Below are 57,671 nucleotides of genomic sequence, written 5' to 3'. Positions count from 1 at the left end.
TAATGCGGGGACCTGGTCTAATGCACGTAATCGTTTTCTACATCAATACCATATACAATTGCAAACAGCATGGATGGATCCTTCTATCCTTCCTTATAGCTTCGCCCTATCTACTCCCAGTCTAAGGTATGGATACTCCGTGCTCGCACGGAGTATCCATACCGTTCCTATGCCTTTGATAGGAAGTAGCCAGGGAGTAGACGGGAAGAAAGTATAATTTATTAAGCCTACTCGTAGGAAGATATCTTCAATTTTACCAACTGACTTTAGCCCGGTTTATGGTCCTGTAAATATGTTGACTGGTTGAACAATTAATCCTTTGAAGAAACGTTGCGATGATTTTTGCTCGTAATTAATTGATATTCTTCAAAAAAATGTGCTGCCAGTGCTGCTTTTAACTTTGACATTTCAATTTATTTCTTACAACTTTGCACACAACCTTCAAAACATTAAATCCAATACAGAAGCATGGGACTTTTTAATTGGTTCACGCAAGAAATAGCAATAGACCTAGGAACAGCCAATACCCTGATTATTCATAATGATGAAGTGGTGGTAAACGAGCCTTCCATTGTAGCGCTGAACCGAAATAACCCGAAAGAAGTTTTGGCCGTTGGAAAACGTGCCTTAATGATGCATGAAAAAACCCACGAAAGCATTAAGACCATTCGCCCGCTCAAAGACGGTGTTATCGCCGATTTTAACGCAGCCGAACTGATGCTTCGTGAAATGATCAAATTGGTTTACCCCAAAAAGCCTTTATTTCCCCCCAGCTGGCGCATGATGATCTGCATCCCATCTTCTATTACAGAAGTGGAGAAGCGTGCTGTCAGAGACAGTGCCGAGCAGGCAGGAGCTAAAGAAGTTTACCTGATTCACGAGCCTATGGCTGCTGCCCTGGGTATCGGAATTGACGTGGAGGAACCTGTTGGTAACATGATCATTGATATAGGTGGGGGTACAACCGGTATTACCGTTATTGCCCTGGCTGGTATTGTTTGCGATCAATCCATTCGTATTGCCGGTGATGAATTTACCGCGGATATAATGGAGGCTTTGCGTAGGTACCATAGCTTATTGATCGGTGAAAGAACTGCTGAACAGATCAAAATTCAGATAGGCGCAGCCATGAAAGACCTGGATAATCCGCCGGATGATATCCCTGTAAACGGTCGTGACCTGGTAACAGGTATTCCCAAACAGATCATGGTAAGCTACCAGGAAATAGCCGAAGCACTTGATAAAAGCATCTTTAAAATAGAAGAAGCGGTACTGAAAGCCCTGGAACAAACTCCTCCTGAACTGGCCGCTGATATTTATCGCCGCGGCTTATACATTACTGGGGGTGGCGCGCTGCTGAAAGGCCTGGATAAACGCCTGAGCCAGAAGATCAAACTACCAGTGCATGTAGCCGATGATCCATTGAAAAGTGTTGTTCGCGGAACTGGGTTAGCTTTAAAGAACTATGATCGTTATCCCTTTGTCATGAGATAATTTATGAAGCTCTGAGACATAGTTTTTCATGGCCTTTGCCGTGAGTATGTCTTATAAAATCCTGAATTCTATAGCCAGTGCGCAATATTTTTCTATTTATCCGGAGGTATTTTACCTTTTTAGCCTTCCTGGTGCTGCAAATCTTTTCACTTTGGATGTTGTTTAATTATAACCGCTTTCATCGTACGGTAGGATTGGGGATGGCTAACCAGTTCACTGGTGTAGTAAATACCCAGGTGGATAGGCTAGATGATTATTTTCACCAGGGTGAGGAAAATAAAAGGGTGCACCGGATGAATGACTCCCTTCTCAATTTATTACATAATAATTTCACTATTCCCGATACAGGAAAAAGAGCCATTGCGGATACCATCCTGGTTGATTCCACTAAAAGGGTCCGCAGGTATTATTGGCTGGATGCAAAAGTGGTGTACAATACCATCAATTTCGATCGCAATTACCTGCAGTTGGACCGTGGATCAAAGTATGGGATCAAGGATAACATGGCCGTACTAAGTTCCGATGGCTCCGTGGTAGGTGTGGTGGTTAATGAGAGCCCTAATTTCAGCCAGGTAATGAGCTTGCTGCATGTGCAAAGTTCCGTAAGCGCTTCGCTGAAAAATACAGGCGAATCTGGCAGGATCAAATGGGATGGAAAAGACCCCAAAGCTGTTTACCTGGAGGGCATACCCAAAAATATTGCAGTGAAACTGGGTGATACTGTCGTCACCAGTAAATATTCTTACAATTTCCCTCCTGATAAATTAATAGGCACAATTAGCGGTATCGGAAATGATCCTGCCACCGGTTTTTACCTCTTAAAGGTTCGGCCAGCAGTCAACTTCAATAATGTGCAACAGGTTTTCGTGGTAGATAATTTACAGAGGGAAGAGCAGTTGCAACTGGAAAAGGAAACAGAAAAAAAGATAGAACAGCAAAAAAGAACTACTAAGTGAGTGATCTGGTAAAAAATATATTCAGGCTAATTGTATTCGTGCTGGTACAGGTTTATGTATTAAATAAAATACCTCACCTCCATCGGTTTATAGTCCCTTACCTGTATTTCCTTTTCATTATCTGGCTGCCTTTCAGTATTTCCAGGCCAGGATTGTTACTTACTGGTTTTGCAGCAGGCCTGTTGCTGGATTATTTTACCAATACACCCGGTCTCCACGCTGCTGCCTGCGTGCTGATTGCCTATATCAGGCCATTCATAATTACTTTATTGATACCAAAGGATACGGCAGAATTCAATTACCGCGAACCAACGCCCCGGGCCATGGGATGGGCACCGTATGGAGTGTATATATTGGTGATGGCCTTATGCCATAATACCTATTTGTTATTACTGGAATTCCTGCATTTTGGTAATTTTCTTGATTTTCTGTTGAAGATCCTGACCACTACTGCCATAAGTTTATTATTGATCTTTACTACAGAACTATTGTTTCCGCGCAGGGTAAAATTCAGAACCAATACCGCCTGATATCAACCCGGAAAGTTTCGTTATTATTCAATAACACTATCCATACAGACTGTGATTTATGGTTATTTCTCACTATATCATTCACAATTAAATAAAAATACAAGCTTCATAGGCTGAAGCTGCCAGCTATAAATGGTAATATAGCTGCCTTTTGTTTATTTCGCCAGCTTTCACTGTTAAGGGGTATTTTGCAGGACGTTATTTTAATTTTACAAAAAAATAAGACAAGTTCTTGTCTTCTTGTTTTTGCATATCCCCAAACCTTTACCAAATTTGCATAGCAGTCTTACGAAACTATTTTTTGACTTCGGTATAATCAATGCCTGTGTTTAACCAATCTAGGAGTTATATCATCCGCCTTATTTTCATTGTTGCCTTCCTGGTGATGCTAGGCCAGCTATTCAACCTTCAAATTGTTTCCAGTAAATATCAAAAGCTGGCAGCAGATAATGCTATTTTTAAAAAGACAGTTTACCCATCGAGGGGGATCGTATTTGACAGGAAGAAAAAGGCCATCGTTAACAATGTGCTGATGTATGATCTTATGGTGACGCCTTCAGAGGTGAAAAATGTGGATACTGCTTACCTCTGCCAGTTGCTGGAAATAGACACGGCTGAATTTAAGAACAGGATCATTGAAGCAATTGTCAAGAACGGACGTTACCGTCCTTCCTCATTTGAAGGATTGCTGACGCAGGAAAAATATGCGCGTTTGCAGGAAAACATGTGGCGTTTTGAAGATAAAGGTTTCTACCTGCAGGACAGGCTGGTGCGAACGTTTCCTTTCAATGCCGGGGCACACTTTATGGGCTACACTGGTGAAGTAGATTCTGGTATCATCGCCCGGTCTGAAGGATTTTACCTTCCAGGTGATTACGTGGGACGAACAGGTCTCGAAGCATATTATGAAAAAGTGCTGATGGGACAGAGAGGTTTACAATATTTGATCAAGGACCACCGGAACCGGCTGGTCGGATCTTATGATAATGGATCACTTGACCAAAAAGCGGTTTCGGGAAGGGGATTGAATACCTATGTGGACATCGAGGTGCAACAACTGGCAGAGAAATTACTTACCAATAAAATTGGGGCCATTATAGCTATTGAGCCAAAAACCGGAGGCATCATTGCCATGGCCTCAGGACCTACTTTCAACCCTAATGATCTTACAGGTGCCAATTTTAAAAAGACCTACGGAAAGTTCGTACTGGATGTTTCCCGTCCTTTATTAAACAGGGCAATCAAGGGACAATATCCGCCAGGGTCCACGTACAAACCCATTGGTGCACTTATAGGCCTTGATGAAGGAGTTATCAACCAAAACTCCGGTATAGGTTGCACAGGTGCCTATTACGGTTGTGCAAGGCCAGTGCGCTGCACGGAAAAATGGGCCGGTCATTCAGGAAACCTGCGACAGTCCATTGCCCATTCGTGTAATTCATTCTTCTCCATGACCTATCGCCTAACAGTGGATAATCCGAAGATCGGTAATGTGAAAAAAGGATATGCCAAGTGGAAGGAATATATGAACGCATTTGGTTATGGTAATCCCCTTGGCGTTGACCTTCCCAGCGAAGACAGGGGAAATATCCCGGATACTTCAAGATATAATAAGGTGTACAGGGGATCCTGGAATTCCTGTACCAATGTTACATTGGGAATAGGACAGGATATGATGCTGGCTACACCTGTACAGATTGCCAATGCCATGTGCATCATTGCCAACAAGGGTTATTTTTATACCCCTCATTTTGTAAAGAATATTGAAAGTGAAACAAAAGAGGATAGTATTTTAAACCGCTTCAGGGATAAACACCAGATACCTGTACATATATCCAACAGCGATTACGAGGATGTAATTGATGGTATGGAGGATGTAACTATTGTAGGTACTGCGGCAGGTATACCAAAGATCCCGGGTATAAATATTTGTGCTAAAACAGGAACGGCTGAAAATAAGATTGTCCTTGATGGAAGGGCCTTGCAGCTAAAAGATCACTCCCTGTTTGCCTGCTTTGCGCCTCGCGAAGATCCAAAGATCGCTATTGCTGTTATCGTTGAAAATGGAGGATTTGGATCTACCTGGGCTGGCCCAATGGCTTACCTGATGATTGAAAAATATTTAACTGATTCTCTTCGTGCAGACAGGGCGAAAGAGGTGGATAGAATAGCAGCAGCCAATCTTATGCCGGGGTATCTGCCACGGTTACAATATAAAGAGGATTCAGTGAGAGCCTATTTTTACTTTAACCTCACCCAGGATAGTAATTATATCAAAAAATATTTACGCAAAGGCTATACTCCTGCACCTATAAAAAAAGAGCAGGATACACCAAAGACCAAAATAGTGTATCGCAAACCTGAACTTTTTGAACCCGAAAAAGGCTTTATAATCAAAAAGAAAAATTCAACTGTATAATGAATCGCAATGATACGGGTATATCGAAAGGGATAGATGTGAGCCTTATATGGTTGTACCTATTGCTGGTAATAGTGGGGATCATGGCCATTTTTGCAGTGACCTATAAAGAAGGAGATGCCGTAATGGCCAGCTTCTTTTCTTTCAAGACGGATTACAGCAAGCAGATGTATTACTTTTTCATCGCTTTTGTACTGGGCATATTTATATTACTGACGGATAGTAAATTCTTCACTGCTACGGCCAACATATGGTATGCCCTGGGCATTGTGTTATTGCTGCTTGTATTTCCTTTTCACTCAAGAGTAAAGGGAACTGAATCCATCATTCGCTTTGGAGGTTTCCAGTTCCAGCCAGCTGAATTCTGTAAAGTATGTGTATGCCTGGCCCTTGCCAAATATCTTTCACTTCCCAATCTTGATTTTAGCAAGACAAGATCACAACTTATTGCTGCAGGGATTGTTTTATTGCCCTCCATGCTGACCATATTGCAAAGTGAAACCGGCTTGGCGCTGGTATATTTTTCTTTTTTTATTGTCATGTACCGCGAAGGTTTACCTGCCACTGTGCTTGTTGTTGGATTTTCTTTGGCTGCCCTTGTAGTAGCAACTCTTCTTGTAGATAAGAATATCCTGGCAGTAGCGCTGACCGTTGTAGCTGCATTGGTAGGCTATGTTATTTACAGGCAATCGAGAAGAAAAAGAGGCATACTCACCAAGGTGGTCTTTATATGGATCATCTGTGTAGGCATTCAACGATTTGGAGTCCCCTTTGTATTCCAACGGGTGATGCAGCCTTACCAGGTGGAACGTATATTCAGCACCATTGGCCGGGATATTCCGGAAGAATACAAAAAGCCAGGAAGTAAGCAGGAACTTCAAAAGCCAGGCAAGAAAGATGTTGACTATAATGTGAAACAATCAAAGATTGCGATAGGCTCCGGAGGTTTCACCGGTAAAGGTTTACTTAAAGGAACACAGACACGATATGATTTTGTACCGGAACAGCGTACGGATTTTATATTTTGCACCATTGGCGAAGGTTTTGGCTTTATAGGCACCACGGTGTTGTTAGGTATCTATATGTTACTGCTTTTTAGAATAGTAGCTGTAGCGGAAAGGCAAAGAAGTGTTTTTAGCCGTTGTTATGCATATGGTGTGGCGGCTGTGCTTTTTTTCCATGTGACGATAAATATTTGTATGACCATTGGGCTGGCCCCGGTAATTGGTATACCCCTTCCCTTTATCAGTTATGGTGGTACCGCTTTATTGACATTCACCATACTATTATTTATCCTTATCAGGCTCGATGCTGACAGGCAAATGGTGTTGAGGTAATGGTAGTTTTAATGTAATTATTCTGATGAAAGTTATTCCACTCTCCGAAGGTTCTTTTACTATTGATAAAACGAAACTCTTTGTTCCATTTGAAGAAGGTGAACATATCCTGAATGAACGTCCAATTGGGAGTTTGCTGGTGGAGATACAGCCATTTGTAGTCATCACTACAAAAGATATTTTGCTACTGGACACCGGCCTTGGGTTTAATGACAGCACACATGGCAAAATGCAGCTTCATGCCAATCTTGAAAAGGAAGGTATTAAACCAGGACAGGTAACCAAAGTGTTGATGTCGCATTTGCATAAAGACCATGCAGGAGGTATCAGCATGGAAAATGATCATTCAAGGCTTAGCCTTCCCAATGCTACTTATTATGTGAAAAGAAGAGAATGGGAGTTTGCTATGGAGAAAGGTTCCCCCTCATTTATTCCTGAAGAGATAGAAGTATTGGGTAAATCCGGGCAGGTGCAGTTCCTTGACAATGATGAAGGTTTAATAGATGATTATATCAGTTACCGTCATACTGGTGCACACTCACCATTTCACCAGGTATTTTGGATACGTGATGACAATCAAACCATATTCTTTGGAGGTGACGACGCACCTCAGTTACAACAAATGAAAGTGCGGTATAAAACCAAATATGATTACCACCCCGAGCAGGCCATGAATCTCAGGAGAGAATGGTGGGAGCAGGGTAACAAGGAAGGATGGACCTTCCTTTTTTATCATGATATTAAAGCCCCTGTATTTACACGTCCCTTAACTGACCCCAGGTTATAAAGCTTTTCCTTGTAAATTATTATTCAACAGCAAAGCCAAGCTTTCGTTCTATTGCTTTTGGAAGTTGGGGCAACCTTCTTCTTTCTATCAGGAAGGAGTTTAACTGTGCGATCTCCTTGAATATGTAATGTTTGTCTGCAGCTGCTTTAAGGTAGTCCTTGCCAGAACTTCCTCCTGTGCCGATTCGGGTACCAATCATACGGTGCACCATATTCATGTGGCGGTGACGCCAGGTGCTCAATTGTTCGTCTATTTCAAGCAAATTATTAAGTAACTGGAAAGGCAATTGTAATAACGGGTATCCGCGGTACAACATAATAAATAACGCCGCCCTGTTGGCTTTCCCGGACAATGTGTAATGTGATTCTCTTTGCGTAAAAAATACTTCATCAAAAGCTTCCAGGTTATTCTTCTCTGCTTCAGCCAGGCTATTCCTGTAGCTTTCTTTGTATTTTTCCCAGAAAGGATGCTCAGTACTTGTGCTAGCATATTCTTTCCATAATTCGGTATCATCAAAGAAGGGCATGCGCTCCAGCCAATCATTCACCAGTTGAAGGAAAGATTGATCCGTTTCAGCTTTCTTAATCAGTTCTACATGTTCGGCGCGCAATTGGGCAGTGTAATATTCCTTACCATGCCTGTATTCAAACTTCAGTCCCAGTTTGGCCTCCAGCAGTTTGAACTGCCAGCTTTGAAAGCCGGAAGCAGGGCGCAGCATATCCCTGAAATCAAGGAAGTCCATGGGCGTCATGGTTTCAAGAATATCTATCTGGTGAATCAGTACCCGGAGAATCACAACCATCCTGTTCAGGCGGTGCACCACTGTTTGCAGTTCTGGTGAGTTGTCATTTAATGATGGTTTGCGCATAATCTCCACTACTGAATCTGCTTCATGGTGCAATTGCTTGAACCATAGTTCATATGCCTGGTGAATGATAATAAAGAGCATTTCATCATGTGCAGCAACATTATGGCGTGCACTTTCAGGTTCCTGTGCATTCAGGATCTTATCCAGCTGAAGATAATCGTGGTAATGAACATCAGTCATATAGCAAGTTTGTGCGGGTTAATTATTACGGATAAAATAAACCAGTTGATGTGGAGCTTAACTTTCACTATTCGTCCTGGTAGCTTTCTGATGTGGTATCAAGAAATTCAAAGCCTATATCGCGCCTGTAGTATTTATCAGTAAATTCAATGGCCTCAACCAATTCTCTTGATTTATTGATCGCATCTTCTAATTGTTCTGCCAATGCTGTAGCACATAGAACCCTGCCACCATTGGTAACGATTGTTCCATCAACATCATTGGTGCCTGAATGAAATAAAATGGTATCGCTGATCACCGTATCCAGCCCTTCTATTTTCAGTCCTTTTTGATAATCTTCCGGGTAGCCACCACTAACGGCTACAATGGTTGTGGCAAATCTTTCATCCTGTTGAAGAATTACGTTCTGCAATTGACTGTGTGCCGCCGCCGTCAGCAATTCTACCAGGTCATTTTTGATCCTTGGTATGACCACCTCTGTTTCAGGATCGCCCATTCGGCAATTGTATTCTATAACAAAGGGATCGTCGCCAACTTTCATCAATCCAATAAAAACAAAACCTTTATAGTCCAAACCATCTTTGTACAGGCCGTTTATGGTGGGTTGAACTACTCTTTCGATCACCTTTTTCATAAAGGGTTCATCTGCAAACGGGACAGGGCTAATGGCGCCCATGCCTCCTGTGTTCAATCCGGTATCACCTTCCCCTATGCGCTTATAATCCTTTGCTTCCGGTAATAAAATATATTCTTTTCCATCTGTCAGTACAAAAACTGACAGTTCGATCCCTTTTAAAAATTCTTCAACCACTACGCGTTTTCCCGCTTCACCAAATTTTGAACGCTGGATCATTAATTCAAATTCAGACACAGCTTCCACATGGTTTTGACAGATGATCACTCCTTTGCCCGCAGCGAGGCCATCTGCCTTGAGCACAATCGGTAATGGATGTTGTTTGAGATAATCAATGCCTTCTTCGAAGTTTTCTGCAGTGAATTCTTTATAGGCAGCCGTTGGAATGCCATGACTTTCCATGAATGCCTTTGCATATGCCTTGCTTCCTTCCAGTTGGGCCGCCTCTTTTGAAGGCCCGATGATCAATAGGTTCAGCCCTGATTCTTCCACCAGGTAATCAACAATACCCTTTACCAATGGCTCTTCCGGACCTACGATGACCATATCAATATAGTGCTCGGTGCAACAAGCTTTAATGGCTTCAAAGTCGGTAGCCGAAAATGGTAAATTGATCCCGCATTGGGCAGTTCCTGCATTGCCTGGAGCAATGAACAATGTGGAGCATAAACTGCTTTGCTTCAGTTTCCAGGCCAGTGCATGTTCTCTTCCACCAGAGCCAAGTAGTAAGATATTCATGATGGGTGCGAATATCGGTACAATTGTTAAACGGGAAACCAATTATGTTTGCGTTATAGATTTTGTTTATTTTGAGCCTCGTATAATCAAACCCTCGTTTTTTTTATTAATAATTAATCTATGCCAGAGATCAAAGCGTCTGATGAAATTAGGGTCGAGCCATCGACTTCGACAAAGGGGCATCCCAAAGGACTATATGTGTTATTTGCCACTGAAATGTGGGAACGGTTTAACTACTACGGGATGCGGGCCATCCTTGTCCTGTTCATGACTAAAGCCTTGTTATTCAGCGATGCATTTGCTTCCAACCTGTATGGTAGCTATACAGGACTTGTTTACCTAACCCCACTGATCGGTGGATATATTGCTGATCGCTATTGGGGAAATAAGCGTTCCATTATCGTTGGGGGTCTATTGATGGCAATTGGTGAATTCCTTTTGTTCTTTTGTGGTTCCGTATATGCCAGTTCACCTTCCTTGTCAACGATTCTCTTCTTCTCAGGCCTTGGCTTTATGATCGCTGGTAATGGATTCTTTAAACCTAATATTTCTTCCCTCGTTGGCCAGTTGTATCCAAAAGGCGATAGAAGGATAGACGCAGCCTACACCATATTTTATATGGGTATCAATGTAGGTGGAGCGTTAGGTCCTTTTATTTGCGGGATATTCGGAGATACAGGTAACCCTGCTGATTTTAAATGGGCTTTCCTCATAGCAGGTATTGGTATGCTGATAAGCGTTTTAGTTCAAAAGCTATATCAGGATAAATATGTGCGTTCTCCCAATGGCGAACCTTTGGGTGATACGCCTGCTACTACCTCAAAGCAATGGTTAAATCCCCTGTTTATGATCATTGGCCTTATGGTTTTCGCAGGTGTGGCTATTGGTGTATTATATGTCGATTCCAATGTATTTAGCTTTCTATCTTACCTGTTGTTAGGCGCCGTACTGTTTATTGCTTTCATCCTTTTCTCTGACAAATCTTTGAAGAGGGAGGAAAAGCAGCGCATTGGCGTCATCTTTATCGTGGCCTTCTTCGTGATATTTTTCTGGTCGGCCTTTGAACAAGCTGGGGCATCACTTACTTTCTTTGCTGACAGGCAAACACAAAGAGACCTTGGATGGGCTGTTGTTCCAGCTAGTTTGTTCCAGTCCCTCAACTCCATCTTTGTGATCATATTTGCTCCAGTCTTCGCCTGGCTATGGTTGAAGATGGGAAAAAGAGAGCCTTCTGCCCCAACTAAGATGGCATTGGGTCTCTTCCTGCTGGCACTGGGATATTTATGGATAGCGTTTGGTGTAAAGGATGTGGCGCCCGGCGTTAAGGTTAGCATGATCTGGTTGACAGGGATGTATGCCTTACATACATGGGGAGAGTTAAGCTTGTCGCCTATTGGTCTTTCATTGGTGAACAAACTTGCTCCTTTGAAGTTTGCTTCCCTTTTGATGGCTGTATGGTTCCTGGCTAACGCAGCGGCTAATAAACTGGCTGGAGTGTTAAGTGCATTGTATCCTTCTGAAGGAAAAACAACTTCTTTCCTTGGTTACCAAATGAACAACATGTATGACTTCTTTATGCTATTTGTGTTCATGGCTGGTATTGCCTCCATCATTCTATTTATTCTTTCAAAGCAATTAAAGAAAATGATGCACGCCGAGATATGATTTTCGTAACTTTTTGTATAAAGGTGATACCGACAGGTATCACCTTTTTTATTTTATGCCTACATTTATCCATAAACCAAAACAATCGCTATGGCTGAATCGCAAAAGAAGTTTCGACCATTTGTTCCACCTGAAGCAAGAATGGCTGAATTCACCGTTAAGTCAATACTAACTGGTGCTGCATTTGGGATCATCTTCGGAGCTGCCACCGTTTACCTCGCATTAAAAGCCGGTCTCACCGTTTCAGCCTCCATACCGATTGCGGTTATTGCGATCACGCTGGGGCGGAAGTTTTTAAAGACAACCATCCTTGAGAACAACATCATTCAAACCACTGGTTCTGCTGGGGAAAGCATCGCTGCTGGTGTGGTGTTTACCTTACCCGGATTTTTATTCCTCAGTGAATCTTCCAGTGCCAACTATTTCAATTATTTCACCATCCTGATCCTGGCCATCTTTGGTGGCATGCTCGGTACCCTCATGATGATTCCATTAAGGAGGTCATTGATCGTTGAGGAACATGGTGTGCTTCCCTATCCGGAAGGTACTGCCTGCGCTTCTGTATTAAAAGCAGGAGAAAAGGGTGGCGATTTTGCCAAGACAGCATTCATGGGTTTAGGTTTTGCAGCCGCCTATGCGGCCCTTCAAAAAATATTTCATGTCATTGCAGAAGTGCCCAGGTTTGCCACCACCCAGGCACAGAAGTTCTTTCCCTCGGCCAGGTTAAGCGGGGAGATTACTCCTGAATACCTGGGTGTAGGATATATTATAGGTCCCCGCATCGCAGGGGTGTTGGTGGCCGGTGGTGTATTGAGCTGGTTTGCTTTTATACCCTTGTTATCATCCCTGGTTCCCGCCGATGTAGTAGCTGCACAATTACATAAACTCGGTTACCTCACTGATCTATCCAAGCCTGGTGGTACAGGGGGATGGGATCCGGTTACGCATAATTTCGCTGACTGGTCCGATGCTATTTACAGGGCCTATGTAAGACAGATAGGTGCAGGCGCTGTAGCTGCCGGAGGTTTTATCACATTGATAAAAACCATCCCTACTATCATTTCATCTTTTAAAGGAAGTATTGGCTCCCTGAAAAAAACAGGTGTAGAAGGCGCGGTGAAACAAGATGTACCCCGTACGGAAAGAGACCTTTCCATCAAGGTAGTAGGCATTGGAAGTATCATTTTAATTCTTTGTGTGGCTTTGATGCCATCCACATTGATACCCGGTCAGAATATCGGTAGCAAACTTTTATTAGGGATCCTGGTGATCATTTTTGGCGCCTTCTTCGTAACTGTTTCCTCCCGTATCGTTGGATTGATCGGATCATCCAATAATCCTATTTCAGGGATGACGATTGCAACTTTAATGGGTACCTGCCTGATATTTATTGCAGTAAAATGGACTGGCTATTTTTACGAACCCATGGCCCTGATAGTTGGAGGTATGATCTGCATAGCCGCCGCCAATGCGGGAGCAACCTCGCAGGATTTGAAAACAGGGTATATAGTGGGTGCCACTCCAAGAAACCAGCAGATCGCTCTTTTTATTGGAGCTATAGTATCATCAATAGCTATCGGGGCTACAGTGAAAATTCTTGATACGCCTACAGTTGAAATGGCTGCGCAGGGCATCAAACATGCTATTGGCACAGACCGTTACCCTGCACCACAGGGCACCTTAATGGCAACTTTAATCAAAGGGATATTATCGTTTAACCTTGACTGGCAGTTTGTGCTGGTAGGGGTGTTCATCGCTGTTACACTTGAATTATGTGGTATCAAATCGCTGTCCTTTGCAGTTGGTACATACCTGCCTTTGTCAACTACACTTCCTATATTCATTGGAGGTGCCATCAGGGGTATAGTAGAAATGAGGGAAAAGAGAAAAGGTATTACAGTTGCTCCTGAAGAAGAAGACCTTGGCAGAGGAAACCTATTTGCCACGGGATTGGTAGCAGGAGGAGCGCTTGCCGGGGTTATTGTGGCCTTCCTTTCGGCATTTGAAAGCTCCAATGCGGGTTTGCAAAAGGTAAATGCGGAACATGGTTTGACAGCTATGATAGGTGAGCAGGGTTATAAATGGCTTGGCGTAGCTTTCTTTGGCTTTATGGCATTTACATTATACAGGATTGCCATCGGCAAAAGGAAAACTGAGGTATAAATATTATTTCTCTAACTGATCATAAAAAGGCCTCACTTGATGGTGAGGCCTTTTTAATATGTTTATATGAATGAAAGATGGTCATATCGTTTGCTTAGAATTTTCTGATCATCTGCACCCAGCCATTTGCTTAATACAGTGGCATACACATTTTTGAAATCAACCTGGTACTTGAGATCTCCTTCATCAAGTTCATCCAGGTTGGGAATGGCATTGAGTATACCTGCCTGTTTCAATCCCCCACTCAACAGGAACATATTGTTTGCAGTACCATGATCAGTACCCCCACTTGCATTTTGTGAAACCCTTCTTCCAAATTCAGAGAATGTAAAGAACAAAACATCATTGAAGCGGTTAGCGGCTTTAAGGTCACTGATAAATGCTCCAACAGCATCATTCATTTCCTTAAATAATCTTTGTTGTTGCGCCTGTTGGTTGACATGTGTATCAAAGCTACTTAATGAAACATAATAAACACTGGTATTGATATCAGAGAATATCAGGGATGCGATGGTCTTGAGATTTTTGCCTAATTCAGTGTTTGGATAGTTGGCGGTTGTAGGGTGTAGTCTTGATTGCTTAAATATATAATCTGCAGAGGATATTGTTTCTGCCATCGTCTTGTATAAATACTCTACAGGTTTTTCATCATGATGATCAACATGTGTTTTAGCTACTTCCTTAAAGAACTTTTCATTGGCTGTTCCAAACAACCGTCTTGGATCCTTGCAGGCAAGGCCATTCATGTTGGCACCCTTAAGCGCCAGGCTCAGTACATCATCCACTTCCAAAGCCTGGGTGGGCCGGTCACAACCACTGCATTGCGCATCCAGATAACGGCCTATCCAGCCTGAATTAAAGTATTCATTGCTAGTGCTGCCTGTCTGCCAGATATCCATACTCCGGAAATGGGAGCGGTCGGGGTTTGGATATCCAACACTATTTAATATGCCCAATGAACCATCATGAAATGCGTCTGCAAAACAATTTAATGCAGGATGCAAGCCTATTTCATCTGTTATTGAAAGGGTGTTGCTTTTTTCAATGCCAAGTCGTGGACGGCTTTTGTAATAAATATCATTGCGTACAGGTATTACAGTGTTCAGTCCATCATTACCTCCACTTAACTGCAGAACAACCACCACTTTATTGCCCGGTGGCACAGTGCCGGGTTGCTCAAAGGCTTTTAGAAATTTAGGCAGGAAAAACGTAGCCGTAGCCAGGGAGCCTGTTTGTAAAAATTCTCTTCGTTTGATAATCATTTTGTTGATCTTTTTAGGTCACTGTTTTGGGTATGATCAGGCTAACACATCTGGTATTCCGGGATACTCATTAACTGAAGGGTGGCAGTCTTTAAGAAATTCTCCCTGCTGGCGGTGTCAGTATAATTTTTGATCAATTCAGCAGGAACCTGCATGCCTGATTGCAATACCACACCTGCTATATTTTGCATTAAAGATTCCCTGGGGATAGATTCAAAAATTTTAAAATAGGGTGTCCATTCTATTTCGGCATAGATAGGTTTGTTGCCCTTACCCATTCTCATTTGTTTGTTCTTTCCTGTTTCCTGGTCTTCCTTACCCATCATTTGATCGTCATCAATTTTGGGGTTTACATTTAGATCATCCCTTTCATTGATCAATTGAGGGATCCTTAGTCTCAACATTAAAGTTGAACTATCAATCCAGGTCTTTCCGCCTGGCCAGCCTGCCACATTGGGTGGATAAAATAATAATTGCCCTAGCAATCTTTGAAGGACCAGGAGTGATTCTTCATTTTCCAATTGCATTGGTAAAATGCGTTGAATACCTGCCAGCAGTTCAATGGGAGATTTAATTTTAACTCCAATGTTTTTATCATCATAGAACCAATCGCTGGTAAATATATCTTCCAACAGTTTGGATATATCATAATCATTTTGATAAAACCTATCCGAAAGCCAGTTTGTTTTTTCCTTGTCAACTATGTCGTTCACGAAGAACCGGTAGATCTTTTCCGTAATGAACCGGGCGGTTTGCTTTTGATCCAATAACATGTCCAGCACATCTTCCCCTTCAAAGTTTCCTGTCTTCCCGAATAATGATTTTGCACCATTGTCGTGCTGAAACTTTCGGAAGGCGAATTCCCCTTTGGCTGTTGCGCCCCAACCCGTAAATGCTCTTGCTGCTTCTTTTACATCCTGTTCTGTATAATGTCCCCTTCCCATTGTAAATAGTTCCATTACCTCCCTGGCAAAATTTTCATTTGGGTGGTCCTTTTTATTTTGCTGGGCATTTAAGAAGTTGAGTATAGCTCCCGACTTAGAAACTTCAAACAACAACGTGCGAAAATTGCCCAGTGCATTCTGGCGGATGATATCCAGTAATTGCTGTTGGAAAAAGATATTGATGTTGCGCGAAGCAAAATGGCCATGCCAGAAGAACGCCAACTTTTCCCTTAGTTGTGCTTCAGATTGAACCATTTCATTGAGCCAGTAAAGATTAAGGCTTTTCAGGTCGTCACGGTTTTGTTCTCTTACTTTCTTTCGGTCAACAGCTTCCAATTCCTTCTTTTTTTCCTGCCGGCCTATCTCACCTGCGCCCATGAACAAGCCTTTCAAATAATCATTGGCGACATCTATATATTCCGGTTTTTTGCTGGAGGCTTTTTGAAGTGCTTTGTAAAGCATCGATGGGGTAATTGACCTTAATTGATCTACCTGGCTGGCGGCGGGTCCGAAGCCTGCACGCCACATCAGGTGCTGATTCTTTAGCTGGGTGGAAGCCATAAACGGGTTTGGAATGTGACTTTTAAATTAGTGGTAAGTTTAATAAACGGAAATATAATACTAAGCCATGCATATTTTTTACATTTGGTAACCATGGGTTTCAGAAGTTATAAATATGCTTCTCCATTCCTGATCTATGCAGGTGCATTGGTTTCTTTCTTTTCGCATGGATGGATCATTTGGCTTCCTTTATTATATACCTGGGCTTTCATTCCCTTACTGGAATTATTCCTTAAACCAGATAATACTAATCTGTCGCAGGCAGAGGAAGAACTTGTAAGGAAAGATAAGGTATATGATATCTTATTGTATGTTATTGTGCCCCTCCAATACATTGCGTTGGCTTGTTTCCTGTTTTCAGTAAAAATTACTCCTCAACCGACAGTAGATATAGCGGGAAAAGTATTGGTGATGGGTCTTTTATGCGGAACTTTTGGCATCAATGTAGGGCATGAACTTGGGCACCGCGTGAATCCATTTGAACAATTCCTTGCACGCCTGTTATTACTTTCCTCTCTGTATATGCATTTTTTTATAGAGCATAATAAAGGGCATCATAAAAATGTTGCAACTCCCGGGGATCCAAGTTCTGCAAGGTTTGGTGAGATGGTTTATGCCTTCTTTTTCAGGACAATATTTTATAGTTATGCCAGTGCCTGGAAAATAGCAAACAGGGATACTCAAAAGAAAGGTTATTCAATATTTTCTTTACACAATGAAATGTTGTTGTACCAATTGATCCAATTGTTATTTATTGTTTTGATCCTGATCATATTTGGATGGTTCCCCACCTTATTATTTATTGTTGCTGCAATGAATGGAATACTATTATTGGAAACCGTGAATTATATAGAGCATTACGGCCTGGTAAGGAAGGCAATAGGTGAGGGCAAATATGAACGGGCCATGCCTGAACATAGCTGGAACAGTAACCATGTCATAGGGCGTGTAATGTTATTTGAGCTAAGCAGGCATAGCGACCACCATTATCTTGCTTCCCGCAAGTACCAGGTGCTACGCCATCATGAAGGTTCTCCACAAATGCCCACCGGGTACCCGGGAATGATGATACTGGCATTATTGCCACCCGCATGGTTTTTTATAATGAACAGGCGTGTAAGGGCTCTGCAGGGAAAATTAAATAGCGATATACTAAATGCACCAATGACTGCCTGATTCTATCAATGTAATTATTAGTCCAGGTTTCACGCCTACTACTTCCAATCTTCTTCTTACCTGCTATATAGATACTTCATGCTTTCCCCGTAACATATCCGTTGTATCCTCGTAGTATGCCCGTATGCCCACAGGGAAAGAACGGGGATACAACGGGGTTAGTACGGGGATACAACGGGTTTACATAGCTGCAGCCAGGAAGGAAGGTAGCAGTTGATATAACGTAAATCGACAGGAAGTTGCTTGATTATACACACAAAAAGAAGCCCCCTTTATTTGAAAAATAAAGAGGGCTTCTTATTATAAATCGATAGGTTTTATTTGCTCGCGTATTCCATTACGTATGCTGTTACTTGTTGTGCTTCTGTTTCATTCAACTTGGCCTTTGGTATCATTTTTTGTAATATACCATCCCATCTAGTTGTTGTGTAGGCAGTTACATCTTTAGTAGCATGACATTTGGAGCATTTGGTTGTATAAATGTTTTTGCCCTGCTCCACCAGTAAGGCATGAGCAGACACGCTGGTAGATTCAGGAGAAGCTTCAGTAGTTGAGGAACTGGTAGTAGTTGCCGGAACTGTACTGGAAGTAGATACTGTCTTCCTGCTACAGGCAAATACCAGTAAGGAAAAGGTGATAATTGTAATGGCTTTCTTCATGATTTTCGTTTATAGCTTAAAACTAAGGGCTGTTGATGAAAATACAAAAATGGTAACGTTAACAGATGTTAAATCATTTCACCTCCAAAATAGCCCTGGAGTGCCACTGGTAGTTTAATTCCGTTTTCATCCTGGTTATTCTCCAGCAGTGCAGCAAGGATCCTTGGTAATGCAAGAGAACTTCCATTTAAAGAATGCACCAGCTGGCTTTTACCATTGGCATCTTTATACCTTATTTTCATCCTGTTGGTCTGGTAACCTTCAAAATTTGATACAGAGCTTACCTCAAGCCATTTATCCTGGGCTGCACTATATACCTCAAAATCGTACGTAAGCGCCGAAGTAAAGCTCATATCGCCTCCACATAAACGTAATATGCGGTAGGGAAGCCCTAATGATTGTATGAGTTTTTCAACATGACTTACCATTTCTTCCAGAGTATCATAACTCATGTCGGGATGTACGAGTTGCACTACCTCCACTTTATCAAACTGGTGCAGGCGGTTCAGTCCACGAACATCCTTACCGTAGCTGCCGGCTTCTCTTCTGAAACAAGGGGTATATGCCGTCATTTTTACAGGCAATTCCGATTCTTTCAGTATCACATCCCTGTAAATATTTGTCACTGGTACTTCTGCTGTAGGTATCAGGTACAGGTTGTCCACTGTCACATGATACATTTGCCCTTCTTTGTCAGGAAGTTGGCCTGTGCCATAAGCCGAAGCCTCATTTACCATCAGTGGTGGCATATATTCAGTGTAACCTGCCTGTGTATTGTATTCCAGGAAATACTGGATCAGGGCTCTTTGCAGTTTGGCACCCTTTCCTTTGTAAAAGGGAAAACCACTGCCTGTAATCTTATTGCCTAATTCAAAATCTATCAGGTCATATTTTTTTGCAAGGTCCCAATGCGGTACTGCTCCTTTATAGAGCTCTGGTTTTGTTCCCCCGGTTCTTACGATCTCATTATCCTCCGGAGTTTTTCCTCTCGGCACCTTGTCGGAAGGAAGGTTTGGAAGGCGGATTAAAAGTTCATTGAGTTGTTTTTCCACGGCTTCCAGGTTTTCCTGGATTGGATTCAATTCATTTTTATAAGCCTCCACTTCTTTCTTTCGGGATGCTGCTTCTTCTTTTTGTCCCTTACTCATAAATTGACCTATGTCTTTGGAAGCAGCATTGATCTTTGCCTTTGTTTCATCAAAGCCAAAAGTTAATTTCCTGCGTTGATCATCCAGTGCAATGATCTCATCTACCAGGTTGATCTCTTTAAAATTCTTTATGGCTAAACGCTCTTTTACCAGTTCCGTATTGTTTCTTAATGTTGCCAGTTGCAGCATACCAGGTCTTATTTGCCGCAAAAATAAGTAACCGCGGCGGGGAATTGCCATTTGGTTGATCTTACAATTGAATTGACCTGATGATCCGGGTCTATTCGACAAGGCAAAAAAACAAATCAGGATATAATTTCCGAAACCTTAACTACCACGCACTTTACGATATTTGCAACTATGAATATAAACGATGACCTGCAGGCCAGGTGGTGGAAACTGGAGGAAAAGTTAATGGAGCGCTTCGAAAAAAAGCCTGACGTGGAAAGCATATTGTTTTTAATAGGAATACAGGAACTGGGTGATGTGAGGAAGAACTTTACCAAAGAACAAAAGCAGGACCTGATGCATATAGCTATATGTACCATACTTGGTCCCAGTGGATACTATGAACTTTCCAAGGTGGACGAGGAAGGCTGGCCTCATTTTAATCAATTAAGGCCAATGCCGGATATGCTGCCACACGAACAGGAAAATTTTTTGAAAGACCATATCCTTTTATATTTTCAAAATAATGGCGGCTTATGAAAAGAAGGACAGGGTTAATATTTGTTTTCATTTCTTTATTTGTCACCTATGTAGTTGGTCAGCCTGATGTAAAGCTTAAACGCAAGGACCGTAAAAGAGACGTTGAACTGTTTACAACTGCAGGGAATATTGTACTTCGATTGTATGATTCCACTCCATTGCATCGGGATAACTTCCTGAAGCTGGTAAAGGCACATTATTATGACAGTATGTTGTTTCACCGGGTGATCAAAAATTTCATGATTCAATCAGGTGATCCCGAAAGCAAAAGAGCCGTTGCCGGACAACCCCTGGGTAATGGTGGGCCCGGGTACTTGATTCCTGCTGAATTCCGGCCTTCCCTGTTTCATAAAAAGGGAGTGCTGGCTGCCGCAAGAACAGGTGATGATGTAAACCCTGAAAAGCAAAGCAGTGCCAGCCAGTTTTATATTGTGCAGGGCCGGCAGTTTACAGATAAGGAACTGGACTCGATAGAAATTGTAAGACTTAAAGGCCGTAAACTTCCCGAAGCACATAGGGAAGTGTATAAGACAACCGGCGGCACCCCTCAATTGGATCAGAACTATACCGTATTTGGGGAAGTGGTAAAGGGCCTGGATGTGGTAGATGCCATTGCAAACACTGCAACAAGCAAAGGCCCGGATAAAGACCGGCCATTACAGGATATCAGGATCATAAAGGCCACATTGGTGAAACGTAAAAAATGATTATAGCCTATAATTATTTTTAATTCTTTTGATCTTAGGTTTAATATTGCAGGATTAATCTTAAATCATAGGTATGAATTTCCCAGAAAGCTTACGCTATACAAAGGAACATGAATGGATCCGCCTGGAAGGTGATGTGGCAACTATTGGCATTACAGATTTTGCCCAGCATGAATTGGGCGATATTGTATATGTGGAAATAGAAACACTTGGACAGGAATTGAAAAATGGTGATGTATTCGGTACCGTGGAAGCGGTGAAAACCGTTTCTGACCTGTATTTACCTGTAGATGGCAGCATTACAGAAATCAACCCAAAGCTTAATTCTAACCCCGAGTTGGTAAATACTGATCCTTATGGTGAAGGTTGGATGGTGAAAATGAAAGTGAACAGCGCTGCTGATGTCAACAATTTGATGGATGCTGCTGCATACCAGGGAGTTGTTGGATAAGCAAATCCAATCATAAGCTTCTTTCGTATATTATCCAGATTTAATTATTGCATATCACCAACTATTGGGCATCAAAATGACATATGGGGAGCAGGAGCTTATTGCTTCTTTACGCCATAAGGATGAACAGGCCTTTAGTTATTTGTATGACCATTATTCCGGTGCTTTATATGGAATTATCTGCCAGGTTGTGGGTGACAGTGAACTGGGAAATGATGTATTGCAGGAAACCTTTGTCAATATCTGGCGCAGGATAGAATCTTATGATGAAAACAAGGGAAGACTCTTTACGTGGATGTTGAATATCGCCCGTAATGCGGCCATTGATAAAATGAGATCGAAAGGCATGCAGCAAGCGCAAAAACAGGTAGCTATACCTAACAACGATTCGCTGCCTCTGAGCGTGTCTCCCCGGGTAGATGATTTTGGATTAAAGAAAATAATTTTGAAACTGAAAGATGAGCAGAGACAGTTAATAGACCTGTCTTATTTCCAGGGCTTTACGCATGAACAAATTGCCAAGGCCCTGGATATGCCGTTAGGAACAGTGAAAACAAGAATCAGAACAGCATTAACACAATTGAGATCATTACTGTCTTAGAGTGAATATTAAGGAATACATATCAAGTGGCATTATAGAAAGCTATGTTCTTGGTCTTGGTACCGAGCAGGAGAGCCAGGAATTTGAAAAGCTTTGTGCACAGTATCCTGAAATAGCTGCTGCCAGGAATGAATTTGAATTGGCGCTGGAACAGGAGCTTAATACAAATACAGTAGCTGTTCCCTCCCATATCAAGCAAAGTATTGCCAGCAAGATATTTATACATGACGAGGATGTTCAGACGGGTAGGGAAGTCAGTATGGAAACCAGTCCCCGCACCATTTCCATATGGAAATGGGTGGCTGCAGCTTCTTTTATATTGTTGGCAGGTTCAGCATTCTGGGCAGTAAAAAGTTCTCAAAACGCCAGGCGGCTGGAAAGTGAACGTGTTGCATTGCAACAGCAGCTTAGCAGGACAGAAAAGGAACTAAATGCGATGAAAGAAGAAGCTTCCATCATGCAGAAGCCTGATGTGAAAATGGCTTCCATGCAAAACGTTTCCAATCCAATGGTCTATGCCACTATTTATTGGGATACCACAAGTAAAGATGTGTACCTGATGGTAAATAACCTTCCCAAGCCTGCTTCGGATAAACAATACCAGTTATGGGCCTTATTAGATAATAAGCCAATTGACCTGGGAATGGTAGAAGCCAGGCAGGATCGTTTACTATACCGTATGAAAAATGTACAGAATGCACAGGCCTTCGCAATAACACTGGAACCTAAAGGTGGCAGTTCCACACCCACAAGCGCTCCACTAGTTCTGAGCAAGTTATAATGCATTACGCTTGTTTTTAAGCCTTTTGAAATTCTTTAATATTTCCAGCCAGGCTTTTATTGATCTGGTATTTTCAAAGATCCTTGATTAGATTGCACGCAAAAAAATGTTCCAGGCAAATTGGCTGAAATCAAAGGTATTAGCGATAGGTTGGTTACTCCTGATGTGTATTCTATTTGTGATACCAGGCTCAGCCCTACCTGAACAAAACTGGTTTGCTGATATTCAATTGGATAAATGGGTGCATATTGGATTATTTAGTGTGTTGGTTTTCCTGTGGGCTTCAGCTTTTGACTTAGGCTTACCCTCCTATAGCTGGATAGTTATAGCCATAGCAATACTATATGGATTAGCAGTTGAGTTTGTACAGAAAACATGGATCCCTAACAGGTCATTTGATCTGTATGATGTTGTTGCTGATGCAATAGGAAGTATTGTTGGGTTAATAGTTTGGTTAAGGACGAATAGAAAAAAATAAACCCCTGTAGAAACAGGGGTCGCAACCAAAACTAACTGCTTATGAGAAAATTGACTGCTTTATGTGAGAAGAACTAAATTATTAAACGCAAATATGTTGCCAATTGTTTCCGGGTAATTGTTAAGGGTTTTTAAAACAATTAAAGAACGATTGGTAATAAGTAAAAGGAAAAAATGGTGCCAATTTGCCTGGTAAACCCAATTTGTAGTGATAAGTAGGGTAATTACATAAAATCCTTACTTTTCACTGACAAACTACTAAGGGTAAACCCCTTCCATGAAGCTTTTTAGTTGGAAAATCTGCGGGAAAATAAATCTACAAAGGAAGATCAACTTATACCTGTTTGACCATTTTTTCTGCATTTTCAGCAAACTGAAGTGCATCTATCAATTCCTGGATTCCTCCATCCAGTACTTCCTGTAAATTATACAATGTAAGACCAATACGGTGGTCAGTAACGCGACCCTGCGGGAAATTATATGTCCTGATCTTAGCAGAGCGATCTCCGGAACTTACAAGACTTTTACGGTGCCTGGCGATCTCTTCCTCCTGCTTACGGACCTGTTCTTCGTATAATTTGGTACGCATCATTTGTGTGGCCTTTTCCCTGTTACCCAGCTGTGTACGTTCTGTCTGGCACACGACCACAGTGCCGGTAGGGATATGCGTCAATAATACCTTGGTTTCAACCTTGTTAACATTCTGGCCTCCTGCACCACCACTCCGGGCTGTTTCCATTTTCAGGTCACTTTCCTTTAGCTCAAAATCTACTTCTTCAGCCTCGGGCATTACGGCTACAGTGGCAGCACTGGTATGTACCCTTCCGCTGGCTTCAGTGTCAGGTACACGCTGCACCCTGTGAACACCGCTTTCAAATTTCAGGGTGCCATAAACTTCTTCTCCCACCACTTCAATCTGTACTTCCTTATAGCCACCTACAGTGCCTTCGTTTTCTGATAATAGTGCGGTTTTCCAACCCCGGCGCTCGCAATACCTTAGGTACATCCTTACCAGGTCGCCGGCAAATAAACTGGCTTCATCTCCACCAGTGCCGGCCCTGATTTCCAGAATACAATTTTTATCATCCTGGGGATCTTTAGGTATGAGCATCTGGCGGATGCTGTTTTCCATGCTTTCTTTTTGCTCTTCTGAAGAGGGCAGTTCCATCTTAGCCAATTCTCTCATTTCTTCGTCCGAACCATTCAGGGCTTCCCTGTAAAACTCTATATCATCCAACACCTTCCTGTAATTGTTATAAGCTGTTACTATTTTTTCAAGACTACGGTATTCTTTGGATAGCTGTCCAAACTTTTTATTGTCTCCAATAATCTCAGGATTGGTAAGGGCAACGCCTAAATCATCAAATCTTGCTTTTATAGCTTCCAGTTTATCAAGCATGGTAAAAATTGGGGGGCAAAATTACGTCGCAGGGTTTGAATAAGAACGTTAAGAACAGTGTATTTTAGAACCCTGATGAACTACAGGAAGATAAAGGCCGATAAACTCTTTGATGGATCCCAATACCTGGAAGGGAAAGTCCTGGTGATGGATGATAGCGGAATCGTTGAAGAAATTGTACCCCTGGAGCAGGCGGGCGAAGACATAGAAACAAGGAAAGGGATACTCTCGCCAGGCCTGGTAAATTGCCACTGTCACCTTGAATTAAGCCATATGCGTGGATTGATACCGGAAAAGACAGGGTTAGTGGATTTTGTTTTTAAGGTTGTAACAGAGCGTTTTCATACAGAAGAGGAAATTGTTAGGTCTATCAACAATGCTGAAGATGAAATGCTCAGGAATGGGATTGTTGCTGTTGGAGATATTTGTAATAACACGCATACGTTGGTGCAAAAGAAAAAGGGCCGCATGAGGTACTATAATTTTATTGAAGCCAGTGGATGGGCACCATCCGTGTCCGGAATGCGTTTTGAAAGAGCCAGGTCTATTTACGAACAATTTGAATCTTCAGGAACAAATAATAAAAACGCTATCGTTCCTCATGCACCTTATTCGGTTTCTGATGCACTTTGGCAAAATATCCAGCCCTGGTTCGAAAACAAAGTAGCCAGTATTCACAACCAGGAAACGGCCTTTGAAGATGAATTTTTCATTTCGGGAGGAGGCGATTTTACCCGGATGTACCGGTTAATGAATATTGATAATTCTCATCATTCACCTACCCGGGCAACAAGCCTTCAAAGCTATTATCATTGGTTAAAAGGCGCCAGGAACCGGCTATTAGTGCATAATACATTTACTGGTGAAGATGATATACAATTTGTTATAAAATCCCACCAGGAAAGAGAGGATAGTAGTGAAAACAGATATGAGAATTCATCAACTTATTTCTGCCTTTGTATAAATGCCAACCAATACATAGAAGATGCATTGCCTCCTATAGCATTGCTTCGAAACTACCATTGCAATATTGTATTGGGCACAGATAGCCTGGCCAGCAATTGGGCACTGGATATAATGAGTGAGATCAGGACAATACGGAAACATTTTCCGGACATTCCATTAGAGGAATTATTGAAATGGGCAACCAGTAATGGCGCTAAAGCATTAACGATGGAAAAAGAGTTGGGCAGCTTTGAAAAAGGCAAGCAGCCGGGAGTGATATTGATCAATGAAAATGACCTTTCCATCCAAAGATTGATATGAATCCAGGCATATACAAATTACCTGGCAAGTTCCCTTAAAACAGGAAGGGTTTTTAAACTGCCAAAATCCTGGATATTAATGGCATAAAATAATTCGACCCACTGCAGCAGTTTCCTGCGGAATTCATGATTTAATTGCAGTTCTGCCAGGTCTGCCGGTTGCATGGTCTTTAAAAGCTGTGAGATCACCTCTGCTTCCTTTCCTTCCAGGTAGTTGGCATGTTGGGGTTGGGTAGTAACAAACCTGCCTTCCTCCAGGTCAAGGAATTGATGGGTAGAAGAGTATTCATCACTGATACGGAAACCAAAAAATACAGCCAGGTGAAGGCCAAAGAATAAAGGCATGTTCGCCGCTACAGTTGGTGTTGCCCTGTCAAGTGCAAGTAAAGCGTCTTCAGTGAAATAAAAAAGATCCGGATTTGGCTCCGGTTCTTTCAAAGCCTTCGTGAGTAATTCAATCATAAAGACAGCTACGGCATTCTTCCAGACATCGGAAAAAATGTGCTGGTATAGCTGGTCCCATTTGTATTCCTTTAAACGCTGCAGGTTTTTAAATTCATTGTGATAAGCAACCAGTTCAAGGATGGCCGATGGTTGGAACATGGCAGATTTGGAGGATCCTTTTTTTGAAGCTGTTCGTACACCATTAACCATGTAAGATTGCAATCCAAACATTTCTGTAAATACAGTGACAACAAGACTTGTTTCACCATATTTGACACTGCGCAGTATTATACCTTTTGTTGTCTGGATCATAACCTTATGTGTAACGCTTCTTTCCTGTTTGTAAAACCATTTATTCGTTACCGATAAATACAATTCTTGTAACTGCTTTTTGTTGTTGCTGGTCGTCGGAAGCTATTACAATATAAATGCCACTGGCAACTTTCCTGCCTTTATAATCCCTGCCATTCCAAATGGCCTGCCCTCCTAAACTCCGGGTTTGATAAACCAGCCTGCCATTCAATTCTGTGATTTTGGCAATGCTATTTTCCGGTAACCCTTTTATAGCTATAGGTCCATTATAGCCTGGTGGTACAGGGTTTGGGAAAACCAATACATTTCCCTGTTCTGGCTGCGCCTCTGTAGCATCACTCCTGTAACTGCAAATGCCTTTATCTGTAGCAAAGAAAACTTCACCCGTTTTTCCATCTACAGCTATTTCAACGACATTGTTGCTCAGCAAGGGACTGTTCTCTACTGTAAAATGTACCAACACTTTATCACCTTCAGTGTTCACCAGCCATGCCCCGGTACTGGTTGCTATCCATTTTCTGTCGGCACCATCCACCACAATACTTTTTACCACCTCGCCCTTGAAAAGGTAATTGGCAAAGCCGCCTTCTTTGATTACAGGCCAAATAGCTTCACAACCAGAAGTAAAGGCCTCAGTTGGACATTGGATCACCCCTATACCATTGGTTGTGCCAACCCAGATAAATCCATTTTTATCTTTTGCCAGGGAAGTGACATCATTAGAAGGCAGGTTGCCTGAGCCGGTTCCTGATCCATACAATTTCCATTTGTCATCTGAAGTATTGTCTATTGTGCCATTATCATTAAAAAGCAATAAGCCATTGCCCAATGGTGCCTGTATCCATTTTTGAGAGGCATCATCTATTATGATCCTGCCGACAGCATTCAGGTTAAGGTTTAAAGGTATGGTATAGGATTGCCAGGTGCCATCATTTTTGAGTACATGTAAAGGATGGTTTGCGCCAAAATTGCTTATCCATAAATTATGATCCTGGTCGAAAGCCAGTCCGGATATCCTGTAACTACCCGGATCGCCGGGCATAGCTTCGAGCGGACTATCCTGTTTATAGATCTTAACGGTATTGTTGTCTCCCAGGTAAACCAGGCCACCACCAAAAGATCCGGCCCATAAGGTTCCGTCACGCTGATCTGGTGCAATAGCAATGATATCAAGAACCGTGTCGAGAGCTTTGTTATGATATTTGTTGAAGGATGTCCAGAAACCATTATTTAACCGGTAAACACCATTGGGGTTGTATTGATAGTTCCATGAATCATTAACCGCACCTGCAGCCGCATAAAAATTGTTATTATCAACCACTAGTTGTCCTGAGGCTATATTGTCTGGTGAATTTAATTTATACACCTCAGTAGGGGTTCCGTTTGTCCACCTGGAAAGTCCACCGTATAAGTCAGCAACCCAATATTCATCATTGACAGCTATAGCGTTTTCAGGCATGGCTATAACATTTTGTTGATTTAATTCAGTGACGATAGTTCCATTGGCATCAATTGCAATAACCCGTGCCTCGCCTGTTGGTTTGATTTGACTTATCAACAGTTTGTTTGCGGATGCATTAACAGAAGCAACAGGCCAGCCATTGGAGAAAAAGGGCACGAATCCCGGTCCTTTTTCAATAAATAGTGTATCATTTTGAAGGACCACTATGGTGTTATTAAAATTCAAAACAGCCTTTGCTGCGGATCCGGAAAGCCCTTTTGTACCTGAAAGATTGACCCAAGAAGAAAAGTTTGCAGGATTGCTGGTAGTAACAGAAGTGGTTTTCAATCCTTCCTCGGTAGCCGCGTAATAATTTCCATTCGATATAGTGAACATATGGGTTTTAACGGGGCCACCATTTTCGCCAAGGATCCATGAATCCCTGATCTCATACTTTGCACCATCCACTACTATAACTCCAAGCCCCGTGGAAATATATCCAAGCTGCTTATCAGTATATATGTGGTAAATGTTTTTATCACCCGTGACCACCTTTCTTTTTAGTTCAGGTATGTTGTGAATGCCTTTATCGTCAATAATATCAATATTGCTGTTAGAATACCCTACATATAGCTCGTTGGCGATTTCATCATATTGTATCACTGAAACTCCTGTTTCACTAAGACCAGAAATTTTACTCAGTCTTGTAATTTCATTCGTTTGGCGATCTATGCTAAACAAACTATACTCTGTAGCTGCATATACTTTATTGGTTGACGCAGTCACATCAATTGTTCCCTGGTAAGGAAGATGTTCTCTCCACATGCCTATGGAAGGAAGTGGTTGCTGGGCAATACTATGTTGCGAAATGAATAATAAAACCAGAAGAATCCTATGCACTTTTCAAAGCTAAGTGTAATAGAAGAAAAATATCGATTGAGATGGATGTTATAATGAAGGATTAATGAAGCCTGCCGGCTATTTGTTATAAGGTTCTTTCACCTAGGCCTTATAAACTCTTCGTATATTTCCTTTCTTTGCCCTTCAAACAGATGATAGATGTGGAATATTCTCGGTAAAGGCATTTTACGTTTTGGGATGGTTTTTTTGGTGGTATTACTGGTGCTCACTTCCTTTTTTGGATGGAAGGCAAGTAAGGTTAGCCTGAGTTACGAATTCGCAAAGGCTATTCCTGTTAATAATCCCAAGTATAAAGAATACCAGGAGTTCCGTAAAAAGTTTGGCGATGATGGTAACCTTATGGTGATCGGCATAAAGTCGACCGAACTTTTCCAGGCCTCACTTTTTAATCAATATCATGCCCTTCAAAAGCAGTTGAAGCAGGTAAGGGGAGTGGATGATGTAGTATCTGTTCCTTCGTCCATTAACCTTGTAAGAAAAGAAGGCGAGGAAAAACTCCAGGCATTGCCTGTTTTTCGGGATACTGTTCTCAACCAGGCAGAAATTGACAGCAGCGCCTCTGTTTTTTTGAGCCTGCCATTTTACAAAGGCCTTCTATATAATGCTGAAACTAAAACATGGTTAATGGGAGTCAGGCTGAATACGACACTGATCAATTCAGCGGAAAGGACAGCCATTGTGAAAGATATTGTGAATAGGGGTGATCAATTTGCCAGCCAAACAAAGACTGAAGTTCATTATAGTGGGCTTCCCTATATCAGAACGATCATCAGTGACAGGATACAAAAGGAAATGCGGTTCTTCCTGATCGCTTCCATTTTACTATCCGCATTCATACTATTGCTGTTTTTCCGTTCTTTAAGTGCCATGATGATATCGTTGGCTGTTGTTATCATCGGGGTAATCTGGAGCATAGGTATACTAGATATCTCCGGGTATAAGATCACTATATTGACAGCGCTTATTCCTCCACTTGTAGTGGTGATCGGTATACCCAATTGTGTTTATTTCCTTAATAAATACCATACATCTTACAGGGAATCAAAAGACAAAAAAGAAGCTATCATTTCCATGATCAGTAAAATGGGTATTGTTACCCTCTTTTGCAATATTGCGGCTGCCATTGGCTTTGCAGTTTTTGCATTGACAGACAGTGCCATTTTAAAGGAGTTTGGAGTGGTGGCAGGGATCAGCATTATGAGCCTGTTCTTTATTTCACTGGTGCTCATTCCGGTTACCCTGAATTTTTTGCCACCACCTAAAGAAAGACATACCCGCTACCTGGAAAACAAATGGTTACAACAATCTCTTGACCACCTGGAAAAATGGTCACTAAACCACAGGAAAACAATATATGCTGTTACCTTAATTATTCTTGCAATTGCAGTAGGTGGTATTCTTCGCCTGAAAAGCGTAGGCTATATTGTAGACGACCTACCTAAGAATGACAGGGTGTATACCGACCTAAAGTTCTTCGAAGAGAACTTTAAAGGAGTGATGCCATTAGAGGTACTTGTTGACACAAGGAAAAAATATGGAGTTACCCGCAACTTAAACAACCTTAGAAAGATCGATTCTTTCGTGCAATACCTGGCGGCCAAGCCCTATATAGGAAGGCCCCTGACAATTACGGAAGGTTTAAAATTTGCCAGGCAGGCCTTTTTTGAAGGAGACAGTTCAAGTTATGCCATGCCCGGTGAAAACGACCTGCTTGCTTTAAAGCCATACCTATCGCCGAATAGCCAGGACAGTTCTAAAAATTCTCTATCGAGACTTGTGACAAGTTTTATGGATAGTAACCGCCAGCAGGTAAGGATAAGTGTCAGCATGAAAGATATTGGTAGTGCAAAGCTGCCTATTGTGCTGGATAGCATAAAGAAACGTTCGGACCAATTGTTTGACTCTTCAAAATATGATGTTCAGTTTACCGGTACCTCCATAACTTTTCTCGAGGGGACCAGGTTTATTATCAATGGGCTCACAGATAGTGTGATCTGGGCCTTTGTTTTAATTGCCCTTTGTATGTTATACCTATTCCGCTCATGGCGTATTCTTATATGCTCTCTTATTCCTAATGTAATCCCTTTGATTATAACGGCAGGAATCATGGGATGGGCCGGAATAGCTTTAAAGCCTTCAACTGTTTTGATTTTCAGCGTGGCGTTGGGAATCGCTATTGATATCACTATTCGATTCCTGGTGAATTATAAGCAGCAATTAAAGCCAAACAATTATAATGCGGCACAAACCGTTATAGATACCATTCACTCCACAGGTCTTAGTATCATTTATACCTCCGTAGTGTTGATTGCAGGATTTGTTGTGTTCTGTTTTAGTGGCTTTGGCGGCACTAAAGCATTGGGTTGGCTAACATCACTCACACTTGTTACCGCCACTTTGGCCAATTTGGTGTTATTGCCTGCCTTGTTACTTACTTTTTACAGGAAACAATCAGGCGCGAAAACAAATTAAGGACAAACATATCCTGTTATAACTGAGATTTTGACGTCAAATTTGGTCGTTTGGACGATTATATAAGATATTCAGTTAATGATCTTTGCACTTCCTATTAATTTAGTGCAGCTTTTAAAAGATGTTGTTTGTCTTGAGTGGGTTAGTTTTTATGTGGCCCTTTGAAAACAGATAGGATTTTTATAACCAACTGCAATGCCTATGAGAATTTATGCCAGTTACATTTTGCCCTTAATGACATTGTTTAACCTGTTACGGGTAGTATTCTCCATTTTTTATTTGGGATTTGAATAATAGTTAAACCTTTTTGTGTAAAACAAAGAACGAAAAGAAATAACTAATCATAAAATAATGTGTAATAAAATAATCAACTAATACAAATATTGATTGTTTAAGTTTTAAAACTTAAATAATACTGAGTTTATTGATTTGGGTTTTCGCTTTATAGGGGTTTGTACTTAAATATTAAATATTATTCATAAAACTGAATTTGTAATCTCTTAACAATTAAATTCGTGCGTCAAAATAGAATGGGTTTTAGGTCTATACTTTCTCAGATACACTCGTATTTACCAGAGGTTGTTGTTTTGAGGTCACCAAAAGGCTGCGCCACATCTATAATTATTTTTTAATTTAAAATCAAACATGAGAAGACTATTGTTCATCATGCTGGGAGTGCTTATGGCTAGTACCCAACTCCTGGCACAAAACCGGACTGTTTCCGGAAAGGTTACTGATCCCCAGGGAGCAGGAATACCAAATGCTTCTGTAAGTGTAAAAGGAACATCTTTCGGTACTATCACAAGTGCTGATGGTAGTTTTAGTTTATCCGTTCCTGCCAATAACAACACACTTGTTATTAGTTCTGTAGGATACCAGGATCAGCAAATTGCTATTAATGGTAAGACTAGCTTTACTATTTCCTTAACCTCGAATGAGCAGGCAATGAGCGAAGTAGTGGTTACAGTGCCTTATGGTACTGTAAGGAAGAAGTCATTTACAGGATCTGAAAACACTATTACCGCTAAGTCAATAGAAAAACAACAGGTTACTTCCGTAACCCGTGCTTTAGAGGGTTTAGTACCAGGAGTAGTTGTTACGAATGGTGGAGGTGCACCAGGCACCGGAGCTAGTATAATGATCCGGGGAGTTGGTTCAGTAAATGCTACCAGTTCACCATTATATGTATTAAATGGTGTTCCTTATGATGGTTCTATCAGTGCTATTTCCACTGATGATATTGAATCAGTTACCATATTAAAAGACGCAGCTGCTGCTGCACTTTATGGCTCAAGGGCTGCCAATGGTGTTGTAATGATCACAACTAAGAAAGGTAAAAAAGGCAGATCTAATGTCACAGCCACTTTCCGCAAGGGTTATATGAGCCGTGGTATTCCTGAATATGACAGGGTGGACTCAAAACAATACTATGAGTTGTTCTGGGAAGCATATAAGAATTCTTATATAGCCCAGGGACAATCACCTGCCGCTGCCGGAGTTTCTGCTTCAAACGTATTAACAGGTTCCAGTGGCCTGGTTTATAATGCTTATAATGTTCCTGGAAACCAACTAGTTGATCCTGTTACAGGTAAGTTGAATCAAAATGCTCAACTTTTATATAATGAAAGCTGGGAAGATGCACTTTTCCGCACAGCTTCGAGAACAAATGCAACAGTAAGTGTTTCAGGTGCTGGTGATAAAACAGATTATTATTTATCTGCTGGTTATTTAAATGAAGACGGTATCGTTAAGTTTTCAGGGTACAAGCGTTATAATTTACGTTTAAATGTAAATGCCTCTGCAACGAGCTGGTTGACAACCGGAATGAATATTGATGGTTCCGTTGCGCAAAGAAAAGATGTGCCAAGTGGTGGAACTTCCACTACCAATCCATTTTACTTTACAAGACAGATGGGACCTATTTATCCTGTCTATCAACATAACCTGACAACTGGTGCATTTGTATTTGATTCAGCTACAGGCAAGTCTGCATTAGATTGGGGCGTTCCCGCACAGATGGGTACAAGACCTTATGCAGGTAATTCCAATCTGTTAGGATCTTTGAATTTAGATGATCGCTCCAGGAATATATTTAATGGTAATGCCAACACGTATGCAGAGATCAAGTTCTTACAGGATTTCTCTTTAAAAACAACATTAGGTATTAACTATTTCGGTAACGATATTACTTCTTACCAAAATAACCAATATGGTGATGCTGCTCCTTCTCCTGGTTTAACAAATGGTGGTAGGTCTACAAAGACTGATGATCGCCAGATTTCTCTGACAGGTAACGAAGTATTGACATGGAGTAAATTATTAAGTGGTCGTCATAATGTGAGAGCATTAGTTGGTCACGAAAATTATAAATACCAGTATAGTTATGTACAGGGCTCTAAATCAGGGTTCCAGTTCCCGGGTCAATCCGAGCTTGATAACGGAGCCACTACTTTATCACCTGCGAGTTCCCAGGTAGATAATCATAGAATTGAAAGTTATTTTGCCAACGTAAACTATGACCTGGATCAGAAATATTTATTGTCAGGAAGTTTCCGTACAGATGGTTCTTCCAGGTTTCGTGATTCAGTAAGATGGGGTAAGTTTTATTCAGTGGGCGCCAGCTGGAGGGTTTCCCAGGAAGAGTTCCTGAAGAATGTTAGCTGGGTTAACGAATTAAAATTAAGAGCCAGTTATGGTGAGCAGGGTAATGAGAACATTGGATTGTTCTATCCTTACAGGGAATATTACTATGCTGATGGTAGTGGAAGCTATACTGCTCCAACAAGACCTGTAAATACAGACCTGCTTTGGGAAACTAATAAAACCTTTAATGTAGGTTTAGATTTCGCCATTTTGAAAAACAGGCTACAGGGAACAGTTGAATATTTCAACAGGCAGTCTGATAATCTTTTATTTGACGTACCTCTTCCAACATCTTTAGGCTTTGCAAGTGTTTATAAGAATGTTGGAACTATGAAGAATTCCGGTATAGAGCTTCAATTAGGTTATAATGCAGTAAGAAATAAAAATTTTGATTGGAGAATAGATCTGAACCTGACTCATTTCAAAAACGAGATCACTAAACTTCCGGCCGCTCAACAAGAAAAAGGTATTGTTACTGGTACTAAGAAATTATCAATAGGCCATGGCATTTATGATTTCTGGTTACCAGAGTTTGCTGGTGTAGATGCTTCAAATGGTGATGCATTATATTATAAAGATGTAATGGGGACTGATAATAAGCCAACAGGTCAAAGGGTATTAACCAATACATACAGCCAGGCAAGCTTCTATTATTTTGGTTCCGCTTTGCCTGATGTTTCCGGTGGTTTGACAAATGCTTTCCGATATAAGAATTTTGATCTGTCTTTCTTATTAACCTTTGCCTATGGCGGCCAGTTTTATGACGGCAACTATGCCAGTATCATGCACCGTGGTTCTCCGGGAACAGCATGGCAAACAGATATCCTGAACAGGTGGCAAAAGCCAGGGGACGTTACAAATGTTCCAAGACTGCAGAGTGGTATTGCAGGCCAGGATGGAGCTTCGTCAAGATGGTTAGTAGATGGCTCCTATTTAAATATCAAAAATGTTACACTTAGCTATACCATTTCAACTGAAGTTGCTAAGCGTATGCACGTAGCAGGCATCCAGGTATTTACAAACGTAGATAATGCCTATTTATTTACAGCTAAAAAGGGAATGGACCCACAGCGCGCTTTCACAGGTACTGCTGATGCAACGTATACGCCATTCAGAACTATGACCGTAGGTCTGAATTTTAATTTATAATTAGAAAAACATACAAATGAAACAAACATTTAAATATATTTCACCACTATTGTTGATGTTGATGGCAATGGTTGGATGCAAGAAAAGTTATCTTGAAACTACTCCATCAAATGGTGTGACGAAAGAAACTCTTTTTACCACCTACAGTGGAATATCATCTGCGCTTCAGGGCATTTACAAGGAACAATTCCAATATGGAATAGCAGGAAGCACCGGCCATGATAATTTTGGCCAAAAAGCCCTTGATATTACTGCTGATCTGATGGGTAATGATATGGTTGTCCATTCTGCAGGATATAGCTGGTTCAACAGGGATTATAATTATTCAGAGCAAGGTGTAGCCACAACAGGACGACGTTCTGATATAGCATGGTATCTATACTATGATATCATCAAGCAGGCGAATAATATCATCAAGAATGTTGATGCTGTTGGAAATGCAACAAAGGAGCAAAAAGAAGATGTGAAGGGACAGGCTTTAGGCTTGAGAGCTTATGCATATTACAATTTGATCAACTGGTTTCAACAGACCTATAAGGGAAATGAATCAAAGCCAGGCGTTCCTATTTACAATGAATTATCTACCAATGCAGAACTTATAACTGGAAATCCAAGAGCTACTGTCCAGGCAGTTTACAAGCAAATAGTATCTGATCTAACGCTTGCTGAAACTTTGCTTACAGGAAAAACTCAAGCTTTAAAATCGGCCATTGATATTCATGTGGTACAAGGTCTAAGGGCCAGGACAGCATTGATCATGGAAGATTGGGCTACTGCAGCTTCTTACGCAAATAAGGCCAGGCAAGGCTCTACCTTAATGAATGCAACTGAATATGTAGCATTATCTGCTTTTTCTTCAGTAAATAGCAAAGAGTGGATGTGGGGATCTATCATTCCTGCGGACCAGGCAACTATTTATGCTTCTTTCTTTTCACATATGGATATTCGTACCGGTGGTTATGCTGCCCTGGGGGGTCAGAAAAAAATCACTAAGGCTTTATATGATCAGATACCAACTGGAGATGTAAGGAAAACGGTATTTAGAACACCTGCTTCCACATCAACTTCAAATCCTCCATATAACCAGTTAAAATTCCAGGTGCCTTCTACTGCCAATAAATGGGAAGCAGACTACCTGTATATGAGAGCATCTGAAATGTATTTAATAGAAGCAGAAGCACTGGCACGCCAGGGCCAGGATGCGCAGGCGCTATCAGTATTGGAAACTTTAGTTAAAGCCAGAAATCCAGCATATAGTGCTTCAGGATTAAGTGGCACTGATTTATTGAATGAGATCCTTTTGCAACGTAGAATTGAATTATGGGGTGAAGGTTTTTCATTGTTCGATATCAAGCGTTTGAAGACTGGTTTAAACAGGCCTAACGGAACTGGAAACCACGGTGCCCCAAGTTTTGATCCAGGAGTGTACACTATGCCTGATGCTGATCCAAGATTCTTATTAAGGATCCCTCAACGCGAATTAGATAATAACCCGAGCATGACACCTGCGGATCAAAATCCGTAAGATTATAACACAGATAAAAAGTATTTCATCATATGAGTAACAATATTTTTAAAATATTCTTTGCAGCCATTGTTCTTTTTACAATAGGGGCATGCAAAAAGAATAACCTTGTCATTGACAAAGAGGTTATTCCGCCGAGCTTTGCAAAATTTAATGCAACCACGCTGACTTCTACATATTATGTGAGCAGCGCCAATACACCATTCAAAATTCCTGTAGGTATCACTGCGGTTGCAGATAAAGACAGGACTGTAACCTTTACTTATGCATCTCCGACAGGAGCTGCACAAGGAACGCAATATACAGCTCCTACTTCTTTGGTAATCCCCGCTGGTAAAGCTTTGGATTCGCTTGCCATCCAGGGAATATATGCTGGTTATCCTTCTTCATCAAAAATTGACACACTTAAGGTTACGATTGCAAGTGGAGATGTAGCTGCCAATGCCTACAATAACGTGTATACAGTTATAATGCGCAAATATTGTGATGTAAATGGTGCTAATCTGATTGGGGATTATGCTAATTCAACAGACACATATAATGGTGGCGCAAGTTCCAAGCCTAACTATACAGCTACTGTTTCCAACTGGACACCGCTTACACCCACTTCGGCTTCAGTGATCATCAAAAACCTGGGTGCCACATCTGATAATGGATGGGGCCCGTTTGCTCCTACAGATGGAGCTATAACTCCAGGGTTAACGGCCACTTTAGATTGGAGTAACCCTGCGAATTTTTCTGTTACAATTCCGCAACAGAATTATTTTGGAAGTGGTTCAGCTATTTCAACAATTACAGCTACTGGTACATTTTCTTCTTGTGATAATACATTTAATATTGTTGCAAAAGTGAAATATGCAGGTAATGGTAGTACATATACTCATACCTCTATATTCAGAAGATAACAAACTTTAAAAGCAATTAAAAATCCCGCCTGGACCAACAGGCGGGATTTTTTTTATGGATACAATCAGGTAAAGACAGATAGCTATTTCAATACTTGTTGTAATGTATTTTCCAGGTCTTTTCCTCTCAAATCTTCTCCAATGATTTTGCCAGTTGGATCTATCAGCACATTGTAAGGAATGCTCCTGACATCATACAGGGCGGCTGCTTCGCTCTCCCAATACTTCAGGTCACTTACGTGATTCCAGGAAAGACCATCATTTTTGATAGCTTGTAACCAGGCAGCCTTATTTTTATCAAGTGAGACGCCAAGGATGGTAAAATTCTTATCCTTGAACTGGTTAAAGGCTTTAACCACGTTAGGATTTTCCTGCCTGCAAGGAGCGCACCAACTGGCCCAGAAATCTACCAACACATATTTTCCCTTGAAGGAAGAAAGAGACACCGGCGTGCCTGTTGTATCAGGAAGCGTAAAATCTGGCGCCTGTTGCGAACGCTGGTTCTTTTTTAATTCATTGAATGCAGTGCTGCCAGGGAACTTAGCTGAGGATTTGTTAACTACTTCGCTTACTTCCATATTATTCAATGGCTTCAAACCCAATTGTTGGGTAAGCCGTTGGTAATTACCCAATGCATATAATGCCAATACAGGGCTGCTGGCATCATCTATGAACCGTAGGGTATAATTCTTAAGTTCACCTGTAGCTGATTCATATTTGCTGAATGGCGTGTTCACAATACTGTCAGGCGATTTTATCTTTAAAAGAGAATCTATCTCCCTGCCCAGGTCATAAATATTTTTGGCCTGGTGCATGGTTGATTTATCAAAATCAATGATGCCCTGGCTGGCTTTTGAACCATTGACTGAGTAGGGTTCTGATTGGTTCATCAGGTCCGCATGTACAGTAATCTTTTTTGAGTCATTGATAAGTACAGCAAATGGATATGGATTTTCATTTACGCGCAGGCTATAAATAGATTCCTCTTTTCCAGTCGCTGAGAGTTTAAAGGAGCCATCTTTTTGTAATTGCGAGGAGTCAATAATGACAGGGGCGGAGCCCGCAGGGCTTTCCTGTAAATAGATCATTTTCGCCGTGCTATTTTTAACTGCGCCATCCACAGTAAAGGAATTTCCGTCCTTTTTATTATTGCACGAAAGCATACCAATAAAAACAATCGAAACGAGAACTTTATTCATTAATCAAGCATTTAATTTTTCAATGATCTTTTCTGTTACAAGTTTGGCATCCACTTTCCCACCTGAAAGTTTCATCACCTCGCCTACAAATAAACTAAGCAATCCCTTCTTCCCCTTTTTATATTCTGTTATTTTTTGCGCATGTTTCTCTAATGCGCTTTGAATTAACATATCTATTTGTGATGCAGAAGTTTCTAATCCAAGACTATTTGACTTAATATACGCATCAATATCCAAGGTTGGATCTTTCGTTATTTCTGGAAATATCTTCTGGCTGGCAATACCAAAACTGATAGTGCCGGCATCTATCAGGTTGATAAGTGAAGCAATAGTGTTGGGAGGGACATTCAATTCATCAATTGAAACTTCCGCCGCAGCCATGTAATTCTTTACAGGACCAATTGTCCAGTTGGCAGCTGCCTTATAATTATTGGTACTCTTAATAATATGTTGGAAATAGACTGACAATTCAGTATCATTTGCGAGTTGTGCTGCATCATATTCAGTTAATTGATACTGAATCATGAAAGTTTCTTTAATTTCTGATACAGGCATTGGCATTCCCATACGAATGGTTTCAATCATTTCATCAGATATGTAAAAAGGAGGCAGGTCTGGTTCAGGAAAGTACCTGTAATCATCTTCATCTTCTTTGGTGCGGATGGCATAGGTAGTAAAATCAGATTCATTCAAACCCCTCGTTTGTTGTAAAATGGGCTCACCACCTTGATGCATGCTTATCAGGCGCTTGCTTTCGCTTTCAATGACTTTTTTTACATAGCGTATGGAGTTCAGGTTTTTTACCTCCACCTTGGTGCCAAGCTTCTGATCGCCTTTTTTACGTACGGAAATATTGACATCACAGCGCAGGCTTCCCTGTTCCATATTGCCATCGCAGATACCTAAATGCCGAACCAGTTTCCTCAGGTTCGTTACATATGCAAAAGCTTCTTCTGCACTCCTTAGATCAGGCTCTGTTACAATTTCCAATAACGGCATGCCTGCCCTGTTATAATCAATGTTAGTATAAGGACTTTCTTCATCATGCAGGCTCTTGCCGGCATCTTCTTCCATATGTATCCGGTTCAGGCGTATCTTTTTTATTTCTTTGCCCACCTGCACTTCCAGGTAGCCGCCTTTGCAGATAGGAGTAGTATGCTGTGAAACCTGGTAACCCTTTGGCAGGTCAGGGTAGAAGTAGTTCTTTCTGGCAAAATAATTATGTTGCACAATATCGCAATTACAGGCCAGCCCCAGTTTTACAGCCATTGCAATCACTTCCCTGTTCATTTTTGGTAAAGTGCCTGGATGGGCCAGTGATATGATACTTACCTGGGTATTTGGTTCTTTTCCAAAGACGGTACTATCACCACAAAACAATTTGCTCTGTGTAAGAAGCTGGGCATGCACCTCAAGGCCTATCACTATTTCGTAATCCTGTATTTCAGACATTCGGTCAAAATTAATCCATTTGCCCAAGCCCATCATAGTACAAAAAAACCGGCCTCCAATGGAGACCGGCCTATGCACATGAGAATGGAGAATTTTATATCTAGTACGGAAATCTATATTCCTAAACCAGGTTTGTGGATTATAGTTCCGCAGTTTTCAGTTTCTTAGGAACCTTTACTGTAATGGTTTGGGTTTTCCCATCCCGCTGTACTTTGAAGTTATAAGAGCTCTTGTCCCTGTTTTCTCTCATGGTCCTTGTAACGTCCTCTGTTCCTTTTACCTCCTTATCATCTATTCCTAATATGATATCTCCTTCTTTAATTCCAGCTTTAGCAGCGTTACTTTCTTCATCGACATCCAGTACTTTCACACCCTTTCCTTCATCTGTGTCCTGAATAGATAAACCCAGCCTGGGGCGACCACCAAAAACAAAGGCATTGCCACCAAAGCCTTCCATTGGTGGCATTGGTGTTTCAGGCATCGCAATGCGGGGCATTGTGAAAGTATTCATATGTATGCCTTTCCATTTTCCTAATTCAGCCGTTGCTTTATGCTCTTTACCATCGCGCAGGTAGGTAATGTCAACTTTTTCACCTGGTTTACGGTCGTGAATGGCTTCCGTAACATCTTCAGCATCTTCAATTTTCTTATCACCAATTTTTGTAATGATGTCTCCTTTCTTCAAGCCCGCTTTTTCTGCAGCACTCTCCCCAGTCACACCTTCTATTACAGCACCTTTATCATCACCTGAAGTGTTGACTCCAAGCATGGCACGGTTCTCATCTTCACTGAAAAGAGAGATCTGGTCATTGTCCATATCCATATTCCAGGTGCCTGCGCCGGGGGTACGGTTCATCATCCTGAACTTACGTTCACCCATGCCTTTAATAGTATTTACATTTACATGCACATCTTTATCATCATCAGCATCCTTACCATTAACTTTCACCTTATTTCCGTCAATTTCAATGACAGTTTTTTTATCAAGGTTTCCATTCCTGGTAATAACAATGGTTTGCATTTCTTTTTCATCCTTTGTGTCTTTGGTCTTTTCCTTTTGGGCTAGTACAACAGAGGGAACGGTAATAAAAGCAAGTCCCGCAATCAGCAATCGTTTTACAAGAATCTGTTTCATAACTGTATTTTTTGTCTACGTTAAATTTCGTAGATCAAATATAGAGAACACTTCTGAATTACGAAAGACTTCGCAATTGTTAAAATGTTAAAAGGTTTAAAGCAATGCTTTAACGGTCTCAATAACCTGTTGAAGGGAGGTAATATCCTGCCCCCCTGCAGTAGCCAATGTTTTTTGACCACCACCGCCCCCTTTGATAATAGGTGCTATCTTTTGCTTGACCAGGGCTCCTGCATCCAGGCCTTTTTCCTTTGTTGTTTCATCGTCAAAGGATAATACAACACCGGCTTTTCCATCTACATCTGACACAAGTACTATGACAGGGTTGGGCACCACGGATTTTAGCTCAAAAGCCAGCTTTTTCAATGAATCGACATTAACCTTTTTCACCACCTCTCCAATGAAATTGATGCCATTAATGAGCTGCACTTTATCTTTTAAGCTATCCCTTAATGCTGACAATCGGGATTGCTCCAGTTTTTCAGCTTCTTTTTTTAAGGCATTATTTTCTTCATTCAGTGCTATGATAGCCTTTACAATATCCTTTGGATTTTTTAATTGGTCCTTTATTGATTGTACAAGTTCAAATTGTTCAAAGGCAAACTGCTCTGCGGCAGCACCACTTATAGCTTCTATACGGCGAACTCCTGCAGCTATGGCGCTTTCGGAAATGATTTTAAAAAAACCCAGTTCGCCTGTAGCGCCCACATGCGTGCCACCACATAATTCCACCGAGTAACCCGGATCCATAGTAACTACACGCACCTCGTCACTGTATTTTTCGCCGAACAATGCCATAGCTCCGGTCTTCATTGCTTCATCCTTAGGCATGTATCTCGTATTAACAGGAATGTTTTCCCTAATCTTCCTGTTGACGATCCTTTCTACTTCTTTTATTTCTTCATCAGACAGCTTGCTAAAATGAGAAAAATCGAAACGGAGGTAGTCCTCGTTCACCAATGAACCTTTTTGAGCTACGTGCGTACCCAGTACCTTTCGCAAGGCTGCATGAAGCAGGTGTGTGGCACTATGGTGAACAGCGGTATTTTTTCTTTTATTGTCATCTACCTGTGCATGTACTTTACCACTGAGATCTGCTGGTACTTTTTCGGCAACATGTATGATCAGGTCATTGTCCTTTTTGGTATCTATTACTTTTAATTTTTCACCATTGATCACCAGTTCACCAGTGTCACCAACCTGGCCACCACTTTCTGCGTAGAAGGGTGTCTGGTCCAGTACAATCTGGAAGGCTTCCCGACCTTTTGATTTCACTTTTCGATATTTAAGCACCTGTGCTTCCGTCTCCAGTGAATCATAACCAACAAATATGGAATTATTACCCTCATTTACAACAATCCAGTCTTCTGTGTCAATAGCGGTAGCTGCACGGGAGCGTTCCTTTTGCTTTTGCATTTCCGCATTGAAAGCTGATTCATCTACCGATAGGTTTCTTTCCGAAACTATCAGGCGCGTAAGGTCAAATGGAAATCCATACGTATCATATAATTCAAAAGCATCCTTGCCGGTAATTTCTTTGCCGGAGGAGCTGATAATGTCTTCGATTCTTTTCAATCCTTTTTCGAGCGTTCTTAAAAAGGCTTCTTCTTCTTCCCTGATCACTTTGGTCACAAATGCTTCCTGTTGTTTTAATTCTGGAAATACACCTGAAAACTGTTCCGAAATCACAGGCACCAACTGGAATAAAAGCGGTTGTTTGTAATCCAAATAAGAATAATAATACCTGACAGCTCTTCTAAGTATTCTTCTTATCACATAACCCGCCCCGGTATTGGAAGGCAATTGTCCATCTGCTATTGTAAATGATATGGCACGGATATGATCTGAAAGTACCCTAAATGCTATATCTGCCTTTGAATCTGAGCCCTTATATTCTGTTTGGGTAATGTTGCCGATTTTAGAGATAGTACCTGTGAATACATCCGTGTCATAATTGGAATGCTTGCCCTGTATCACTCTTACCAGGCGTTCAAATCCCATTCCTGTATCTACATGTTTTGCCGGTAATTGTTGCAGGCTTCCATCTTTTAAGCGGTTATACTGGATAAATACGTTATTCCATATTTCTATCACCTGGGGATGGTCAGCATTGACAAGCGTTCTTCCATCTACCTGTTTTCTTTCTTCATCCGGTCTTGAATCCACATGTATTTCAGTGCAGGGGCCACAGGGTCCAGTGTCGCCCATTTCCCAGAAATTATCTTTTTTATTGCCCAGCAATATCCTGTCAGCGCTGATCCATTTCTTCCACTCTGTGGAAGCTTCCTCATCTACTGGCAATCCTTCCTTCTCATCACCTTCAAACACGGTTACATATAAACGGTCAACGGGGATATTTAAAACATTTGTCAGCAGTTCCCAGCTCCATTCAATAGCCTCTTTTTTAAAATAATCTCCAAAGCTCCAGTTACCCAGCATCTCAAACATGGTATGGTGGTAAGTATCTACACCCACTTCCTCCAGGTCATTATGTTTACCACTTACCCTTAAACACTTCTGTGTATCAGCGATCCTGGGATAAGGCGCTTTTTTATTCCCAAGGAAAAAGTCCTTGAACTGGTTCATGCCCGCATTGGTAAACATGAGGGTTGGGTCATTCTTCACTACAATAGGGGCGGAAGGAACGATATGGTGATCTTTAGTTTTAAAAAAATCTAAAAATGCTTTGCGTATATCTGCGCTAGTCATTATGCTCACAATAAAAGATTGATTTTTGCTTTATATGCCAGTATATTTGTTTCCCTCGCTCGTTTTGCGGGGATTGCAAAGGTAATGATACGTCATCGTGAATCGTCAATTGGCCATTTGAATTTTCACTATGCCTGGCATTGTAATGATAGATAGACTAATGGTTGTGCAGGTTCAGTATTTGACGATTGCCGTTTCACGATCCAATCGCCACCATGAAAAAAATCAAATATTTCTATAATACGCATACGTTACGGTATGAAAAGCTGGTAACACCATTAAGGGTTAAATTCCTGAGGTTTTTTGCCTTTATTGCCACAGCGTTTGTTACAGCGGCTCTTATTTCCTATTTCGCTTTCCAGTTTGTAGGCTCCCCTAATGAGAAATACCTGCGCATTCAAAATTCGCAATTGAAACAGGATTTCGAGGACCTCAATGATTCAGTGGCCCAGATACAGATGAAAATGGCTGAATTGGAGAAAAGAGATAACAGTGTGTATCGAAGCATTTTTGAAGCAAGTCCCTTACCTGATAGCGCAAGGGCCACATTTTTGGAGAAGCAAAAAGAAATTGCAAGGGTGGAGCGGATGAGTGGCAATGAATTGGTGCGGTCTATCAGTATGACACTTACCAATCTGAAAAACAGGATCGCCGCTCAAAAATCTTCCTACAATGAAATTGCTGGCCTGATCAATAACAAGGAAAAACTGCTTGCAGCAACGCCAGCTATACAACCGGTTAGTAATAAGGATCTAAACCGTATTGCTTCTGGTTTCGGTTATCGTATTGATCCTATTTACAAAACCGTTAAAATGCATGCAGGGCTGGATTTTACAGCAGCCCAGGGAACACCCATTTATGCAACTGCCAATGGGATGGTCAAAACGGCTGGTAATACCGGAAATGGTTATGGTAACCATGTTGTGATCAATCACGGGTATGGATATGAAACCTTGTATGGTCATATGGTGCGTGTAAAGGCAAGAGCAGGCCAGCGCGTGGAAAGGGGAGACCTGATAGGCTACGTTGGATCTACAGGAAAGTCCACAGGACCACACTGCCACTACGAAGTGCATAAGAATGGCCAGAAACTAGATCCCGTTTATTTCTTCTATAATGATCTTAGTCCGCAACAGTTCGACGAATTGTTGAAACGTGCATCTGCTTCCAACCAAAGCTTTGATTAACTGAATGCGTAAGCGCTTTTCAAAGCATTGTTCCTGGAATTTTATTTCAATACCTGCGTATATTTAAGAAGTTTAAGGTGTTCAATAAACTCCTGTAACACAAACTCTTATTATCTTCAACGCATGACAGAGAGACCAAAGCTGAAACTGTTTGACCTGACCATGATCGTTGTTGGGTTGGTGATAGGAATGGGCATCTTCCGAACTTCAGCCGATGCAGCCAATGCATCGATTACGCCCGGCGTATTTTTTATTGCCTGGATAGCCGGTGGATTGATTGCTTTGTGCGGTGCGCTCACCTATGCCGAAATAGGCTCCCGTTTTCCTGTAACTGGGGGCTATTATAAAGTGTTTGCAGAATGTTACCATCCCTCCATAGCCTTTGCCATCAATTGCATTATCCTGATATCCAATGCAGCTTCAATGGCTGGAGTATCATTAATTGGCAGTGAATATATCTCCCAGGTACTGTTTAGCGCAGAACCGGCACTATTGGTAAAGTCTATCATTGCTATGATCCCGATATTGATATTTTATGGAGTGAACCTCCTGGGATTGCGTATGAGTGCCCTGGCCCAAAATATTCTAATGATCATCAAGATAGGTATGCTTGTATTGTTGATCTCTTCGATCTTTTTTATTACAGGCAATAACCACCAGGCAGTCACAGCCGTGAAGGAATTTACCTGGATGGATTATGTAAAATCTTTTGGTATCGCCCTTATTGCTGTTTCTTTCACCTATGGCGGATACCAGCAAACCATCAATTTTGGTGAAGAGATAGAACATCCCAGGCGAACCATTCCTAAAGGTATCTTTATCGGCTTACTAATCATTATAACACTATACCTAGCAGTAAGTTTCGCTTATTATAATGCTATCGGGTTTGAAGACCTGAAAACTTCCAGGGGTATCGCTTCTATAGTAGCGGAAAAGATGTTTGGTCCCACTGGCCGAATGGTTTCATCAGTGTTGCTATTCGTAGCTGTATTGGCGTATGTAAATGTTTTACTCTTAAGCAATCCCAGGGTCATGTATGCCATGAGCGAAGATGGGATCCTGCCTGCATCCTTCAAAAAAAAGGATGAAAGGAAGGATGTATTAACAGTAAGTTTGACAGCCTTTGCAGCTATTGGCATTATTGTACTTTGCTTTGCCAAGACCTTTGATAAAATACTTGGTTTTACCATTTTCCTTGATTCAATTGGTATGGCTACATCAGCCGCAACTATTTTCATCATACGAAAAAGAACAAGGCACCTGGATGGTTCGGGAATTTATAAAATGAAACTTTACCCATTAATGCCACTGGTGTTCATAGTCGCATACATTTTTGTAGGTATAAGCATCTGGGTCAATACCCCTGAACTGGCATGGACAGGCATTGCCGTATTTGTTGCCTTCCTGCTGATCTATTTTATTGTTACTCTAATCAAAAGAAAAAAATATGTCTCCTCTTAAGGACCTGTCTTATATTATCAATGAATTAGCCGAAGACCGGGAGAACTATTTCAATGCAATTGCACCACCTATCATGCAGTCCAGCAATTTTGCTTTTAAAACGGTTGCGGAGATGCGTACTGCTTTTGAAGACGAAATGGGCGGCTATTTATATAGCCGTGGCCTGAATCCAACAGTTGATATACTCAGGAAAAAGCTGGCAGCTCTTGACCAGGCGGAGGATTGCCTGGTATTTGGAAGCGGTGCCGCTGCCATCTTCGCAGGTGTGCTTGCTAATGTAAAAGCCGGTGACCATATTGTTTCAGTAAAAAGCCCTTATACCTGGGCTCAAAAAATGTTCGATGTCATCCTGCCCCGGTTTGGTATTACGACTACCTATGTAGATGGAACTGATACAAAAAACTTTGAAGCGGCACTGAAGCCATACACTACATTAATATACCTGGAGTCTCCCAACTCCTGGACATTTGCCATTCAGAACCTGAAGGAGGTGGTGGCCCTGGCAAAGGAGAACAATATTGTCACAATGATCGACAATAGTTATTGCACACCACTCTATCAAAGACCGATCGCCTTAGGCATTGATCTGAGCATGCAAACGGCTACAAAATATATCAGTGGACACAGTGACACTTTAGGGGGTGTGTTGTCAGGTTCACATTCAATGATCAAAAGGATATTTGATTCTGAATACCTCAATGTAGGAAGTGGCATTTCTCCTTTTAATGCCTGGTTATTATTACGTGGATTAAGGACATTGCCAGCCAGGCTGGAAAGGATCACGCATACAAGTAAAAAGGTTTTGGAATTTTTACAATCACATCCTAAGATCGACAAGGTCCTGTTTCCTCTGGATGAATCATTTCTTCAATACAAGCTGGCGAAGGAACAAATGGAGGGAGCCTGCGGTTTAATGACCATCACACTCAAGGATGGCACCATGGATTCCATCACCCGCTTTTGTGAATCACTTCGCCATTTTTTTATGGCAGTAAGCTGGGGGGGACATGAATCGCTGGTGATCCCAAAATGTGCCGGGCTTTTGCCGGCAGACTTCGATAAGAACAATATTGACCACCAGTATATCAGGATTTATACAGGACTCGAAGAGCCATCATACCTGATAGATGACCTAAATCAGGCTTTGAATGGTATATAGACTCTGATCAATTGCATTATTTTTACAGTTATGAAGCGACCATCACTAGGCTTTTTCTTTTTGTTGATAAGTATATGCTCAGTAAAAGCACAGGATAAATGGGACCTGCAACGATGTGTAACCTATGCCATGCAGAATAATATTTCTGTAAAGCAGGCAGACATACAGGCGCGCATATCCGCATTGCAATTAAAGCTTAGTGAGGCTGGAAGACTTCCTAACCTGGGGTTTTCATCCAATGGTGGTTATAATTTTGGCCGGTCCATAAACCCTGCTACTAACTCATTTGAAAACAAGAGTATTTTTTTTAGCAATTTCCAGTTACAGTCAAGTGTCAATTTGTTCAATTGGTTTTCCCAGCATTATACGGTCGAAGCCGATAAGTTGAGCAAGCAGGCAGCGGATGCTTCTACGGATAAAGCAAGAAACGATATCGCCTTAAATGTGGCTGTTGCTTACCTCCAGGCCTTGCTTGCTAGTGAGCAAATAGATGTTAGCAGCCTGCAGATAGGCCAGAGACAATCACAATTGGATAATATACGCAAGCAGGTAAAAGCTGGGGTATTGCCTGAATTGAATGCTGTGGAGCTTGAAGCGCAATTGGCCACGGATAGTGCCACCTATATCGGTAATGTTTCTACCTACCAGCAGGACCTGATCCAGTTAAAAGCATTACTGAACCTGGATATGGCGGTTGATTTTGATATAGAAAAGCCTGATGTTACAACAATTCCTTTGGAGCCCCTGGCTGATCTGCAACCCGCCAGGGTTTACCAACTGGCTCTGAAAAATCTTCCCCAGCAGCGGGTGAATCAATTCAGGTACCAGGCTGCTTTAAAAAACATTCAGGTTGCCAGGGCGTCAATGTTCCCAACTATTTCAGCATTTGCCAATATAGGTTCCCGTTATTCGAGCCTGTTTCCAGACCAGGAGAACTTTATTGTAACACCATCAGGTAAGTTGGATACTTTAGGGTATGTGGAAACTGCTCCCGGAACCAAATTTTATGCTGTAAGGCCTGGTGTATCAGTAGTGTCACAAAATACACCCTTCGGTAAACAGGTCTTTAATGTAAACCTTAGTCAGGCTGTGGGACTTAATTTATCCATTCCCATATTCAATAACAGGCGGTTGCGTACTGTCTGGGACCGGGCACGTTTAGATGCAGAAGGCATACAACTGCAGGTAGACCAGGACAACCTTACCTTGCAGCAGGATATTTATGGTGCGTATAATAATGCTATCAGTGCCCAACAGCGCTATCTTTCAGCCCGTAAAGGAGTTGAGGCGGCTGAAAAAGCTTTTGATTTTTCCCAGAAAAGATATGGAGCCGGTTTGTTGCAAACTATTGAACTGATCACCAACCAAAATAGCTTATTCAGATCCAGGCTGGATGCATTGGCAGCCCAGTTTGAATATGTGTTTAGAATGAAACTTCTTGAATTTTACAAGGGAGAGGGAATGAAGTTATAGTTGTATTGGAGGTAAGGATAAATGAATTCTGATTGAACAAAAATAAAATGACGCTGGTGAAAACCAGTGTCACAAAATCTTCCTTTATGGAATGGGGGTATTATGAATAAAACAGTTAAATGGATTTTGATCGGCTTGGGAGTATTGATTCTTCTTTTAGTGGTTGGGAAACTGGTAAAAGGAAACTCCAATGAGGGCATAAAAGTTACGGCTGAAAAAGCGCAAAAGCGAACCATCATTGAAACGGTTACAGCCAGTGGTAAAATTTATCCTGAAATAGAGGTCAAGATAAGTCCTGATATCTCGGGAGAGATTACGGAACTCAATGTGGAAGAAGGTGACAGCGTAAAGAAAGGCCAGGTATTGGCACGCATCTATGCTGATATCTATTCTTCCCAGAGAGATGAAGCAGCAGCACGTGTAGCCCAGTCACAGGCTACTGTAGCTAACAGCCAGGCTTCTTTACAGGCATTGAAGGCACAACTTAACCAGGATAAGATCTCCTATGACCGGAATAAGGACCTTTTTGACCAGAAAGTGATCTCTAAAGCAGAATTTGAACAATTCGAAACAAAATACAGGTCGTCGCAGGCGCAGTACAATGCTGCCCTTCAAAATATCAGGAGCTTGCAGGCCGGCACGCAAAGCTCAAGGACCAGCCTTGAAGCTGCTAATAAGAACCTGAGCCGGACAACACTTACCGCACCTATGAATGGCGTGATCTCCTCTTTAAGTGTGAAAAAGGGTGAAAGAGTAGCAGGTAATAGCTTTAATGTGGGTACTGAGATGATGCGTGTTGCCAACATGAGCTCAATGGAAGTGCGGGTGGATGTGGGAGAAAATGATATTGTAAAGGTCAGTATTGGCGATTCGGCCGACGTGGAGGTTGAAGCATATAATAAGCGGAAGTTCAGTGGTATCGTTACCCAGATCGCTGCGAGCACCAAGACCGCCAGTCTTACCAGTTCAAATGATGTTACCAATTACGAAGTGCATATTCGTTTGGATCCTGCAGGTTACCAGGACCTTTTAGATCCATTAAGACCCAAAAAGTTCCCTTTCCGTCCAGGTATGAATGCGAGTGCCGATATTAAAACTAAAAGAAAAGACGGCGTGATCAGCGTTCCCATTGCTTCTGTGGCAGCAAGGGTAAAAGGAACTGATACCAATATTGAGGATAAGAAAAAACAACAATTAAAAAATAAGGATAACAGCATCAATACTGATGATGCCCAGAATACTGTTGCCGGTGAAGACCTGGAAGAAGTAGTTTTTATTGTGACTGCAGATAATAAGATCGAGAAAAGAGTGGTGACAACCGGTATCCAGGATATTAACTACATAGAAGTAAACAGTGGTTTGAAAGAGGGTGAACAAATTGTTACCGGTCCCTATAATGCTGTAAGTAAAACACTGAAGACCGGCGATAAGGTCAAAATAGTAACACAGGAAAAGCTATTTGAGAAGTGATCAGTAAACCGGGTTGATGTCGTTCTTATGTTGATCTCATTTAGATTGATAATAGTATAATTGAAGGAATTATTTTTGTCATCAAGTAAGTAGAGGTATAGGAAAGTCAGTTGTATAAAATGACTTAGCATACTTGTTACTCCCGTTGGTAATTTAGCCCGCAAATTCTTAATTCTTTGCATGGAAAGATCCTTCAATATTGGTGTAATTGGTAATGGAAGCTGGGCCACAGCCCTGGTGAAAATATTGACCGACAATGGGCAAAAGGTAAACTGGTGGATCAGGAAGAGATCATCTATTGACTATATAAAGCGCCGCAGGCATAATCCTAATTATTTAAGTTCGGCTTATTTCGACATTTCGCTACTTAATATGTCTGAAGACGTGCAGGAAGTGGTGAATGCTTCGGATCTGATAGTGATTGCAGTTCCTTCTGCTTACATACTCGAGGTGCTGGGTCAGATTGATCAGGCTTCATTCCAAAACAAAAAGATTTTATCTGCTATAAAAGGATTGGTCCCTGGAGAAGATGTTTTATTAAATGAGCATTTATCAAAACAATGCGGAGTGCCGCTTGAAAACTATTTTGCCGTTTTGGGGCCCTGCCATGCAGAAGAAGTAGCTGCGGAAAAGTTGTCTTATCTTACTTTTTCGGGTATAGATGAAGTGACCACCACAAATATTGCTTCTTTGTTCCATACAGGGTATATCAATACCATTATCAATACTGATATATTGGGTGTTCAATATGCAGCTGTTCTGAAAAATATTTATGCTTTGGGTGCAGGTATCGCTCATGGGCTTGAGTATGGAGATAATTTTCTTAGCGTTTATATAGCCAACAGTGCTGATGAAATGGCCTGTTTTCTACGTAAGGTAGGTGCGCAACATATGGTGGTGGGCGAACACCAGAAAGCCAGTTTACCCAATCAAAGGAAAGATATCAATTACGCCGCCTCTGTTTACCTGGGTGATCTTTTAGTAACCTGTTATTCACTCTATAGCCGCAACCGCACATTTGGAAACATGATAGGTAAGGGCTATACAGTACAATCGGCCCAGTTGGAAATGAATATGGTAGCAGAAGGATACTATGCATCAAGATGTATTTATAATATCAATCAAAAGATCGGGGCAGACATTCCTATTGCCGAAACCATTTATAAGATACTATGGGCTAAGATGCATGCAGAAGAAGGTTTTCAAATGATCGAGGAAGTATTGGTTTGATAACTACCCATTTACCTTATATATAGACGGATCAGTAATAAATTAAAGTATACTGCTTAAATAAAGAGATCTGCAGCAATGCCATCAGCACGGAGCATGCCTTCATCAGTTAATCTGACCTGCGAAAGTTCCTTTATGGCAAACCCGCCATTAACATATTTTTCTAATTGTGATTCGATCCTTTTTCTTTCTTCATGGCCCCATAGCCTTGTTACAACATCCATGTCAAGGCCTTCCATTGTTCTTAGGGAGATCATGATATACTCATTGATCCTGTTTGATTCAGACAGCTTCTCTGTTTCCCTTTTCGGGTGACCTTCATTGATAGAATTAATATAGGTGTAGTTATTTGCAACATTCCATCTTCTTTCAAGTCCATTATACGAATGCGCTGAAGGTCCTAAGCCCAAATAGCTGGCCCCTTTCCAATAGGAAGAATTATGACGGCTGCGGAATCCTTTCAACGCGAAATTGGATACCTCGTAATGTTCATATCCTTTTTCCTTCAGCCATTGCATAAGTAATGAAAACTGCCTGGCTTGTTTATCATTGTCAACATCTTTTCGTTGTTGCAACTGTATCATTTTTTGTAAAGGGGTCTTTTCTTCCACCGTCAGGGCATAACAGGAAAGATGGGGTATTCCAAGGCGTATGGCTGTATCAACTTTTTGTTTCCACATTTCATCCGTAAGCAAGGGCGATCCATAAATAAGGTCCATGGTTATATTTTCAAACTGGCTGGTGGCCAGTTCCAGTCCTTCCATTGCCTGAACGGCATTGTGCGCCCTGTTCATCCATCGTAATTCTTCTTCAAAAAAAGATTGTACCCCAATACTTAACCGGTTGACGCCAGCATTTTTCCATCCTTTTAATTTTTCGGCAGTTATATCATCCGGGTTGGCTTCCAGTGTGACTTCTGCCCCCGGGGTAATAGAGAAATTTTTCTGGATGGATTCCAGCAGTAACTCTATTTCTCTGATGGAAAGTAAACTTGGCGTGCCACCACCAAAGTAAATGGTTTCGACAGGCTTTCCTTCCAGGTATTCTTTTTCCAGCACTGTTTCTTTTAGAATACCCTTCAGCAGATCATCCTTATAACGAAGGGAGGTAGAAAAATGGAAATTGCAATAGGTGCAGGCCTGTTTACAAAATGGTATATGCAAATAAATTCCTGACAATTTCGTTATCTTTTCAATCTTTGTTGGTAATGAATCAGTGATGGAGGGTAGATGACTAAAGTGTAATACTTTCTGCTATCATCTGCCTGCTACCGGCTTTTATTCTATGGCAAAACTAAAGCACCTGCTTACAGTAATTTTCTTTTTAACACATTTGTGCTCCTATGCACAGGTGTACAGGATGCAATACATTGGGGTTGATGTGGATTCCTCCCGGTTACAACAATATGCAGGTCTACAGTCTGCTTTTCCTTCCAGGCTCGAAGCTTCTTTATATGTAAATAATCTATCTTCCTTACTGCAGTCCAAAGGCTATATAACTGCCTCTTTGGATAGCCTCCAATTGGATTCTGTTTCCGGAAGGGTGGTCATTTACCTTGGCGATCAGTATAAATGGGCCAGGCTTTCTACCTCGCCTGCCAATCTTACGATCCTGGAAGCGGCTCATTGGAATGATAAAGTCTTTACGGGGCCTGTTGATTTCAATTCTTTGCAGGAAGGTCAAAAGAAGATCCTTGATTACCTGGAAGATAACGGGCATCCATTTGGAAAGGTTTTCCTGGACAGCATTGCCATTCATGGAGAGGAAGTAGAAGCGGTATTAATGGTTGATAAAGGACCACGATATAAGATCGATAGTATACGGGTTTTTGGCAATGTAAAGATCAATAACAATTACCTCCAGCATTACCTTGGCATTTCCAATGGTAGTCTTTACAACAAAAAACTACTACACGGTATTTCTCCCAAACTCAGAGAACTTACTTACCTGCAGGAGGAAAAACCTTCTGACCTGAGTTTATTGGGCACTGGTTCTGTTTTAAATCTTTACCTGAAGGAAAAGAATAGCAACCAGGTGAATGCGCTTATTGGATTTTTACCCAATAGCAACCAGGCCTCCGGCAGCAAAAAACTATTATTAACAGTTGACGCTAATATCCTGCTACGTAATGCCCTGGGCTCGGGGGAAACCATTGGTTTGGTATGGCAGCAATTACAAAAAAGCTCACCGCGGTTGAACCTGGTCTATGAACAGCCCTATTTATTTCAATCGAACTTTGGTATTGCTTTTTCACTCGACATGTATAAAAAAGACAGTACTTTTTTAAACCTGAATATGAACCTGGGAACTACCTACAGGATCAGTAATAACCAAACCGGCTCAGTATTTCTGCAAAGAAGGCAAACCATTCTGAATGGTGTAAATACAAACCAGGTGATGCAAACACGGATATTGCCAAGAGAAGCAGATGTCAGTTCCTTGAACCTTGGTGTATCCTATAGTTTTAATAACACCAACTATAAGTTTAATCCTAAAAAAGGTAATGAATTCAATTTTACTTCAACGGCAGGTACCAAGAAAATTAAAAAGAATGCTGCCATCCTTGAATTAAAAGATCCTTCTGATCCCTCTTTTAAATTTGAGCAATTGTATGATACCGTAAAACTTAAGGTGTATCAATTCAGGATCACTGCTTCCGCAGCCCATTATATTCCTGTGGGACGTCAAAGTTCCTTCAAACTGGGGTTAAGTACAGGCCTTTATCAAAGTGCCAGTTATTACCGCAATGAATTATTCCGGATAGGAGGCTACCGGTTATTACGAGGGTTTGACGAAGAAAGCCAGTTTGTTTCTCAATATGCCATCGGCACTGCTGAATACCGCTACTTAATAGGATTAAATTCAGCTTTTTTTGGATTTGTGGATGGAGGATATGGCAAGCACTTACAGGAAGCTGAAAGTTCTCATACTTATTTAAGTACCGGGGTTGGACTTTCTTTTGAAACCAAAGCAGGAATCATTAATCTTGCGTGGGCTTTGGGCCGTCGTAATGATGTTGAATGGAATTTAAGGCAATCAAAACTACACCTTGGATTTGCCAGTTTCTTTTAAAACCAAACTGGGTAAAGCATTTCAATCATTGCAGCAGGAAGACCAATATTCAATTGACTATAACTCTATGTGTTTGGGCTATAAACTTCAGGGCCTGATCATGTAGGAGAATATTTTTGCAGCTTATGTTGAAATACCTGTTTTTGTTTGGGATGATCCTGGCGGGTCTGAATGTATGGTCACAGGAGGTGAATGATAGTATCCCGTTAACAGATACAGTAGCCACACCCATAAAAACGATCCGAAAGCCAAGACAGGTTGTAGGAGCAATGCCTACAAAACCGGACACTGCTTCGATAATTGATGTTTTTTTACCCAATTCAAGAAGAGATACCATTTGGGCAGTTCAGCCAGCCTATAATTCTGATTCATCAAAATTCAACGGCCATCCATTCTTTCAATTCACAAATCCCACCCGGCATACCATCAGTATCAAACAATGGGAGGGGAAAGAAGCTATATTTTATACCCTTATAGGGCTGTTGATATTTTTTGCCATTATTAAAAACAGTTTTTACCGCTATATACAGGATCTGTTTAAAATATTCTTCCGGACAAGCGTCAGGCAAAGACAAATCAAGGAGCAGTTGGTTTCCAGCCCCTTACCTTCCTTATTACTGAATATCTTTTTTCTTTTTAGTGCCGGAATGTTTGTGGCTCTTGTGTTGCAGGAAGTAGGTCTTGGTATGCAATTCAATTTCTGGATCCTGTTCCTGTATTGTATTGCAGCACTTGCTGCCATTTACGGGGTCAAATTCATAGTCATGAAATTCATAGGATGGATATTACAGGCTTCAGAAGTTTCTGATGGATATATTTTTATCGTCTTTACTACCAATAAGATCCTCGGTATTGCCTTACTGCCATTTATTATAGTGCTGGCATTTACCAATGGAACTATCAGCCAGGTAGCTTTAACCCTTGGCGTAGGAACACTTATAGGGCTTTTGGTGTACCGCTATTTTTTATCCTATGTCACAATTCATCGCCAGATCAGGATCAATTTTTTACACTTTGTGATCTACCTTGCCGCATTTGAAATTGCTCCTCTTTTACTGATTAACAAACTGTTGTTGACAATATTGGGTTAAACATGTTAAATTTGCATAACGTTAGCCGAACCGCACCATGGTAAAACAAGGGGGAAAGACCGATACCTCGGTCAAAAGCAAAAAAAAAGTACTCATTACTCAACCTAGGCCCGAAAGCGAGAAATCGCCATATTTTGAATTGGGTCGAAAGTATGATGTCGAACTGGATTTTTATCCCTTCATCAGGCTGGAGGCAATTCCTGCAAAAGATTTCCGTAAACAAAAGATTGATATCCAAACACATACGGCTGTAATTTTTACCAGCCGCAATGCGATTGATCATTTTTTCCGGGTGTGCGAGGAAATGAAGATCAGCGTTTCGCAGGATACCAAGTACTTCTGTATTACGGAAGCTGTAGCTCTTTACCTTCAAAAATTCATTTTATACCGCAAGCGTAAAGTGTTTTATGGAGCTGATGGCACCAACAAAAGCCTTTTTGATGTTATCAACAAACATAAAAGCAACGAAAAGTTCTTGTATGTATGTTCTGAAAATCAACAGGATAGTGAAATTACAGGTTGGCTAAAAGCCAATAATTGTGATTTTTCCCTTGCCTTCATGTACCGAACAACCAGCACGGATGTAAAAGAGATCCTTACCAGTATTGAATATGATGTAATCTGTTTTTTTACTCCCAGCGGTGTGAAAAGCTTATTTGACAACGTTCCCAAATTCAAACAAAATGGTACTGTTATAGGCGCTTTTGGTAATAATACCAGCAAGGCCATAGAGGAAGCCGGGTTAAAGTTAGGCATTAAGGCTCCTGAACCTCAATCTCCTTCCATGGTAGCTGCCCTGGAAAAGTTCCTGCTAAGTGAACTGAAGAAAAAGTAGAATAATTGCTTTCTATATATCACGAAATTCTTAAGCACCTTATGGGTGCTTTTTTATGCCTTTTACGCAATGTTTCAGCACGATCCAGAATGAATTCAAGCGGGCAGCAATTCTGACTTTGACTTTTGTAATAAAGCAATCACTGAGAGTGTTAACTTATCTGTGTAAGCTGGTTTTCTATCCAGTTTAGATAACTGTGCAAAGGGTTTATACTTCAACATCACATCTTTCCTGACCGAATATATCAATAAAGTTTACCAGCATGGTGGCCCAGTCATCCTGGGGCTGGCTCCATTTTTTGGCTATTTGCATCAGTGCCAGGTACACTACCTTTTCTACTGCCTGATCGTTGGGCAGGCTGCATTTTGTCTTTGTGTACTTTCTTATGATCCTATTGATGTTCTCAATAATATTGGTGGTGTATATTATTTTTCTGATGCACCCTGGAAACTCATAAAAAGTGCTTAGACTTTGCC

At 41.3% G+C, this 57,671-nt stretch carries 45 protein-coding genes (1 of these 45 running past the window's edge); 30 read left to right on the top strand and 15 right to left on the bottom strand.

Going from position 1 to position 57,671, the window contains the following annotated elements:
- The 7 genes from BP74_RS08185 to BP74_RS08155 form a co-directional block, all read left to right on the top strand.
- Positions 1-217: the 3' portion of a hypothetical protein gene (locus tag BP74_RS08185; protein ID WP_496372923.1), read on the top strand. The gene continues 17 nt to the left of window position 1, outside the view; 217 of the gene's 234 nt are visible here — the last part of the coding sequence; its start codon lies off the left edge, out of view; the stop codon is at positions 215-217.
- Positions 218-468: 251 nt separating this feature from the next.
- Positions 469-1,494, top strand: coding sequence for a rod shape-determining protein (locus BP74_RS08180; protein ID WP_072834082.1), 1,026 nt, complete (start codon positions 469-471; stop codon positions 1,492-1,494).
- A gap of 77 nt (positions 1,495-1,571) precedes the next feature.
- Positions 1,572-2,450: a rod shape-determining protein MreC gene (mreC, locus tag BP74_RS08175; protein ID WP_496372921.1), complete on the top strand. Its 879-nt coding sequence runs from the start codon at positions 1,572-1,574 to the stop codon at positions 2,448-2,450.
- Positions 2,447-2,980, top strand: coding sequence for a rod shape-determining protein MreD (gene mreD / locus BP74_RS08170; RefSeq protein ID WP_496372919.1), 534 nt, complete (start codon positions 2,447-2,449; stop codon positions 2,978-2,980). The genes mreC and mreD overlap by 4 nt, the downstream gene beginning before the upstream one ends.
- Before the next feature lie 319 nt (positions 2,981-3,299).
- On the top strand, positions 3,300-5,399 hold the full coding sequence (gene mrdA / locus BP74_RS08165) for a penicillin-binding protein 2 (RefSeq protein ID WP_496372917.1): 2,100 nt from the start codon (positions 3,300-3,302) through the stop codon (positions 5,397-5,399).
- Positions 5,399-6,736, top strand: coding sequence for a rod shape-determining protein RodA (gene rodA, locus BP74_RS08160; protein ID WP_496372915.1), 1,338 nt, complete (start codon positions 5,399-5,401; stop codon positions 6,734-6,736). The genes mrdA and rodA overlap by 1 nt, the downstream gene beginning before the upstream one ends.
- Before the next feature lie 25 nt (positions 6,737-6,761).
- Positions 6,762-7,523 carry an MBL fold metallo-hydrolase gene (locus tag BP74_RS08155; RefSeq protein WP_496372913.1) on the top strand — a complete coding sequence of 254 codons (762 nt, stop codon included), beginning with the start codon at positions 6,762-6,764 and terminating at the stop codon, positions 7,521-7,523.
- 19 nt (positions 7,524-7,542) lie between these two features.
- Here BP74_RS08155 and BP74_RS08150 read toward each other — a convergent pair whose 3' ends face one another.
- Both BP74_RS08150 and purD read right to left on the bottom strand, forming a co-directional pair.
- Positions 7,543-8,571, bottom strand: a complete 1,029-nt coding sequence (locus BP74_RS08150; RefSeq protein ID WP_496372911.1) for a tryptophan 2,3-dioxygenase — start codon at positions 8,569-8,571, stop codon at positions 7,543-7,545.
- A 67-nt stretch (positions 8,572-8,638) separates the two neighbouring features.
- Positions 8,639-9,943 carry a phosphoribosylamine--glycine ligase gene (gene purD, locus BP74_RS08145; protein ID WP_496372909.1) on the bottom strand — a complete coding sequence of 435 codons (1,305 nt, stop codon included), beginning with the start codon at positions 9,941-9,943 and terminating at the stop codon, positions 8,639-8,641.
- A gap of 120 nt (positions 9,944-10,063) precedes the next feature.
- Here purD and BP74_RS08140 point away from each other — a divergent pair, with 120 nt between their 5' ends.
- Positions 10,064-11,608, top strand: a complete 1,545-nt coding sequence (locus BP74_RS08140; protein ID WP_496372907.1) for a peptide MFS transporter — start codon at positions 10,064-10,066, stop codon at positions 11,606-11,608.
- A gap of 90 nt (positions 11,609-11,698) precedes the next feature.
- Positions 11,699-13,771 carry an OPT family oligopeptide transporter gene (locus BP74_RS08135; protein ID WP_496372905.1) on the top strand — a complete coding sequence of 691 codons (2,073 nt, stop codon included), beginning with the start codon at positions 11,699-11,701 and terminating at the stop codon, positions 13,769-13,771.
- A 62-nt stretch (positions 13,772-13,833) separates the two neighbouring features.
- On the opposite strand, the gene BP74_RS08130 is transcribed toward BP74_RS08135, so the two are convergent.
- Both BP74_RS08130 and BP74_RS08125 read right to left on the bottom strand, forming a co-directional pair.
- Positions 13,834-15,033, bottom strand: a complete 1,200-nt coding sequence (locus BP74_RS08130; protein WP_496372903.1) for a DUF1501 domain-containing protein — start codon at positions 15,031-15,033, stop codon at positions 13,834-13,836.
- 41 nt (positions 15,034-15,074) lie between these two features.
- Positions 15,075-16,538 carry a DUF1800 domain-containing protein gene (locus BP74_RS08125; RefSeq protein WP_496372901.1) on the bottom strand — a complete coding sequence of 488 codons (1,464 nt, stop codon included), beginning with the start codon at positions 16,536-16,538 and terminating at the stop codon, positions 15,075-15,077.
- A 93-nt stretch (positions 16,539-16,631) separates the two neighbouring features.
- Between BP74_RS08125 and BP74_RS08120 the strand changes: the two genes are divergently transcribed.
- The gene (locus tag BP74_RS08120) at positions 16,632-17,714 is read left to right on the top strand and encodes an alkane 1-monooxygenase (RefSeq protein ID WP_496372899.1); all 1,083 of its coding nucleotides are present in this window, start codon (positions 16,632-16,634) and stop codon (positions 17,712-17,714) included.
- Positions 17,715-18,031: 317 nt separating this feature from the next.
- Here the strand turns inward: BP74_RS08120 and BP74_RS08115 are convergent, their stop codons facing one another.
- Both BP74_RS08115 and serS read right to left on the bottom strand, forming a co-directional pair.
- Positions 18,032-18,373 (bottom strand): c-type cytochrome, encoded by a 342-nt coding sequence (locus BP74_RS08115; protein WP_496372897.1) that lies wholly within the window; start codon positions 18,371-18,373, stop codon positions 18,032-18,034.
- 68 nt (positions 18,374-18,441) lie between these two features.
- Positions 18,442-19,761, bottom strand: coding sequence for a serine--tRNA ligase (gene serS / locus BP74_RS08110; protein ID WP_496372895.1), 1,320 nt, complete (start codon positions 19,759-19,761; stop codon positions 18,442-18,444).
- Positions 19,762-19,881: 120 nt separating this feature from the next.
- Between serS and BP74_RS08105 the strand changes: the two genes are divergently transcribed.
- The 6 genes from BP74_RS08105 (at position 19,882) to BP74_RS08080 (ending at position 23,247) form a co-directional block, all read left to right on the top strand.
- Positions 19,882-20,229 (top strand): hypothetical protein, encoded by a 348-nt coding sequence (locus tag BP74_RS08105; RefSeq protein WP_496372893.1) that lies wholly within the window; start codon positions 19,882-19,884, stop codon positions 20,227-20,229.
- On the top strand, positions 20,226-20,936 hold the full coding sequence (locus BP74_RS08100) for a peptidylprolyl isomerase (protein WP_496372891.1): 711 nt from the start codon (positions 20,226-20,228) through the stop codon (positions 20,934-20,936). The genes BP74_RS08105 and BP74_RS08100 overlap by 4 nt, the downstream gene beginning before the upstream one ends.
- A 73-nt stretch (positions 20,937-21,009) precedes the next feature.
- Positions 21,010-21,387 carry a glycine cleavage system protein GcvH gene (gene gcvH, locus BP74_RS08095; RefSeq protein WP_496372889.1) on the top strand — a complete coding sequence of 126 codons (378 nt, stop codon included), beginning with the start codon at positions 21,010-21,012 and terminating at the stop codon, positions 21,385-21,387.
- 76 nt (positions 21,388-21,463) lie between these two features.
- Positions 21,464-21,988 carry an RNA polymerase sigma factor gene (locus tag BP74_RS08090; RefSeq protein ID WP_496372887.1) on the top strand — a complete coding sequence of 175 codons (525 nt, stop codon included), beginning with the start codon at positions 21,464-21,466 and terminating at the stop codon, positions 21,986-21,988.
- A 1-nt stretch (position 21,989) separates the two neighbouring features.
- Positions 21,990-22,769, top strand: a complete 780-nt coding sequence (locus BP74_RS08085) for an anti-sigma factor (protein WP_496372885.1) — start codon at positions 21,990-21,992, stop codon at positions 22,767-22,769.
- 106 nt (positions 22,770-22,875) lie between these two features.
- The gene (locus BP74_RS08080) at positions 22,876-23,247 is read left to right on the top strand and encodes a VanZ family protein (RefSeq protein ID WP_496372883.1); all 372 of its coding nucleotides are present in this window, start codon (positions 22,876-22,878) and stop codon (positions 23,245-23,247) included.
- A 333-nt stretch (positions 23,248-23,580) separates the two neighbouring features.
- On the opposite strand, the gene prfA is transcribed toward BP74_RS08080, so the two are convergent.
- On the bottom strand, positions 23,581-24,645 hold the full coding sequence (gene prfA, locus BP74_RS08075) for a peptide chain release factor 1 (protein ID WP_496372881.1): 1,065 nt from the start codon (positions 24,643-24,645) through the stop codon (positions 23,581-23,583).
- A gap of 75 nt (positions 24,646-24,720) precedes the next feature.
- Here prfA and BP74_RS08070 point away from each other — a divergent pair, with 75 nt between their 5' ends.
- Positions 24,721-25,911, top strand: coding sequence for an amidohydrolase family protein (locus tag BP74_RS08070; protein WP_496372879.1), 1,191 nt, complete (start codon positions 24,721-24,723; stop codon positions 25,909-25,911).
- Positions 25,912-25,928: 17 nt separating this feature from the next.
- On the opposite strand, the gene recO is transcribed toward BP74_RS08070, so the two are convergent.
- Together recO and porZ are read right to left on the bottom strand one after the other, a co-directional pair.
- Positions 25,929-26,666: a DNA repair protein RecO gene (gene recO / locus BP74_RS08065; protein WP_496372877.1), complete on the bottom strand. Its 738-nt coding sequence runs from the start codon at positions 26,664-26,666 to the stop codon at positions 25,929-25,931.
- Positions 26,667-26,706: 40 nt separating this feature from the next.
- Positions 26,707-29,007, bottom strand: coding sequence for a type IX secretion system anionic LPS delivery protein PorZ (gene porZ / locus BP74_RS08060; RefSeq protein ID WP_496372875.1), 2,301 nt, complete (start codon positions 29,005-29,007; stop codon positions 26,707-26,709).
- Positions 29,008-29,166: 159 nt separating this feature from the next.
- On the opposite strand from porZ, the gene BP74_RS08055 reads away from it, so the two are divergent.
- The 4 genes from BP74_RS08055 (at position 29,167) to BP74_RS08040 (ending at position 37,722) form a co-directional block, all read left to right on the top strand.
- A complete protein-coding gene (locus BP74_RS08055) occupies positions 29,167-31,500 on the top strand; it encodes an efflux RND transporter permease subunit (protein WP_496372873.1) in 2,334 nt (777 codons plus the stop codon).
- Positions 31,501-32,145: 645 nt separating this feature from the next.
- The gene (locus tag BP74_RS08050) at positions 32,146-35,292 is read left to right on the top strand and encodes a SusC/RagA family TonB-linked outer membrane protein (RefSeq protein ID WP_496372871.1); all 3,147 of its coding nucleotides are present in this window, start codon (positions 32,146-32,148) and stop codon (positions 35,290-35,292) included.
- Positions 35,293-35,308: 16 nt separating this feature from the next.
- Positions 35,309-36,817, top strand: a complete 1,509-nt coding sequence (locus BP74_RS08045) for a RagB/SusD family nutrient uptake outer membrane protein (protein ID WP_496372869.1) — start codon at positions 35,309-35,311, stop codon at positions 36,815-36,817.
- 32 nt (positions 36,818-36,849) lie between these two features.
- The gene (locus BP74_RS08040; protein WP_496372867.1) at positions 36,850-37,722 is read left to right on the top strand and encodes a hypothetical protein; all 873 of its coding nucleotides are present in this window, start codon (positions 36,850-36,852) and stop codon (positions 37,720-37,722) included.
- A gap of 83 nt (positions 37,723-37,805) precedes the next feature.
- On the opposite strand, the gene BP74_RS08035 is transcribed toward BP74_RS08040, so the two are convergent.
- From BP74_RS08035 to alaS, 4 genes are all read right to left on the bottom strand, one after another.
- Positions 37,806-38,921 (bottom strand): redoxin domain-containing protein, encoded by a 1,116-nt coding sequence (locus BP74_RS08035; RefSeq protein ID WP_496372865.1) that lies wholly within the window; start codon positions 38,919-38,921, stop codon positions 37,806-37,808.
- Positions 38,922-38,924: 3 nt separating this feature from the next.
- Positions 38,925-40,373, bottom strand: a complete 1,449-nt coding sequence (gatB, locus tag BP74_RS08030; RefSeq protein WP_496372863.1) for an Asp-tRNA(Asn)/Glu-tRNA(Gln) amidotransferase subunit GatB — start codon at positions 40,371-40,373, stop codon at positions 38,925-38,927.
- Positions 40,374-40,512: 139 nt separating this feature from the next.
- Positions 40,513-41,508, bottom strand: a complete 996-nt coding sequence (locus BP74_RS08025; RefSeq protein ID WP_496372861.1) for a PDZ domain-containing protein — start codon at positions 41,506-41,508, stop codon at positions 40,513-40,515.
- Between the two features lie 96 nt (positions 41,509-41,604).
- Positions 41,605-44,217, bottom strand: a complete 2,613-nt coding sequence (gene alaS / locus BP74_RS08020; protein WP_496373205.1) for an alanine--tRNA ligase — start codon at positions 44,215-44,217, stop codon at positions 41,605-41,607.
- Between the two features lie 215 nt (positions 44,218-44,432).
- On the opposite strand from alaS, the gene BP74_RS08015 reads away from it, so the two are divergent.
- The 6 genes from BP74_RS08015 to BP74_RS07990 all read left to right on the top strand — a co-directional run bounded on the left by BP74_RS08015 (position 44,433) and on the right by BP74_RS07990 (position 52,197).
- Positions 44,433-45,404, top strand: coding sequence for a M23 family metallopeptidase (locus BP74_RS08015; RefSeq protein WP_496372859.1), 972 nt, complete (start codon positions 44,433-44,435; stop codon positions 45,402-45,404).
- Between the two features lie 123 nt (positions 45,405-45,527).
- Positions 45,528-46,865 carry an APC family permease gene (locus BP74_RS08010; protein ID WP_496372857.1) on the top strand — a complete coding sequence of 446 codons (1,338 nt, stop codon included), beginning with the start codon at positions 45,528-45,530 and terminating at the stop codon, positions 46,863-46,865.
- The gene (locus BP74_RS08005; protein ID WP_496372855.1) at positions 46,852-48,024 is read left to right on the top strand and encodes a trans-sulfuration enzyme family protein; all 1,173 of its coding nucleotides are present in this window, start codon (positions 46,852-46,854) and stop codon (positions 48,022-48,024) included. The genes BP74_RS08010 and BP74_RS08005 overlap by 14 nt, the downstream gene beginning before the upstream one ends.
- Before the next feature lie 30 nt (positions 48,025-48,054).
- Positions 48,055-49,497, top strand: a complete 1,443-nt coding sequence (locus tag BP74_RS08000) for a TolC family protein (RefSeq protein WP_496372853.1) — start codon at positions 48,055-48,057, stop codon at positions 49,495-49,497.
- A gap of 102 nt (positions 49,498-49,599) precedes the next feature.
- Complete coding sequence (locus BP74_RS07995) at positions 49,600-50,967, top strand: efflux RND transporter periplasmic adaptor subunit (protein WP_496372851.1); 1,368 nt, start codon at positions 49,600-49,602, stop codon at positions 50,965-50,967.
- 180 nt (positions 50,968-51,147) lie between these two features.
- Positions 51,148-52,197, top strand: coding sequence for an NAD(P)H-dependent glycerol-3-phosphate dehydrogenase (locus tag BP74_RS07990; protein ID WP_496372849.1), 1,050 nt, complete (start codon positions 51,148-51,150; stop codon positions 52,195-52,197).
- 56 nt (positions 52,198-52,253) lie between these two features.
- On the opposite strand, the gene hemW is transcribed toward BP74_RS07990, so the two are convergent.
- Positions 52,254-53,360, bottom strand: a complete 1,107-nt coding sequence (gene hemW, locus BP74_RS07985) for a radical SAM family heme chaperone HemW (RefSeq protein ID WP_496372847.1) — start codon at positions 53,358-53,360, stop codon at positions 52,254-52,256.
- 121 nt (positions 53,361-53,481) lie between these two features.
- Here hemW and BP74_RS07980 point away from each other — a divergent pair, with 121 nt between their 5' ends.
- The 3 genes from BP74_RS07980 (at position 53,482) to BP74_RS07970 (ending at position 57,195) form a co-directional block, all read left to right on the top strand.
- Positions 53,482-55,269, top strand: a complete 1,788-nt coding sequence (locus BP74_RS07980) for a BamA/TamA family outer membrane protein (RefSeq protein WP_496372845.1) — start codon at positions 53,482-53,484, stop codon at positions 55,267-55,269.
- Between the two features lie 125 nt (positions 55,270-55,394).
- Positions 55,395-56,360, top strand: a complete 966-nt coding sequence (locus BP74_RS07975) for a DUF4271 domain-containing protein (protein WP_496372843.1) — start codon at positions 55,395-55,397, stop codon at positions 56,358-56,360.
- A gap of 37 nt (positions 56,361-56,397) precedes the next feature.
- The gene (locus BP74_RS07970) at positions 56,398-57,195 is read left to right on the top strand and encodes a uroporphyrinogen-III synthase (protein WP_496372841.1); all 798 of its coding nucleotides are present in this window, start codon (positions 56,398-56,400) and stop codon (positions 57,193-57,195) included.
- Positions 57,196-57,402: 207 nt separating this feature from the next.
- Here BP74_RS07970 and BP74_RS07965 read toward each other — a convergent pair.
- Positions 57,403-57,671: transposase (locus BP74_RS07965; protein WP_496372839.1), on the bottom strand; the 269-nt coding region annotated here is incomplete at its 5' end.

It is taken from the genome of Flavisolibacter ginsengiterrae DSM 18136, assembly GCF_059568575.1.
Note: the sequence above shows the minus strand (reverse complement) of the source record. Positions and strands in the feature narration are given on the sequence as shown.

Excerpts from the sequence above, each read along its gene's own strand:
- mrdA (WP_496372917.1), top strand. The coding sequence starts at position 3,300 with ATGCCTGTGTTTAACCAATCTAGGAGTTATATCATCCGCCTTATTTTC.
- BP74_RS08040 (WP_496372867.1), top strand. The coding sequence starts at position 36,850 with ATGAGTAACAATATTTTTAAAATATTCTTTGCAGCCATTGTTCTTTTT.
- BP74_RS07975 (WP_496372843.1), top strand. The coding sequence starts at position 55,395 with ATGTTGAAATACCTGTTTTTGTTTGGGATGATCCTGGCGGGTCTGAAT.
- BP74_RS08080 (WP_496372883.1), top strand. The coding sequence starts at position 22,876 with ATGTTCCAGGCAAATTGGCTGAAATCAAAGGTATTAGCGATAGGTTGG.
- rodA (WP_496372915.1), top strand. The coding sequence starts at position 5,399 with ATGAATCGCAATGATACGGGTATATCGAAAGGGATAGATGTGAGCCTT.
- BP74_RS08025 (WP_496372861.1), bottom strand. The coding sequence starts at position 41,508 with ATGAAACAGATTCTTGTAAAACGATTGCTGATTGCGGGACTTGCTTTT.
- BP74_RS08155 (WP_496372913.1), top strand. The coding sequence starts at position 6,762 with ATGAAAGTTATTCCACTCTCCGAAGGTTCTTTTACTATTGATAAAACG.
- BP74_RS08000 (WP_496372853.1), top strand. The coding sequence starts at position 48,055 with ATGAAGCGACCATCACTAGGCTTTTTCTTTTTGTTGATAAGTATATGC.
- BP74_RS08055 (WP_496372873.1), top strand. The coding sequence starts at position 29,167 with ATGTGGAATATTCTCGGTAAAGGCATTTTACGTTTTGGGATGGTTTTT.
- BP74_RS08010 (WP_496372857.1), top strand. The coding sequence starts at position 45,528 with ATGACAGAGAGACCAAAGCTGAAACTGTTTGACCTGACCATGATCGTT.
- BP74_RS08115 (WP_496372897.1), bottom strand. The coding sequence starts at position 18,373 with ATGAAGAAAGCCATTACAATTATCACCTTTTCCTTACTGGTATTTGCC.
- BP74_RS08035 (WP_496372865.1), bottom strand. The coding sequence starts at position 38,921 with ATGAATAAAGTTCTCGTTTCGATTGTTTTTATTGGTATGCTTTCGTGC.
- BP74_RS08140 (WP_496372907.1), top strand. The coding sequence starts at position 10,064 with ATGCCAGAGATCAAAGCGTCTGATGAAATTAGGGTCGAGCCATCGACT.
- alaS (WP_496373205.1), bottom strand. The coding sequence starts at position 44,217 with ATGACTAGCGCAGATATACGCAAAGCATTTTTAGATTTTTTTAAAACT.
- BP74_RS08100 (WP_496372891.1), top strand. The coding sequence starts at position 20,226 with ATGAAAAGAAGGACAGGGTTAATATTTGTTTTCATTTCTTTATTTGTC.
- purD (WP_496372909.1), bottom strand. The coding sequence starts at position 9,943 with ATGAATATCTTACTACTTGGCTCTGGTGGAAGAGAACATGCACTGGCC.
- BP74_RS08130 (WP_496372903.1), bottom strand. The coding sequence starts at position 15,033 with ATGATTATCAAACGAAGAGAATTTTTACAAACAGGCTCCCTGGCTACG.
- gatB (WP_496372863.1), bottom strand. The coding sequence starts at position 40,373 with ATGTCTGAAATACAGGATTACGAAATAGTGATAGGCCTTGAGGTGCAT.
- prfA (WP_496372881.1), bottom strand. The coding sequence starts at position 24,645 with ATGCTTGATAAACTGGAAGCTATAAAAGCAAGATTTGATGATTTAGGC.
- BP74_RS08150 (WP_496372911.1), bottom strand. The coding sequence starts at position 8,571 with ATGACTGATGTTCATTACCACGATTATCTTCAGCTGGATAAGATCCTG.
- BP74_RS07990 (WP_496372849.1), top strand. The coding sequence starts at position 51,148 with ATGGAAAGATCCTTCAATATTGGTGTAATTGGTAATGGAAGCTGGGCC.
- BP74_RS07995 (WP_496372851.1), top strand. The coding sequence starts at position 49,600 with ATGAATAAAACAGTTAAATGGATTTTGATCGGCTTGGGAGTATTGATT.
- BP74_RS08005 (WP_496372855.1), top strand. The coding sequence starts at position 46,852 with ATGTCTCCTCTTAAGGACCTGTCTTATATTATCAATGAATTAGCCGAA.
- BP74_RS08090 (WP_496372887.1), top strand. The coding sequence starts at position 21,464 with ATGACATATGGGGAGCAGGAGCTTATTGCTTCTTTACGCCATAAGGAT.
- BP74_RS08050 (WP_496372871.1), top strand. The coding sequence starts at position 32,146 with ATGAGAAGACTATTGTTCATCATGCTGGGAGTGCTTATGGCTAGTACC.
- BP74_RS08125 (WP_496372901.1), bottom strand. The coding sequence starts at position 16,538 with ATGGCTTCCACCCAGCTAAAGAATCAGCACCTGATGTGGCGTGCAGGC.
- BP74_RS08070 (WP_496372879.1), top strand. The coding sequence starts at position 24,721 with ATGAACTACAGGAAGATAAAGGCCGATAAACTCTTTGATGGATCCCAA.
- BP74_RS08135 (WP_496372905.1), top strand. The coding sequence starts at position 11,699 with ATGGCTGAATCGCAAAAGAAGTTTCGACCATTTGTTCCACCTGAAGCA.
- serS (WP_496372895.1), bottom strand. The coding sequence starts at position 19,761 with ATGGCAATTCCCCGCCGCGGTTACTTATTTTTGCGGCAAATAAGACCT.
- BP74_RS08105 (WP_496372893.1), top strand. The coding sequence starts at position 19,882 with ATGAATATAAACGATGACCTGCAGGCCAGGTGGTGGAAACTGGAGGAA.
- recO (WP_496372877.1), bottom strand. The coding sequence starts at position 26,666 with ATGATCCAGACAACAAAAGGTATAATACTGCGCAGTGTCAAATATGGT.
- BP74_RS08180 (WP_072834082.1), top strand. The coding sequence starts at position 469 with ATGGGACTTTTTAATTGGTTCACGCAAGAAATAGCAATAGACCTAGGA.
- BP74_RS07980 (WP_496372845.1), top strand. The coding sequence starts at position 53,482 with ATGGCAAAACTAAAGCACCTGCTTACAGTAATTTTCTTTTTAACACAT.
- gcvH (WP_496372889.1), top strand. The coding sequence starts at position 21,010 with ATGAATTTCCCAGAAAGCTTACGCTATACAAAGGAACATGAATGGATC.
- BP74_RS07970 (WP_496372841.1), top strand. The coding sequence starts at position 56,398 with ATGGTAAAACAAGGGGGAAAGACCGATACCTCGGTCAAAAGCAAAAAA.
- BP74_RS08015 (WP_496372859.1), top strand. The coding sequence starts at position 44,433 with ATGAAAAAAATCAAATATTTCTATAATACGCATACGTTACGGTATGAA.
- BP74_RS08120 (WP_496372899.1), top strand. The coding sequence starts at position 16,632 with ATGGGTTTCAGAAGTTATAAATATGCTTCTCCATTCCTGATCTATGCA.
- BP74_RS08045 (WP_496372869.1), top strand. The coding sequence starts at position 35,309 with ATGAAACAAACATTTAAATATATTTCACCACTATTGTTGATGTTGATG.